Raw genomic sequence first — 57,671 nt, forward strand, 5'->3', positions numbered from 1 at the left:
TGGCGCCCCGAATAAAGTCTTTTCCTGCGATGGTTGCGCTAACTCCCGAGCGAGACCGCTCAAAAATCTGGACTCCGATTACTCGCTCTAACCTGGCGACGTTTCGACTCAGCGTGGATTGTTCCACGCCCAATGCCCGCGCTGCTTTGTAGAAGCTACCATGATCGGCGGCGGCGATGGCATGGCGGAGCAGGCGGATATCGAAGGGCATTCATTTGCTGCCAGATTCGATAATATTGGGGCGAGGACATATCTCCAGATATCTCCCCGCCCCGCTCGCCAGCGGTTTGTTCTTATTGCTAGCGAGCCCTGACCGTCCAGCTTTCCTCTGGGGGCGAGGAGATGGCAATAGGCGGTCGGTCAATGTTTCGATGTGGTTTAGACGATCAGCGCGCATTTCAGTGCTTTCGTAGCTCATCAATGCTTTTATGAGTGTCCGGCGTGGGGGCAGCCATTTTGCGTTTCCCGCGCAGCACATCGATTTCATCCTGCCGGCGTCGCAGATAATATTCGCGCGCTGTGACATAGGGTTGTGCCTGTGCTCGTTGCTCGCGAAGATCTGCGTCAAACCGGATGCGCCGGTCGAGCGCCCGCGGCACACCGGTCCCTGCGCTGTAGGCCAATCGGTTAAACGGAACGCCGATGGCGGTGGGCAGCACCATGCGATCCATCAGGCCGCCAATCAGGTCCCGGACTGTCGTCGGCCCAACCACTGGCAAAAACAGAAATGCTCCGGGCTTCACGCCATAGAATCCGAAGCTATCGGCGAACCCATTGGGACGATGCGGGAGGCGGAACGGTTTTCGCTTGGCAATATCGAATAGGCCCGCCGCGCCAAGCGTCGTGTTGACCGCGAAGCGGCCGACGGTCTCGGCGGCCTTGCCGACCTTGTGCTGGATCAGGAAATTCAAAAAAACGACAGGTTCGTCGAGATTGGCGAACGCGTTGTGCAGGCCATCACGTATTGGTCCAGGGACGATATGCCGATAGCCCATGGCCACTGGCGCCACCACGGCATGATCGACAGACTGCGTGATTTCAAACGACTTGAGGTTGGCTGGTTCCAGCGGGTCGACGTGGGCTGAGCGCGACGAGGCTGTGACGACAATTGTGTCTTTTGCGTCCGCTGTACCATTCTGGCTTGATGCGTCCTGGCTTGCTGGGCCTTCTTGCTCAACGGGAGACTGTGGGGCCGATGGCGCCAGTTCGAACGCCGGTGGCGTGATGGCGGGCCGTGTCGCGTCTGATGCGGGGCGCGCTACGGCCGAATTTGGCTGCGCCGGCACCGACGCGACTTGATCTGGTCCGAGAAATGGCGGCGGTGAAGAAACTTCGCTCGCGACCGAGGCAAGGAGCAAGCACAGCATCTTATCTTTTCTCCTCGTCCGGCGCCCAGATGCTGTGTGAATCGATCTGAAGCTTCAGGAGCGCCCGGTCGGCTTCCGACCGGGCATCAATTTCCAGGCGGTGCGCCTCCTGCGCCTGCCGCCGGACATAAAGAAGATCGGTCAGATCGATCTGGCCGAGTTGATATCCTCGCGCCATCTTGGCGGCCGCGTCGGCGGCGCTGTGCATCGATAGATCGGCGTTGCGCCAGGCATCGTAGCGGGTGCGGGCGTTGGAAAGGTCCGCATTGGCGATGGCCTGGATATTGCGTTGTATCGCCGCCAATTCCATGCGCGCGGCGTTGGCCTCGGCTGAGGCTTGATCGGCCGCCGCCCGGCGATAGCCACCGCCGAGGGGGATCGAGGCGACGATACCCGCGCCCTTTTCCATTCCGCCGCGCTCGCTGAACAAACGGACTCCGAACGATGGATCAGCGATACGATCCGCCCGAACCCGCTGAGCCGTGACGCCGAGGCGCTGCGCTTCCTTGTCCGCTGCACGAATCTCGTGGCTGCGCTCGATCACGAGATCGCGCATCGTCTCCAGCCCCACATCGGGAAGCGTCGGGGACGCAAGTTCCGGGGGCTCGGATGGCAAGGGAATGTCGGGGAAGGCCGCGGCGAGGGTGACACGCGCCTGCTCGCGGATAGAGAGGGACGATGCCGCCTGTGCGCGGGCCTGAGCGAGCGCTGCTTGCGCCTGGTCAAGATCGAGCTGGGCGGCGTCACGCAGCGCGACTCGCCGTTTCACCGCCGCGATCGATTCTTCCAGCCCCCTGACCGTGTCCATATCGTTTCGATAATGAGTCCCGGCAGTCAGCCAGTCGTGCCAGAGGCTCGACAGGATCAGCGCCGTCTGGTGACGGACATCCTCCATCTGGTTCTCGGCCACCTCGATCCCCAGGGCGCCAGCCTTGCGGTCCAGCGCGGCCTTGCCCGGCAGGCGGAAAGGGCGGCTGATCGTCGTGTCGAACTCGTCGAAACCGCCCTCGCGATCCACCGTGCGGCGGATGTAGCTACCGCTCACCGTCACTTCATGCGGGCCTTTGCGAAGCATGTCGCCGCGCGCTCGCGCAGCCTCGATACGGGCAAGCGCGGCGGCAACGCTGGGATGACTGTCCAGCGCCTCGTTGACCTTCTCTGCCGGCGGCAGGTCGGCGCGCTGGGCGAGCGCAGGCGTTGCGCCAAATGCAAGGCAACAGGCAAAGGCGACGACCCGCATCAGGCGATCCTTCCCTGATCGACGAGCGGAACGGTTCGCCAACGCACTGGCAGATCGTGCCGTGCTTCTTTCACTGCGCGAAGCAAATCCGGCACCATGTCCTCACCGACGATCAGTTCGATAGTCGTGCGCTTGAGTTCGCCGGAGACCCGCTCTGCTGTCCCGGCATCGTCGAAGTCACGACCACGCACATTCTCCGCCCGGATATGAATCGGCGCCCGGGAGATCGCGCGGATGGAGTCGATTAGCCCTTCGGCGTCCGGGACAGCGCAATGCAGGGTGAACAGGAGATCAGGCATTTTCGGGTTCTCCCGCGCTTTCGCCGAAGCGCTCGAACAGGATCGGCAGCAGGATCAGCGTCAGCAGGGTGGAAGTGATGAGGCCGCCGATGACGACGATGGCGAGCGGACGCTGGATCTCCGATCCAGGCCCGCTGGCGAACAAGAGCGGCACCAGGCCGAAGGCGGTGATGCTGGCGGTCATCAGCACGGGCCGCAGTCGCCGCTGCGCGCCGAGCCGTACCGCCTCGGCCATGCCTAGCCCTTCCGTGCGGAGCTGCCGGAAATAGGCGACGAGCACCAGCCCGTTGAGCACCGCGATGCCGAGTAGGGCGATGAATCCGACCGAAGCAGGCACGGAGAGATATTCGCCCGACACCCAGAGCGAGACCAGACCACCGACCATGGCGAAGGGGATATTGGCGAGGATCAGCAGCGACGCGCGGAGCGAGCGCAGTGTCGCCAACAGCACGAGGAAGATCAGTCCCAGCGCGATCGGGATCACCGTCATCAGCCGTGCCGAGGCGCGCTGCTGATTTTCGAACTGGCCGCCCCAGACGATGCTGTACCCTGCCGGAAGCCGTACCTTCGTCGCCACCGCAGCCTTCGCCTCATCGACATAGCCGACCAGATCGCGCCCGGAGACGAATGCCTGCACCAAGGCGAAGCGTGAACCATTCTCATGGTCGAGCTTGACCGGCCCCTGCGTGCGCGCGACCCGCGCCATGTCGCTGACGCGCGCGAGCGTGCCATCAGGCGTGCGCAATTGCAGATCGGCGAAGCGCGCGGCGTCTTTCCGAAGGCTCTCATCGCCTCGGATGACGATCGGCGTCCGCTTCTGCCCTTCCGCCACGACACCCGCGCGCATCCCCTCGACCTGAGCGCGCAAGGCATCCTGCATTTGGTCGACCGGCATTCCGAACCGCCCGGCCGCTGCGCGGTCGATGTCGAGTTGAAGATAGTCCACGCTGTCGTTGGCGACCGTCAGCACTTCCGAGGCACCGCGAACGCCCGACAGCGTGTGCTGGATCTGGCCGGCGAGATCGGCAAGCGTATTGAGGTCGGGGCCGAAGATCTTGACCGCGAGATCGCCGCGCGCACCGGTCAGCATCTCTGAGACGCGCATCTCGATCGGCTGGGTGTAGCTGGGAGTGATGCCGGGAAGCCCCTCCAGCGCCTTGCGGATTTCCTCGATCACAAAATCCTTGTTGCCGCGCCATTCGGAGCGTGGCTTCAATCGGACGAAGCTGTCGGTCTCGTTGAGGCCCATCGGATCGAGGCCGATTTCGTCCGAACCGACGCGGGCGATCACGTCCTCGACCTCGGGCACGGCCCGGAGCGCGCGTTGCACGGCCAGATCACCGGCAACCGACTGGTCGAGGTTGATCGAAGGCAGCTTGGTGAGTTGGACGATGACCGAGCCCTCGTCCATCGTCGGCATGAAGGTCTTGCCAACCGCGCCATAGGCTATGCCAGCCAGCACCAGTCCCAGAGCAGAGAGGCCATAGACCAGCCTTTTGCGCGCGAACGCGCCGTCCAGCAGCACGCGGTAGCGCGGGCCAAGCTGGCGCATGATCCACGGCTCGCCATGGTGGCCGCTTTTGAGGCCGAAGGAGGACAGTACCGGCACCAGCGTCAGCGCCAGCAGGAGAGAGCCTGCGAGCGCGAAGACGATGGTGAGCGCGACAGGGGCGAACAATTTGCCCTCCAACCCTTGCAATGAGAGCAACGGCAGGAACACCAGCGCGATGATGAGGATGCCGGCCGAGACCGGGACGATCACTTCGCTGGTCGCACGAAACACATGGTTGAGCCGGGGCGTATCTCCATCGTGATCGCGGCCGAGCCGTTCGACCACATTCTCGACCACCACCACCGCGCCATCGACCAGCATCCCGATCGCGATCGCAAGCCCGCCAAGGCTCATCAGATTGGCGGAGAGGCCCATGCCGCGCATGAAGAGGAAGGTGATGAGCGCCGCCATCGGCAAGGTCGCGGCGACGATCGCAGCAGCGCGCCAGTCGCCCAGGAACAGGATCAGCAGCACGACGACGAGGACGGTCGCCTCGATCAGCGCTTCTTCGACCGTGCCCACCGCCCGTTCGATCAGGTCGGAGCGATCGTAGAACACATTGATACGCGTGCCAGCGGGCAAGCCGCGCTCGACCTCGGCGAGGCGCGTGCGAACGCCGTCCACCACCTGCCGGGCGTCCGCCCCGCGCAGCGCGATCACCAGCCCTTCGACCGCTTCGGCGTTGCCGTTCTTCGTCACCGCGCCATAGCGAGTGAGGCTGCCGCTGCCGACCGAGGCGACATCGCCCAGCCGTACGATGCGCCCATCACGGCTGGCGATGACGAGCGATTGCAGGTCTTCGGCATTGCGGATCGCGCCAACCGCGCGGACGATCAGCGCTTCCTCGCCATTGGCGAGGCGTCCCGCGCCATCGTTGCGATTGCCGCTTTCGATTGCCGCACGCAGATCGGCAATCGAAAGCTTCGCGGAGGCCAACGCCACCGGATCGGGCCTCACTTCGAAGGTGCGGACATAGCCGCCGAGCGCGTTGACGTCCGCGACGCCGGGCACGGTGCGCAGCGCCGGGCGGATCGTCCAGTCGAGTAGCTCACGCTTCTGCTGGAGCGATAGCGGCCCTTCGATCGTAAACATGTAAACGTCGGAAAGCGGCGTGGAGATCGGCGCCAGACCGCCCGTCACCGATGCGGGTAGATCGCCCATTACGCCCGACAACCGCTCGGCGACCTGTTGGCGCGCCCAATAGATGTCGGTGCCATCGGTGAAATCGATGGTGATGTCGGCGATGGCGTATTTGGCCGCTGAGCGCAGGATCGCCTGATTGGGGATGCCCAGCATCTCCTGTTCGATCGGCGTGATAACGCGGCTTTCTACCTCCTCCGGCGTCATGCCGGGGGCTTTCAGGATTAGCTTCACCTGTGTCTGGGCGATGTTTGGATAGGCGTCGACCGGCAAGTTGACGAAGGCCCATATCCCTAGCCCTGCCGTCACAGCGGCGAGCAGCAGGACGAGCAGGCGATAGGAGAGCGCTGTGGCGACGAGCGAACGCAGCATCGGCCGGGCCTAGCGCGCCGCGGCGAGCGCCTTGAGCGCGCTCGTGCCGGAGGTCACCACCTGTTCACCGGGCTTTACGCCTGAGAGCAGAACGATCCGGCCGTTGCTGGCCGTTCCGCTCGTCACGGGGCGAACCGCGTAACCGCCCTGCGCTGCCACGAACACGGCCGACCTGCCGTCGATCATTGTGACGGCGGTCTCCGGCACGCTGACCGCGCCCGCCGGTGCGGGACCGGAAATCACGATGCTGGTCGCCCGGCCCGCGACGACGCCTGGCCCTGCCGGGATTTCCGCCTTGAGGCTGGCCGAGCGCGTTGCGGGATCGATCGTCGAACCGACGGCGATAATCCGGCCGGAAATGTCAGGTGGCAGATGCACGGTCATACCAAGCCGCACCTGACCGACCAGCCGTTCGGGCAGTTGCCCGATGACTTCATAGCGGTTTGCGGCATCGATCACATAAGGCGCGGTGGTGCCGTCGACCGGATTGCCTGTCTGGATGGCCGCGCTGGTCACGCGGCCCGCGATCGGCGCGGTCAGCGTATAGGAGCCGCTGCCGCCATGGCCGCCCACCATGCGCAGGATACGCGCCTTTTCCGATACGTCCGCATTGCTCTCGGCGGCGATGGCGCGCGCCTCGTCCGCGCGGGCTGGAGCGATGATGCCCTCCCGGCTGAGCTGCGACAGGCGCGCCGCATTGGACTGCGCAACGCCCGCACGCGCATGGGCGCGGGTGAGGTCCGAGCCGAGCGTCAGCACTTCGCGACTGGCGACGGTTGCAAGCGCCTGTCCCTGCCGCACGCTGTCGCCTTCCACCACATACGTCCGGGTGACGACACCGGGGAAGGTCGCGGCCACCGCCACGCGGGCGTTGGCTGGAGGCTGGATCACCGCTGGAATAGTGACGAGCGGGGCTTCCTCGGCAACGGTCGCGGCGGTTAGACGAATGCCCATTTGCGCCGCGCGCTTTGCATCAACGACCAACACCCCCGCGGCAGTCTGCGCTTTATCGGCAGGCGCTTTCGCGGCGGTGGGTTCGGAATGCGGCGCAAGCCACCAAAAGGCCGCCAAAGCGAGCGGAACGGCCACGCCTGCAATCGGATAATATCGTCTGGACATGCCATCCGGCTAGGCGGCGAGTCTGACGGAACCCTGACGAGACAGGCGACAGGTCAATCGGCAGTCAGGGTTCGGGGAAGCGCAGTATCAAATCATGGCGATCGGGATCGGTCTCGAGCGTGCCTTCGTGCGCGGCCATGATCCGCTCGACGATGGCGAGGCCAAGCCCAGCGCCGTCCTTGCTGGCATGATCGGCGCGGCGATGGCGTTGCACGAGATTGCGTAGCCGGTCTGGCGGCAGGCCAGGCCCTTCGTCACGCACGCTGATGCTTGCACCCGGACCAACAAGCACCTGGATGGCGCCGCCGGCCGGAGTCACCCGCACGGCGTTCTCGATGAGGTTGCGCAGCGCCGCCGAAATCGCCTCGCGCCGACCCCGCGTGACGGGCGCGTGAATGCCAGTCACGAGTTCAATGGTCTTGCCTCCGGCAATGATGGCCGGCGCGGCCGCCCCGACGACATCGCTTGCCACATCGCTCAGCGATATCTGCGCCAGCGGGATCTGGGCGACTGCATCGGCATCGATCTGCGCCAGCAGCATGAGCTGATCGATCAGCCGACGCATTGCCGCGACATCCTTTTTGAGCCGCTCCGCATCGTCATGCTCCAACCGATCGAGTTCGAGGGACAGCAAGGCGAGCGGTGTGCGCAGTTCGTGCGCGACATCGGCGGCGAAGGCTTCCTGGCGCTTCGCCGCTTCGTCGAGGCGCGCGAGCAGGTCGTTGACGGCGCTAGTGAAAGGCAGCGCTTCGGTAGGCATCTGCGAATTGTCGATACGGAAGCCGCGCTCATGGCCTTGCACCGCCTCGATCTCCGCCGCTACCTCTTCGAGCGGTCGGAATGCCTGGCGGATCACGCGAAGCACAAGCACGGTAACGGGGATCATCAGAATCGCCACCGGCAGCGCAACATGCTCAAGCATTTCGCGGCTGGCGCGCGCCATCGCCGCTTGCGCATCGAGATGGGCGAAGGTGAAACTGTAGAAGAAGACGACAGCAGCCAGCAGCAGGAAGGTGCCGACCAGACCGATCAGGCCCAGGCCGCGTTTGAGGCGTCGCGATACGGATCGGCGATCGGTCACGCGCCATTGTCCTTCAGCATATAGCCAACGCCTCGAACGGTATGGAGCGCGCCGGTGACGTGAGCATCCTCCAGCTTGCGCCGCACCCGCGAGATCGTGGCCTCGATAGCATTGGGCGTCACAGGATCGCTGAAACTATAAAGGGCATTCTCAATCACGGCGCGATGCACGACCGTTCCCGCGTGCCGCATCAACAATTCCAGCAGATCGGCTTCGCGGCGCGACAGATCGATCTCCTGATCGCCAGCGCGGGCGGTGCGGTTGGCGACGTCGAAATATAGTCGTCCTACCTCGATCACCGGCTGTATCCGCACGCCGGGGCGACGTAGCAGCGCGCGGATGCGCGCTGCAAGTTCATCGATCTCGACCGGCTTCACGAGATAGTCATCCGCTCCGGCATCGAGGCCCGTGATGCGATCCTCCAATGCCCCGCGCGCGGTCAGCATGATCGCGGGCGGCATCTCGTGATATTTTCGGCGGCTCGTAAGCCAGTCGGTTCCGTCGCCATCGGGTAGCCCAAGGTCGAGCACGATCGCGTCATAGGTTGCGCCGCCCATCGCATCCTCGGCCGCTGCAAGGCTATGGGCGACATCACACACGAAGTTCCGGCGCTGGAGGCCGTCTGCGACCAGCGCTGCCATTCGCGCATTATCTTCGATGACGAGAAGACGCATGAATCACTGGAACCTTCGAGGGAGATGATGATCGCTGGCCATGATCCGTTCTAGCAGGGGGCCGTCAGAAGTCTTCAATCCTTGTCCTCGTGATGTTCATGGGCGCCATCGCGCATATGCGGTGTGAACGCGGTCGGCTCGCTCCGAAGGATCAGGATCACCGCCAGGATGATGGTGGCGCTGCCGACCAGCAGCGCAAGTGCTCCGGGCGCCCGCGCGTCACGAGTATCAGGATGAAGACCGGCTCTCTTGCGGCCGGTGACCATCGCGCGAACCAGATTTTCACGAGTGAGAAACGACATCAGGACAACGGCGCCGACATGGAGGGCGACGAGCGCCAGCAAGCCATAGGCAAGCGTTTCGTGGAAATCCTTGTCGAGCTTGTGCGCCGCGACGCTAACACCGCTCCAAAGGACGATTCCGGTCAGGCCAAGCAGGGCGAGGACGGCGATCGCTCCGAGCGGATTGTGTCCGACGGAGCGTTCCGGACGGCCGGCGAACAGCTCGCGCACATGCGAGCCGATCGCCGTCGGTTTGATGAAACGCGCAAAGCGGGCATGTTCGCCGCCGACCAGGCCCCAGACCAAGCGAAACGCCAGCAGCACAGCGGCGCACCATCCTGCCACCATATGCCAACTGGCGATCGGGCTGTCGTCTTCGGACGATAGAAAAGCCACCAGAATGGCCAGAACGAGCAGCCAATGGAACAATCGCAGCGGCGCGTCCCAGACCTTCAACGTGTCCGCCTGAGCGAGATTTGTCATACAATTCTTCCTTCCCGAAGGAAGGGCTAGGCAGATTGTCTGACCGAATCCTGACGAGAACGAGGGGCTATACGACCGTCCCGAACAGCCGCCCGATCCCTGCTGTTGCCGCCATGGCGAGCGCCCCCCAGAATGTCACCCGCAAGACCGAGCGCACCGGCTGCGCGCCACCGGCCCATGCGCCGAGCGTACCGAGCAGTATGAGGAACAGCAATGTCGCGGCGATCTCGATCGGCACGAGACTGGCGCGCGGCGCGACAGCGACCAGTGCCAGCGGCATGAGCGCGCCTGTACTGAAGGTCGCCGCGGAGGTGAGCGCCGCCTGGAGTGGACGGGCGGTCACGACTTCGGAAATGCCAAGTTCATCGCGCGCATGGGCGCCCAGCGCGTCGCTGGCCATAAGCTGATCAGCGACGCGAAGCGCCAAGTCCTTGTCGAGCCCGCGCGCCACGTAAATCTCGGCCAGTTCATTGCGCTCAAGGTCTGGTTGACCGGCCAACTCGCCGCCTTCTCGGGCGAGATCGGCTTTCTCCGTATCGGCCTGCGAACTCACCGACACATATTCCCCGGCGGCCATGGACATCGCGCCTGCGACCAGCGCTGCTGCGCCAGCCACCAATATCCCCGACTTTTCGGCGCCTGAAGCGGCAACGCCGACGATCAGGCTGGCCGTCGACACGATCCCGTCGTTGGCGCCGAGTACAGCGGCACGCAACCAACCGATGCGTGACACCGCATGACGCTCAGGATGGGTTCGCAATCTGCTCATAATGTCCTCGCAAAGCATAGGGTGGTTGTCAGCCTTTTCTGACGAAACCCTGACGGCCGGCATCGCGCACTGGCATGGATGATATAGACCGCCGGCGCGGCAGCCCTGGCCGCCATCTCACCGGGGCCGCGGCTCTCGTTTGACTGGCGCTGGGAAGTGCGCGCGCATGGACCAACCCCTCCGACGTGGTGCATTGTGTCAGCCAACAAAGACCGTCAGCCATGCCGCGCCGATGATCAGTAACTGGGCTGGAATGACACGGGCGGCAAAGGCGCGCGTTCCCACCGTTGCGGAAAAGAAAATCTTGGCGAGGGTACTGGTGGTGCAGGCGGTCAGGATAGGAAGGATGGCTTGCGGCGCGGCCATCGTGCCGTCGGCGACCTGTGCCGCTAATGAAATCACCGCGGCATGAACGTCCAGCACCCCGCCGATCGCGGCTACGGCGATAAGCCCAGCATCCCCGAACCAGGCTCTGAGGGCCGCTGCGGACATCAGCATGATCGCCACCGTGGCGGCAAAGGTCAGTGCCATCAGCAGATTGAAGGACCTGCTCATTCTCGGCGGTTCAGCCGTAACCTCGCGCCAGGCCGCGAGGGTCAACCATCCGCCCGACAAAAGTGCGGCCAGTCCGGCTGCGCCCACCGGCAGGATGGTAGCAAGAAAGGTACGATGGTCCGTTGCCTCGATCACCACGGCCATCTGCGCATAATTGGCGACGGTCGATAGAACCGCCGCTGCCGCACCCGCCGCGGCGGAGGCGGGATTGGCGCGAACCCAGGCACCCATGGCCCCGATAGTTGCCGAGCTGGAAACGAGCCCCGAGATGAGGCCTAGTGCGGGCACCCCCAGGCGCGCACCCAATAGCCGCGTCGCCACCTGGCCCAGCGCGTTGATCCCGAGGATCATGACAACGACCATCCAGATCGAATGCGGATTGAGCGCGTCGAATGGCCCCATCTGCCGGTCCGGCAACATCGGCAGCACGATCAGGGTGGCGCCGGCGATCAGCAGGATATCCGCAATCTCGTCCGCGCTGATCGTCTGTCCGACGAAGCGATGGAGCGGATCGCGGGCTGCCAGCACGATCGCGATCAGCACCGCAAGAGCCCCCGCCAGCAACGGCGCAGTTACGGCAAGCGCCCCAAGCAGCGTAGTGGCGACGAGGCTAACTTCCGTGGTGATGCCGGGGTCGGTTGTATTGCGCCTGCGCCAACTGCTCAGCAGGGCCAGCGCGGTCATGCACAGCATCACGATCGCGATCATCCACTGCTGCGGCATCAGAGCTGCACCACAGCCCAGTAAGGCAGCGATCGTGAAGGTGCGCAGCCCCGCTGCGGCCGGACGGTGGACCTTGCGCCGCTCGCGCTCCGCTCCGATCAACAGGCCGATGCCCAGCGCAACCGGGAGGTGGTGAATGAGGCCGACGTCGTCCATGGACAGGGTTCTGTGCTCCTACGCGCCGAGCTAGAGGCAAGCACTTCAAAACCCCTCGCCACGATGCACTGACAATCAACTCGGACCACTCGGTGGCGGCTGGCCACGGGAGGATCGGGAGCGGCGGCGCCAGGGGGCAACGCCGCCGCTCCACGTCCAACCAATAGCTAGAAGGTCGCCTAACTACGGTCGGCGTTCATGACCTTGGTCCAGGCCCGCACGAAGTCGTCCACAAACTTCTGCTTCGCATCGTCCGAGGCATAGACTTCGGACACCGCGCGCAGCTCTGAATTGGAGCCGAACACGAGATCGACCGGGGTGGCCGTCCACTTCGCGGCGCCGGACGCGCGGTCCTTGCCTTCGTAGAGCCCCGGCGAGCCGACCGACTTCACCCAGACCGTGTTCATCGACAGCAGGTTGACAAAGAAGTCGTTGGACAGGTTGCCGGGGCGAGCGGTGAAGACACCATGTCGAGTGTTTCCGGCATTGGCGCCGAGCGAGCGCATACCACCGACGAGCACCGTCATTTCGGCGACCGTCAGGCCAAGGCTATCGGCCTTGTCGACCAGCGATTCAGCCGGGCCGAGATCGGCCCTAGCCGAATAGTAGTTGCGGAATCCATCGGCCTTCGGTTCGAGGAAGGCGAAGGAGGCAACGTCGGTCTGTGTCTGCAATGCATCGACCCGGCCCGGCGTGAAGGGGACCGAAACCCGCTGTCCTGCCCGATCCGCCGCCTGCTCGACAGCGGTGTTCCCGCCCAGCACGATGAGATCAGCCAGCGACACTTGCTTACCGTCCTTGCGGCCCTTGATGAAGTCCGCCTGGATGCGCGTGTAAGCCGCCAGCACCTTCTTCAGCTCTGCCGGATCGTTGACCACCCAATTGCGTTGCGGGTCGAGGCCGACGCGAGCGCCATTGGCGCCACCGCGGCCATCTGTGTCCCGGTAGGTCGAGGCCGAGGCCCAAGCCGCACGCACCAGTTCGCCGGTGGAGAGGCCGGAAGCGACGATCTTGGCCTTGAGCTGCGCGACGTCGTTGTTGTCGATCATCGCATAGTCAGCCTTGGGCAGCGGGTCTTGCCAGACGAAGGTCTGGTTCGGGACGTCCTTTCCGAGATAGCGGGTCTGCGGCCCGACGTCGCGGTGGGTCAGCTTGAACCAGGCGCGAGCGAAGGCGACGGCGAATTCTTCCGGATGCTCGCGCCAGCGCGAGGTGATCTTCCGGAAGCCCGGATCTTCCCGCATCGCGATGTCGGTGGTGAACATGATCGGCGCGTGCGTTTTGCCCGCGACATGGGCGTCGGGCACCAGGGCCGTCGCTGCCGGGTCGCTGGGCACCCACTGCACCGCGCCGGCGGGGCTCTTGGTCTTCACCCAGGTGAAGCCGTAGAGGTTGTCGAGATACTGCGTGGTGAAGGTGATCGGATTGGCCGACCATGCGCCTTCCAGGCCGCTGGAGACCGTATCTTCCGCATTGCCCTTACCGCATTTGTTGGCCCAGCCGAGGCCCTGCTGTTCGATCGGCGCGACGCCGGGATCGCCGCCGACGCAATCATCGGGTTTATGCGCGCCATGCGCTTTGCCGAAGGTATGGCCACCAGCGATCAGCGCGGCGGTTTCCTCGTCGCTCATTGCCATGGCTCCGAAGGCACGGCGAATATCAGCCGCCGCCGCCAACGGATCGGGATTACCGCTCGGACCTTCGGGATTGACGTAGATAAGACCCATCTGTGTCGCTGCCAGCGGTCCGCGAAGATTACCCTTCTCGTCCCGCCGTTCGTCCATCATCATCTTGGTTTCCGGTCCCCAGAAGACGAGGTCCGGCTGCCAGGCATCGACGCGGCCGCCCGCGAAGCCGATGGTCTTGAAGCCCATATCCTCTAGGGCGACGTTGCCGGTCAGAACCATCAGGTCGCCCCAGGAGAGCTTGCGGCCATATTTCTGCTTGATCGGCCAGATTAGCCGGCGCGCCTTGTCGAGGCTCACATTGTCGGGCCAGCTATTCAGCGGCTCGAAACGCTGCTCGCCACCACCGGCGCCGCCGCGGCCGTCCCCGGTGCGATAGGTGCCCGCACCATGCCAGGCCATGCGGATGAAGAAGGGGCCATAATGCCCATAATCCGCAGGCCACCACGGCTGCGAAGTGGTCAAAACCTTGCGGATGTCGGCTTTGACCGCATCGAGATCAAGCGAGGCGAATTCCTTCGCATAGTCATAGTCCGCACCATAGGGATTGGATTGCGCTTCGTGCTGACGCAACGACCTCAGATCGAGGCTTTTGGGATACCATTCCTTGGCCGTCGGTGCCGCGCTTTGGGCGAAGGCGGCCGGCGAGATCGCCATGACGGCTATCGCCAAAAAAGATATTGTTGTCCTACGCATTATGTCCTCCTGTTGTGGTTGAAGAAGTGGGAGTCCCGTGGACGGTTGGGCCGCCCGTGCCGCCCGTGCCGCCCGTGCCGCCCGTGCCGCACGACAGCAGGCGCCGCCATACAAAATCGGAATTAGGGGAGGGGATGACGCGACCGTTCATTGGGCCGGGGATTTCAGGTAGGCGGTCAGCGCCGCGCGATCGGCGGGTTTCGACGGACCTATGATGGGATCGCAGTTTGCTCATCATGTCCTCACAAGGCGGCATGGGGATTCCAAACTTTCCTGACGGAACCCTGACGAGCCGTATCGTTCAATCATGTGGGCAACATTCGGGATGTAAGCCGACTTCTTGTCGGTCAGCATCGGAGCTTGAATTGGCGGGGATTGCCAATTCTAGCCGGATCATGACTTCCTTCCTCCTCTTGTTCCTGATCGTTTTGGGCATCAACCTCCTGCCTGCCTTCGGACCACCCACCTGGTCGATCATCGTCTTCTATGGTCTAAACAGTGATCTGCCGATCGCATCGATCGTCATCGTTAGCGCGCTTGCCGCCGCCTTGGGGCGGCTGTTGCTCGCCCATAGCTTCCGGTTTCTCGGCGGCCGCCTACCGGAAAAACAGAAGCGCAATCTCGGCGCTGCGCGCGAAGCGCTAGAAGCGCGGCCGCGCAATATGATCCTCGGGCTTGGTTTGTTTGCTCTGTCGCCCTTGCCATCAGCGCAATTGTTTGCCGCGGCGGGACTGGCAAAGGTACGCCTTCTTCACTTCACTGCCGCGTTTTTCGCAGGCCGCCTCGTCTCCTATTCGATCTACGCGGCGACCGCTAAGGGGCGCGTGCCATCGGACTAGCCGACAACGGCGCGCCGCGTGGAATCGCGACCGCGTTCATCCTCGGCCTGCCGCTCGGCGCGCTGATCGTTTCGCTGCGGGGGGCTATCGACGCCAGCTTTCCCGGACCCAGCCTGCTCGTGGTCGCTGGTCTTCTGGTCGGCTTCGGCACGCGTCTCGGTTCGGGTTGCACCAGCGGTCACGGCGTCTGCGGGGTCTCGCGCCTGTCGCTGCGCTCTGTGCTTGCGACTGCTCTTTTCATGGCCAGCGGCTTTGCCACGGTCGCCATCATGCGTTTGGCCGGTTGGGTCGCATGAAGGCGATCCTGGCCTTGATCTCGGGCATGCTGTTCGGTGCCGGGCTTGCCATCTCAGGTATGGCCGATCCGGCGCGCGTTCATAGCTTCCTAGACCTGTTCGGACGCTGGGACCCGACGCTGGCATTCGTCATGGGTGGCGCGATCATTCCGATGGCGATCGCATGGATAATCCAGCGACGTCTGGAACGCCCTTTGGCCGACGCTGCCTTCAATCTGCCCGAGACGCGCGAGTTGAACGGAAAGCTTGCGCTTGGAGCGATCCTGTTCGGCATGGGCTGGGGCGTGGGCGGGCTATGTCCTGGCCCCGCATCCTTAAGCGCCGCCGCGGCATCCACCTTGCCATCGTGGAGCCGAGCGCGGACCACTACTATCAGCCGGGCTGGACGATGGTGGGCGCAAGGGGAGCGGTGATCCCGCTCTATCCCAAGGGTAGCATTCCGGCGCTGGGCGTGCCCGAAGCTCGGGACACGCAACCGGACGGCGAAACGCTGATCTATGATGTCAGCGAACCAGCATTGGAACTGTTCCGGCCAGCGCCGGGGCAGGCGAACGGCACTGCCGTCATCGTCGCGCCAGGGGGCGGATTCGTGGCGCTGGGCTATACGCGCGGCGGAACGGAAATAGCGCAAGCGCTGGCCCGTCACGGCTTCACCGCGTTCGTTCTCAAATACCGGACGATCCGGAGCGGCGACGGCCCGATGCGGATGCCCGATGCCCATATGCGCGAGATGGACATGGTCATGGCGCGGGCGAAAGGCGGCGAGCCCGTCGAGATGCCGGCGTTCGCAGGCGAACCCCATGCGATCGAAGACGGCGCGCGCGGGGTAGCCATCGTGCGCCAACGCGCCGCCGAATGGGGCATCGATCCGCACAAGGTCGGCGTGATCGGTTTCTCGGCGGGGGCCTATCTCGCGGCCGATCTAGCGATCGGCGCGAAGCCGTCGCGCCCTGACTTCGTCGGGCTGATCTATGGCGGTTTGCGCACCCCTGTCCCAGCAGATGCGCCCCCGGCGTTCATCGCCGGCGCTGCCGACGATGAGTATCAGCCGAACGATCCCATATTGCTCTATTCGGCTTGGCGACGAGCCGGAGCAGCCGCAGAGCTGCATCTGTACGAGCGCGGCGGGCACGGGTTCGATCTGCGTCCTCAGGGCACGACAAGCGACCACTGGTTCGATGAACTGATCTGGTGGTTGCAGGCACGCGGCCTCGTGACGCCGACGGGTAGCCCGGCTGACGCTCTTCGCACTACTATCGGCGGCGCACGGCGACACGCTGCATCAGCTGACGTGGAGTGACGGCGCTATAGTAGGGCAAACGGCGAGATATATTCGTTATGTTTATCCGGTGCGGGGCGCCAATTTTTTCCGACATAGTGAAACCATCGGCATCGCCATCGGGCGACGACGGTTCGTGCATGCGCCCGGCAGGACGCGGCTGCAGGTGCAGCCGCGCCATACCCGGTCAGCCGCGCGTGCGGGCGAGTTCGCGCCAGCCGATGTCGCGCCGGCAGAAGCCGGTGGGAAAATCGATCGCAGCGACGCCGCGATAGGCCGCAGCCTGCGCCGTCGCGATGTCCGGCCCGATCGCGGTCACGTTGAGCACCCGGCCGCCGCTCGCCACCAGCGAATCGCCCTGGCGCCTGGTGCCCGCATGGAACACCTGCGCGCCGCCTGCTTCCGCCGCCTCGATGCCTTCTATCGTGCCGCCGGTCTCCGGGGTGCCCGGATAGCCGCGGGCGGCCATCACGACGGTGAGCGCGGTGTCGGGGCGGAAGCGGGGCGAGGGGCGTCCGGCCAGTTCGCCGCGCGCGGTCGCCAGCAGCAAGTCGAGCAAATCGTCCTCCAGCCGCAGCATTAGCACCTGGCATTCGGGATCGCCGAAGCGCGCGTTATATTCGATCAGCTTCGGGCCATGCTTGGTCAGCATCAGCCCGGCATAGAGTACGCCCGAATAGGGAATGCCCTCGGCCGCCAGCGCGGCGATGGTCGGCTGGACGATGCGCTCGATCGCGTCGCGCTCCAGTGCCGGCGTGAGCACCGGGGCGGGGCTATAGGCGCCCATGCCGCCGGTGTTGGGGCCGACATCGCCCTCGCCGACGCGCTTGTGGTCCTGCGCCGATCCGAACGGCACCGCGCTGGTGCCGTCGGTGATGACGAACAGGCTGGCTTCCTCGCCGTCGAGAAACTCCTCGATCACCGCGCTCGCGCCCGCATCGGCGAAGATCGCGGTGAGCGCGGCCGTTGCCTCGTCGCGGGTCATCGCGACGGTGACGCCCTTGCCGGCGGCGAGACCGTCGGCCTTGACCACCACCGGCAGCCCGAACGGCTCCAGCGCCGCCAGCGCCTCGTCCAGCCCATGCACGCGCACATAGCCCGCGGTCGGAATGTTCGCGCGGGCGCACAGATCCTTGGTGAAGCCCTTCGATCCTTCCAGCTGCGCCGGCAGGCGGTTGGGCCCGAACACGGGCACGCCGGCCGCGCGCAGCACATCGCCCACGCCCGCCACCAGCGGTGCCTCGGGCCCGACGACGACCAGGCCGATGCCGTTCGCCTGCGCGAACGCAAGCACTGCCGCAGGATCGGTCGGCACGAGGTCGACGAGCGTGGCATGCGCCGCTATGCCCGGATTGCCCGGTGCGGCGAAGAGCTGCGTCAGCAGCGGCGATTGCGCGAGCTTCCAGGCGAGCGCATGTTCGCGCCCCCCCGAACCCAGTAGCAGGACGTTCATGGCCGACCCCCTTTTCGAGACTTCATCGACGCGGCTCGTAGCCGAGGCGGTGCCCGGGGACAACGCGGCGCCGATGAGCGTCAGCGAACTCTCCGGCCGGCTGAAGCGGATGGTGGAGGGCGAGTTCGGCCATGTCCGCCTGCGCGGCGAGATTTCGGGCTGGAAGCGCGCGGCTTCGGGCCATGCCTATCTCGCGCTCAAGGACATGGATGCGGTGATCGACGGGGTGATCTGGCGCGGGGCGGCCTCGGCGCTGCCCTTCCAGCCGCAGGACGGGCTGGAGGTGATCGCCACCGGCAAGCTCACCATCTATCCCGGCCGCTCCAAATACCAGATCGTCATCGAGCGGATGGAGCTGGCCGGCGAAGGCGCGCTGATGGCGCTGCTCGAGAAGCTCAAGGCCAAGCTGGCGGGCGAGGGGCTGTTCGACGCCCGCGCCAAGAAGCCGCTGCCCTATATGCCCAGGGTGATCGGCGTAGTGACCTCGCCTACCGGGGCGGTGATCCGCGATATTCTCCACCGGCTGGAGGATCGGTTCCCGAGCCACGTTCTGGTCTGGCCGGTCAAGGTGCAGGGCGAGGGATCGGCGCAGGAGGTCGCGCGGGCGGTGCGCGGGTTCGACGCAGTCCAAGCGGGCGGCCCGGTGCCGCGCCCGGACCTGCTGATCGTTGCGCGCGGCGGCGGCTCGATTGAGGATCTCTGGTCGTTCAACGAGGAAGTCGTGGTCCGCGCGGTGGCGGAGTGTTCGATCCCGATCATCTCGGCGGTGGGGCACGAAACCGATACGACGCTCTGCGACTTCGCCGCCGATCTCCGCGCGCCGACACCCACGGCGGCGGCGGAAATCGCCGTGCCGGTGCTCTCCGAAGTGCGCCACGGCATCGCCACGATGGCGCACCGCACCGAACGCTGCGTCCGCCGCTATCACGAGCGCGCCGGCGAGCGGCTGGCGGCGCTAGTCCGCGTGCTGCCGCGCCGCGATGCGCTGCTTGGCCCCCAGCGCCAGCGGCTCGACGATGTCGGCGCCAGGCTGGGGCTTGCGCTCGAACGCCGCGTGGGCGTTGCGCGCGGCCAGCTCGATCGCGCTGGCGCTGCGCTGCGCCCGGCGACGCTGGAGCAGCGGCTGGCGACCGCCCGCCAGCGGCTGGGCGGCATTGCGCTCGACCGCGCCGCCGATCGCGAGCTGGCAGCACTGCGCCAGCGCTTCGCCCGCCCGGCCGAGGCGCTCAGGTTCGCCACGCTCGAACGCCGCTTCGCCACCGCCTCGGAACGGCTGGCGGCGATGGGCCGGCACCTCGAACTGCTCGATCCCGAACTGCCGCTCAAGAAGGGCTATGCCTGGGTGGAGGGGCGCGGCACCGGCAAGGTGGTCGCCTCGGCCGAGGATGCGCGCGCGGCGCAGGCCGTGACGCTCCACTTCGCAGACGGATCGGTGGATGCCCGGGTTGAGCGTGGGGGTGCCAAGGCCTATGTTCCTCCCAAGCCCGAGCAGCCGACGCTGCTCTAGGGCGCATCCACCACCTTCAAGAGCAGGAATGGCGCCGCCCATGCTGATGTCCAACACCGCCCGCGTCGCCAAGCTGCACTATATGGCCAATGGCTTCCGCGTCCTCTCGCCCGGCGACCATGTGCTGTGTGCGGTGACCGGCGAGCGCATTCCCGTCGACTCGCTCCGCTACTGGAGCGTCGCGCGACAGGAAGCCTATGCCACGCCGGAGGCGGCCACCAAGGCGCTGCTCGAGGCATGATCGACCGGCGGCGCTTCGCCGCGGCGATGCTGGCGACGACGCTGATGGTGCGGCCCGCGCGCGCGGGCAGCGACGCCTTCGCGCTCGACGGCAGCTTCGAGCAGGGCGGCATCGCGCGCGGGCAGGTGCCACCCGGCACCACCGAGCTCCAGTTCGACGGCCAGCCGATCCCCTTCGCCGCCGATCGTCGCTTCCTGATCGCGTTCGATCGCGATGCGCCGCCGGCGGCGCTGCTCGAGGCAAAGGCTGGTGACGGGCGTACGGTGCGTGAAGACCTGCAGATCGCGCCGCGCGCCTGGAACATCTCGCGGCTGGACCAGCTGCCCAAATATCCGGTGCCCAGCGCCGAGTTCGAGGCACGGCGCCCGGCCGAACTCGCGCGGATCAAGGCGGCACGCGCGCTGCAGACCAAGGCCGAAGGGTGGCGCCAGCGCTTCGTCTGGCCGGCGACGGGGCGCATTTCCACGCTGTTCGGTTCGCAGCGTATCTATGCGGGCGAGCCGGGGGCCTATCATTCGGGCATCGACATCGCGCTGCCCACCGGGACGCCGGTGCGCGCGCCGGCCGACGGCGTCGTGATTCTCGCCGCCGAGGCGCCCTTCACGCTGGAGGGCAATCTGCTGATGCTCGACCATGGCATGGGGCTTTCCAGCGCGTTCCTGCACCTCTCGCGGATCGACGTGCGCGAGGGGGATGGCGTGCGCCAGGGGCAGTTGCTTGGCGCGGTGGGCGCGACCGGTCGTGCGACCGGGCCGCATCTGCATTGGGGCATCATGTGGCGCGGCGCGCGGATCGATCCACTGCTCGTCGCCGGGGCTATGTTTGCCTGATTTTAGAGCAGCATTGGTCGTCTTGTTAACATATTCGATCAAACTTCTCGGGCGTTTCGTAATATTGCTGTGACCGTGTGACTTTTCCGCTACACACGGATGAAAGCCGTTCACGAAAGCTGAATGTCCGCTTTACACTTCGTCCCCTTAACTGCTTCCCTTCGCGCAAGCTTCTTCGATCGCGTGCCACGCGCGCGAAGGAGCGGGGAGCCAATCCGGTCGGTACGGCAGTGACCGCCAGGCCGGATCAAACGAGGGAAACGCATGATAAAGACGCAACTCAAGCTGCGTGGGGGCATTGCACTTTCTGCAGTGGTTCTAGCGGGCGCGCTGGTCGCATCTCCGGCGATGGCGCAGTCGAGCGCACCGGCGCAGGACGACGCGGCCGCCGGCCAGGAAATCGTCGTTACCGGCTCCATCCTGCGTACCCAGGGTGCAACCCCTTCGCCGGTGACTACGCTTACCGCCGAAAACCTCGATCAGCGCGGCATTGCGACCGTTCAGGATGCAATTCAGAGGTTGTCGTCGAACAATGGCGCGGCGCTGACCAACTCCTTCACGGCCAACGGCGCATTCGCCGGTGGGGCATCCTCGGTGTCGCTGCGTGGCCTGTCCACCAGCTCAACCCTGGTGCTCTTCGACGGTCTTCGTGCTGCCTATTATCCGCTCGCGGACGACGCTACGCGGAACTTCGTCGACCTCAACACCATCCCCGACGACATTGTCGATCGCATCGAAGTGCTGCGTGACGGCGCGTCGTCCAGCTACGGCGCCGACGCGATTGCTGGCGTGGTCAACATCATCACCAAGCGTGAGTTCAAGGGCATCGCCGGCCGAGCTGAGGCAGGCGTCTCGCAGGACGGCGTCGCCGCCAACCAGCGCCTGACGCTGACGGTGGGAACCGGCGACCTCGCCGAGAAGGGCTTCAACGCCTATCTGAGCGGCTTCTATTATAAATCGGATATGGTGCGCGTCAGCGACCTGCCCTATCCATATAACTCGTCGGACCAGCGCGGTATCGGCGGCCCGAATCACGTTACCTATGGGCTTGACGAAAACGGCGCTTTCCCGACCGGCGTGCAGACCGCGGGCGATTACAACCTCGGCAACTTCTACGTGCGTCCTGCGAGCGCAACCGGCACGGCAGTCGCGGGTTCGCGCTATCAGTTGCTGAGCGGGGGCTGCCTTAACGGCACGCCGTATAATCCTACGGCCGCGCAGCTGGCCCAAGTCGTTCGGAACGATGAGGGCCAAATCGTCGCCAGCAATGCCGCTGTGCCCACCACGGTTTGCCAAGAAGACAGCACCAACCGCTACGGTATCGTGGCCCCAAAGATTGAACGCTTCGGTCTTTCGGCCCGCGTTACCGCTACTGTCGGCAACTCGAGCGAGGCCTATTTCCAGGCGAACTTCCAGCAGGCGACCAGCTCCTACACCGGCGGGCCGCCCACCCTTCGCGGCAACGCGCCGACCGGCATCTACTATCCGCGCTTCTCGACGTCGTCGGCTGCGCAGCCCAACGCGCCGGGTTCGCTCGTGCTCTCCTTGCCGAACTGGATCTGCGCCGCGGGCACGAACTGCGACACGGCAACCGACCGCCGTCTCAACCCGAACAACCCCTTCGCGAGCGCAACAGCCCCTCAGAATGCGCTGATCATTGGCTCGCTGCCCAACACGGTAACCAGCAACAAGGTGCGCAGCCGCGTCTATCGCGCAGCTGCCGGCATCAACGGCACGATCTTCGGTGATTGGGACTATCACGTCGACCTGACCGCGATGCACAATGATCTGCGTCGCACCTTCGGTGGGTATGTTTACATCCAGAACCTGCTGAACGCGGTGAACACCGGCAGCTTCAACTTCGTGAATCCTTCGGCGAACAGCCAGGCTGCGTGGGATAGCCTCACCCCCGAGCACAAGGCCGATGCATCGTCCGATCTGTTCCAGGCTCAAGTGAGCGTGTCGAAGGACCTCGTGCAGCTTCCCGGCGGCCCGCTTCAGTTGGGTGTCGGTGGTACCGTGTTCTACGAATCCGTCGACTCACCCAGCGCCAATTCCGACATCAACGGGCCTACGCAGCGCTATTTCACGATCAACGCCTTCGGCACCGAGGGCCACCGTACGGTTGCGGCGGGGTTCTTCGAGCTGAATGCGCCGATCCTCGACCCGCTGCTGGTCAACGTCTCCGGACGATATGACCATTATTCTTCGGGCCAGAGCTATTTCTCGCCGAAGGTTGGCGTCAAGTTTACGCCGATCCGGCAGGTCGCGCTTCGCGCCACCTGGTCGAAGGGGTTCCGTATCCCGTCGTTCGCGGAAGCCAATGCGCTGCCGACGACCGGGTACGTTTCGCAGTCGATCACCAACATTCCAGCAGCCTATCGTGCGCTGTACGGCGGTGCCGCTTGCGCGAATGACGACACCGCATCAACGGCCTGCCCGACGTATCTGACCAGCTACTCGATCGGCTCGACCACGCTGGCATCGCCGAACCTGCAGCCCGAGAAGTCGCGCAGCTGGACGGCGGGCATCATGTTCGAGCCGATCCGGAACGTCTCGTTCACGGTCGACTATTACAACATCAAGAAGACCGGTGCGATTACTTCGCCTTCGACGGCCCCGGCGATCGCCGCGTACTATGCGGGCCAGGCGATCCCCGCGGGATACCGGGTGATCGCTGACGCGCCGGACGTCAACAACCCGACGCTGCTCCCGCGTATCGCGTTTGTCGAATCGCAGCTGATCAACGCCAATACGCTCAAGTCGGAAGGCATCGACTTCGGTGCTAACGCGCGCTTCGACTTCGGCGCCGTGCGCTGGACGAGCAATCTCGACGCCAGCCTGACGCTGGAGTTGAGCACGACCTTCCCGGACGGCACCAAGGAGACGTATGTCGACACGCTCGGCAACTTTAACCTGACCGCCGGCTCGGGAACCTTCCGCTGGAAGGGCAATTGGCAGAACACCTTCGAGTACAAGCAGTTCGCGCTCTCGGGCACGGTGAACTACACCTCGGGCTACGACTTGTCGGCCGAGGATCAGGGCACCGGATATCGCGATTGCGGCCTGGCACCCGGTTACACCGGATGCCGCGTGAAGAGCTACACCACGTTCGATCTGAACGGATCGGTGAAGGTGAATGACCAGCTCACCTTCTACGTGAACGTGCTCAACGTGTTCGATCGCCTGCCGGGCGTCGATCCCGTGACCTACGGTGCGTATCTCTACAATCCTGTCCAGGGCGGCGACGGCATCTACGGCCGGATGTTCCGTGCCGGTGCGAAGTTCAGCTTCTAACCGCGTTGGTTTAGAAATTCCTCGACGCCGTCGCTCCTCCCCGGGGCGGCGGCGTCTTCTTTTCCAAAGCGTTGCAGTTTTACAATGCACCGGGGTCTGCTCAAAAAAGTGGCAATTCTGCTCGCGCATATCACCGAATATTTCAACGGAGGTGATCTGAAGGACACAATCAAATCAGACTGTGCTCTTATAGATACACCGCGATGAAACATTTCGGACATCCGATGCGTGCCCGTTTACACCGCCACGCAACGCCTGCTTCTCTCTGCACAAGCTTATCTTTCACGCCTCGGCGGGTTGGAGAAGCGGGGAGACATCCCGGGACCCGGCGCTGCTGAGGACCCGGAGCAAACGAGGGAAATTCATGACGAAGAAGCAGACCAAGCTGCGCGGGGGCATTGCGCTCTCTGCGGTCGTTCTCGCAGGTGCGCTGCTCTCTGCGCCCGCCATGGCGCAAGATACGGTACCGGCCAGCGATGGCGCGAACGACGGTGGGCAGGAGATCGTGATCACCGGCTCGCGCATCGCGCGCCGCAATCTCGAATCCGCCGCACCGGTCGCGACCGTTTCGGCCGAAGAGTTCCAGCTGTCCGGTACGGTGAACGTCGAGCAGGTCATCAACACCCTGCCGCAGGTCATCCCGGGTACGACCGCGTTCTCGAACAATCCGGGCGGCGGTGTCTCGACGCTCAACCTGCGTGGCCTCGGCGAGCAGCGCACCTTGGTGCTGGTCAACGGCCGCCGCTGGGTTTCGTACGACACCGCGCAGATCGTTGACCTCAACACCATCCCGGCGTTCCTGATCGACCGCGTCGAGGTCGTGTCCGGCGGTGCGTCGGCCGTCTATGGTTCGGACGCGCTTGCGGGCGTTGTCAACTTCACCCTCAACAACAATCTGGACGGCATGATCGCCGGCGGCCAGTACAGCGTCACGGGCCGTGGTGACGGTCCCCGCTACGAAGCCTATGTCGCGATGGGCGGCAAGATCGGCGATCGCGGTCACGCAACGGTCTACGCTGAATACTTCAACCGCGAGGCGATCTTCCAGGGTGCCCGCTCTTTCTCCAGCTCCGCGCTCGGCGAAAACGGCACGGCCACCGGCCTGGTTCCCGCAGGTTCCTCGACCACGCCGAACGGACGCGTCACCTCCACCTATGCGGCTGGCGCTTGCCCGACCGGCAACGTCTTCTGCTCGCCTGGTGCCTATTACACCGCGCCGGGCGTGAGCCGTCCTCGCACCGGCACCGATCTGTACAACTTCGCGCCGGACAATTATCTGCAGGTACCGCAGGAGCGGTACATGCTCGGCGGCTATGCCGATTACGAGATCGCCGACGGCCACACGGCCTATGCGGAAGTCACCTACGTAAACAATCGCGTGGCCAACGAGCTTGCGCCGACCCCGGTGACCGGGACGTTCCAGGTCAACATCAACGCCGTGTCGCCGTTCCTTTCGGCCCGCGACGTTGCCGCGCTTCGCCAGCTGGACACGGTTGCGGCGACCGGCAACACCGTTGGTGACGGGGTTGTGCCGCTGGCCATCCAGCGCCGCATCAACGAAACGGGTTCGCGCAACTCGCTCGACGAGCGCAACGCGTTCCGCGTGCTGGTGGGCGTGCGCGGTGACATCACCGAGTCGCTGAACTACGACATCTACTATAACTATGCGCGTACGCGGAACGCGAACGTGCAGGCCGGCAACATCTCGCGCTCGGCCTTCCAGGCGGGCCTGGACGGTACGGCGAACGCCATCAATATCTTCGGTCCGGGCACGATGACCTCGGGGATGGTGGATCAGGTTTCGATCCTCGCCCAGAATGGCGATTCCTCGGAACTGCAGGTGGTGAACGGCTCGATCTCGGGCAGCGTATTCAACTTCGGGCTGGGCGCGGAAGACGTCGGCTTCGCGCTGGGCGGCGAATATCGCAAGATGACGTCGCGGTTCATCCCGGACACCGCGCTGGCTTCGGGTGACGTGATCGGCTTCAACGCCGGCGATCCCACTGCCGGTTCGTACAGCGCGAAGGAAGTCTTCGGGGAACTTCGCGTCCCGATCATCGCCGGCAAGCCCTTCGTCCACGAGCTCGAACTGAACGGCGCCGCGCGCTATTCCGACTATTCGCTCACCGCCGTCGGCGGCGTCTGGGCCTATGCGGCGGGCGCGAAGTGGGCGCCGGTGCGCGATTTCGCCATCCGCGGCCAGTATCAGCGGGCGGTGCGTGCGCCGAACGTCGGCGAACTGTTCGGTGGCCAGGCGATCAACTTCCCGACCGCGCAGGACCCCTGTGCGCTCGCGACGGCCGCAAGCAATGCCACCATTCGCAACCTCTGCATCGCGACCGGCGTTCCGGCGGCTGCGGTGGGGACGGCAGGCCTGCAGCTCAACACGCAGATCCAAAGCCTGCAAGGCGGCAACCCCAACCTGACGCAGGAAACGTCGGACTCCTACACCGCCGGCGCGGTGTTCACGCCCAGCTTCCTGCCGGGTCTGACGGCGACGGTCGACTGGTACAACATCAAGGTCGACAACCAGATCTCGACCCTGGGCGGCGGTCTCGCGAACACGCTGAACCTGTGCTATAACGTCATCCAGAACATCAGCAGCGTCTACTGCCAGGCCTTTGTCGGCAAGCGTAACGCACTGGGCCAGTTCGACGGCGTGAATGCACCGGCGATCCTGAACGCGAACGTCGGGAAGCTGGAGGTCGAGGGCATCGACGTAGAAGTCAACTATGCCCGCAGCCTCGGCTTCGGCCTGCTCGCCGATACGTCTCGCCTGAGCGTGAACGTGATGGGTACCTACACCATCAAGTCGAACAGCACGCCGGTCGCCGAGCTGCCGGATACCGTCAATCGCTGCGCCGGCAAGTTCGGCCTCGTCTGCGGCAATCCGACACCGAAGTACAAGTGGACCAGCCGCCTCACCTGGGTGGACGGTATGCTGACCTCGAGCGTCCGCTGGCGGCACCTGTCGAGCGTGAACGACGACGATTCGTCGACGACCTACTTCGTCGAGAAAATTCCGTCGTACGATCTCTTCGACCTGAGCTTCGCGGCGGAACTCGACAAGAAGTTCACTTTCTCGATCGGTGTGAACAACTTGTTCGACAAGAAGCCGACGATCCTCGGCAACAACCAGCAGCAGGCGAATACCTATCCTGCTACCTATGATGTGCTGGGCCGGGACTTCTTCGTTTCGGGTCGCTTCAAGTTCTGAGCGTCTGAGGTAAGGAAAGAGGGGCGGCGGACGAAGGTCCGCCGCCTTTTTTGTTGCCTGCAGGCTGGCAATGGGTCGGGAGGATGTCCGGGGCCGCGCGCGATGCGGGTTCCAACGCCCTATCGATCGCGGCACCAGCCCGTGATTGCCATGCGTCCCGCCGGCGCGAAGGGCGGTACGTAGCTCACATGGTGCGGTTGGGGGACTTTCAGCAGGTTGAGCGTATTGAAGCGCGGTTTCCAGCCTGCGACGATGTCTCCCTCTTCATCGAAGAAGTTCAGGTAGCCGCCCCAGTCCGGCTTCCAATCCGTCCCGGTGAGGTGGAGGACGTAGGCGACTCTCCATCCCTCCGCGACATGGCTGTCGGTATGGATCGACAGGAAATCGCCGGGCGCGAAGGACGTCGCCTGTGCATCGGCTTTTACGAGCTCCGGAATATCGGTGACGTGGCGCACCAGATCCAGGAACGGCGTGTCGTTGATATGCTCCAGCAGCAGGTCGTGCGCCCCGCCGGGCGCCCAACCCTGCAAATAGGCTTCGACGAGAGGGTAGCGACCGAACCGCGCGGCATAGTCGCCCGCTGCGGCGGAACGATGGATCGCGGCGGCAATGTCGCGCTTTCGTTGCGCGGAGGCGGCCTGCAGCTCCTCCATCCGCAATACTGCAGGCGGCCCGCCATCGGCGAAATAGGCGAAACCCCATGGCGTCTCGCGGTGCAGGACCCGAGCAAGGTTGGAAGCGGATTCGGGCGTGAGTACGTCGCGGATCTGCACGCGTCCGTGTTGGGCGAACTGCGCTGCTGCCGTGGCGCGATCGATCGCAGGGGAGAGTTCGAACAGGGAAAGCGTCACGCGGGCATTCCTCCCAGGGATTTGGGCTCTTTTCGGCTGCTTTCGGGTCGTGCACAACGCGCGGATGCAGACCGCAGGCCTCGCGCTTCATTCCGACTTCGACATTCCCGCGCTGGCGCAGCAATTCGACCGCGATCACCGGGTGCGCATCGGCCCGTTCCTGGCGCCCGAATCCGCTCAGGCACTTTTCGAGATGCTGCGGCGCCGCACCGATTGGCGCACGGTTGTGAACAGCGGCGACAAGCCTCTGGAATTCGGCCGCGAAACGCGCGCCTCGATGAGCGACGCCCAGCGGCGCGCGCTGGACGACGCGGTCTATGGCGCCGCACGCGACGGGTTCCAGTATCGCTATGAGACCTTGCGGGTGCCCGACGAATCGGCGGATCGCCTGGCGAGCGAAGACCCCCTGGCGCATCTCGCACATTGGATGTCCTCCGATCCGGTCCGCACCCTCCTCCGCCAAATCACCGCCATGCCGGAAATCGACTTCGTCGATCTTCAGGGGACTGCCTATGGTCCCGGCGACTTCCTGACCGGGCACGACGACGCCGTGCCCGGCAAGCATCGTCACGCTGCCTATGTCCTGGGCTTGACGCCCGTGTGGAGGGCGGAGTGGGGAGGTCTGCTGTTGTTTCACGATGCCAACGGCAGCGACGTGCGCGGATACGTACCTGCCTTCAACGTGCTGACGCTTTTCAAAGTCCCCAAGATGCACAGTGTTTCCGAGGTAAGCCGCGCCGCAGCCATCCGGCGCTATTCGATCACCGGATGGCTGCGATCGCGGCGCTGAGTCTCACCCCACGCGGAGCGTCAGCGCGCCGTCCCCTTCGTCGACATGGACGGTCGACCCGTCCTTTACCGCACCGCGCAGGATCAGGTCGGCGAGCGGGTCCTGCAGATACTTCTGCACTGCGCGCTTGAGCGGACGCGCCCCGTACACCGGATCATAGCCGACCCGACCCAGCCACTCGCGTGCCGCCGGCGACAGGTCGATGCCCACCTTGCGGTCCTTGAGCAGCTTGGCGACGCGGCCGACCTGGATGTCGACGATCGGCGCCATGTGATCCGCGCCCAGCCGGTGGAACAGGATGATCTCGTCCAGCCGGTTGAGGAACTCGGGGCGGAAATGCGCCCGCACCACCTCCATCACCTGCGGCTCGACTTCCTCCACCGAATGGCCGTCGGCCAAGTTGGTGAGATACTGGCTGCCGAGGTTCGAGGTGAGGATCACGATCGTGTTCGAGAAGTCCACCGTGCGGCCCTGGCCGTCGGTCAGGCGGCCGTCGTCCAGCACCTGGAGGAGGATGTTGAACACGTCGTTGTGCGCCTTCTCCACCTCGTCGAACAGCACCACCTGATAGGGGCGGCGCCGCACCGCCTCGGTGAGCACGCCGCCTTCCTCGTAGCCGACATAGCCCGGAGGGGCGCCGATCAGCCGCGCCACCGCGTGCTTCTCCATGAACTCGCTCATGTCGATGCGCACCATCGCGTTGGGATCGTCGAACAGGAATTCGGCGAGCGCCTTGGTCAGCTCGGTCTTGCCCACGCCCGTCGGCCCGAGGAACAGGAAGCTGCCCAGCGGCCGGTTCGGATCCTGCAGCCCCGCGCGGCTGCGCCGGACGGCGGTGGAGACTGCCTTCACCGCATCGGCTTGGCCGATCACCCGCTTGCCGAGCTGCTCCTCCATGTGGAGCAGCTTCTCGCGCTCGCCCTCCAGCATCCGCTCCATCGGGATGCCGGTCCAGCGCGCGACCACGCCGGCGATGTCGTCGGCGGTCACCTCCTCGCGCAGCATCGCGCCCTTGGCGGCGCTCTGCGCCTCGTCGAGCTGGCGGGTGAGCTGGGGGATCACGCCATAGGACAGCTCGCCGGCACGCGCGAGGTCGCCCGCGCGCTGCGCCTGTTCCAGCTCCAGCCGTGCCTGGTCGAGCTGTGCCTTGAGCACCGCTTCGGCGTTGATCTTGTCCTTCTCCGCCTGCCAGCGGGTGGTCAGCTCGGCCGATTGCTGCTCGAGATTGGCGAGGTCCTCTTCCAGCGTGGCGAGCCGGTCGCGCGAGGCTTCGTCGGTCTCGCGCTTCAGCGCCTCGCGCTCGATCTTGAGCTGGATGATCCGCCGGTCAAGCGTCTCGATCTCTTCGGGCTTGCTCTCCACCTCCATACGGATGCGGCTCGCGGCCTCGTCCATCAGGTCGATCGCCTTGTCGGGCAGGAAGCGGTCGGCGATGTAGCGGTTGGAGAGCGTCGCTGCGGCGACGATCGCCGCGTCGGTGATCCGCACGCCGTGGTGCAGCTCGTACTTTTCCTTGAGCCCGCGCAGGATCGAGATCGTGTCCTCGACCGTCGGCTCGCCGACGAACACCGGCTGAAAGCGCCGTTGCAGCGCGGGGTCCTTCTCGACGTGCTTCTGATACTCGTCGAGCGTGGTCGCGCCGATGCAGTGCAGCTCGCCGCGCGCCAGCGCGGGCTTGAGCAGATTGCCGGCGTCCATCGCGCCCTCGGCTTTCCCGGCGCCGATCAGCGTGTGCATCTCGTCGATGAACAGCACGATCTGGCCCTCGGCGCCCTTCACCTCGTCGAGCACGCCCTTGAGGCGCTCCTCGAACTCGCCGCGATATTTGGCACCCGCGATCAGGCTGCCCATGTCGAGCGCCATCAGCGTGCGGTCCTTCAGCGTATCGGGCACGTCGCCATTGGCGATGCGCAGCGCGAGGCCTTCGGCGATCGCGGTCTTGCCGACGCCGGGCTCGCCGATCAGTACGGGATTGTTCTTGGTGCGGCGGGCGAGGATCTGGATGGTGCGGCGGATTTCCTCGTCGCGGCCGATCACCGGATCGAGCTTGCCGGCGCGTGCCGCCTCGGTGAGGTCGCGGGCGAATTTCTTGAGCGCGTCATAACGATCTTCCGCGGACGCGGTGTCGGCGGTGCGGCCGCCGCGCATGCTGTTGATCGCAGTGTTCAGGGCCTCGGGCTTGGCATTCGCGGCCTGCAGCGCCTTGCCGGCAGCCGTGTTGAGGCTCAGCGCCAGCGCGACGAGCAGCCGCTCGACGGTGACATAGCTGTCGCCGGACTTCTGCGCGATCGTTTCGGCCTGGTCGAGCACGCGGACCAGATCATTGTCGAGCCCCGGCGTCGATTGCGCGCCCGAGCCGCTGACGGCCGGAATCTTGGAGAGCGCGAGGTCGGTTTCGCCCAGCGCGCGCTTGGCGTCGCCGCCCGCCGCCTGGATCAGGCCGCTGGCCATGCCCTGCTCATCTTCGAGCAGCGCCTTCAGAAGATGCTCCGGGCTGATCCGCTGATGGTTCATGCGGATCGCCACGGTCTGCGCCGATTGCAGGAAGCCCTTGGCGCGGTCGGTGAATTTTTCGAGGTTCATGCCTGATCCCTGTTCGAAGTTGACCAGCAGATAGTGTTGCAAATGGGCAACACAAGAGGGGCGACGTGCTTCATGGCTATCGTAGTGCGGCAGCGGTCGACAACGGGAAATCCGGACTTTTCCGAAGCGTAAATCCAAACGTCACGAAGACGTCACGAAGGAGTCCCGGTCGTGAAGCGTTAACTATCGAATGTTGCAACGCGGCACGCGTAGCGGCGGCCTAGCACGGGCGAGGGGCCTGGTGCTTTCCCAAGGGGATCATGCGCATGCGCATCCGTATGCTTGCTGCCGGACTGCTTGCCGGCACGTCGCTGTTCACTGCCGGCGCGGCCTTCGCGCAGACGCTACCCACCGCCACGCTGATCGACGACACCCAGCCGCAGAGCGGGGCCGACGACATCGTCGTGATCGGCAAGGGCGAGACCCGCCAGATCCAGACGTTGACCCAAGCCGACATCGCGCTGCTCACGCCGGGCACCAGCCCGCTCAAGGCGATCGAGAAGCTGCCGGGCGTCAACTTCCAGGGCGCCGATCCGTTCGGCGCCTATGAATGGGCGCAGCGCGTGTCGATCCGCAGCTTCAACCAGAACCAGCTGGGCTTCACGCTGGACGGCATCCCGCTCGGCGATGCCAGCTACGGCAACGTCAACGGCCTGCACATCAGCCGCGCGATCATCAGCGAGAACATCGCCGAGACCCGCGTGTCGCAGGGCTCGGGCGGGATCGACACCCAGGCGACCAACAATCTCGGCGGCACGCTCGAATTCCTGTCGAGCGACCCCAAGGAGAAGCTCGGCATCGACGTCAACGCCACCGGCGGCAGCGACAATTTCTGGCGCGTGTTCGGCCGGCTCGACTTCGGCGAGCTGACCCCCGGCGGCACCCGCGCCTATCTCTCCTACCTCCACTCGGATACCGACAAGTGGAAGGGCTGGGGCGCCCAGCGCATCAACCAGGTCAACGGCAAGATCGTCACCCCGATCAGCCCCGAGCTGCGCGCGGTCGGCACGTTCGACTTCTCCGATCGTCGCGAGAACGACTATCAGGACATGTCGCTCGGTATGATCAAGCGTCTCGGCTATAACTGGGACAATATCTCGAACGATTATGCCAAGGCGATCCTCGTCTCCGACGTGGGCGCCAACAACGGTTATACCGGCGTCACGCCGACCAACCCGGGTGCCGGCAAGGTCTATCCGGCGCCGTTCCTCAACCCGGACGACGCCTATTACAACGCCGCGGGCCTGCGCCGCGACTATCTCGCCTCGGCGGGCCTGGAGACGACCGGCGACTCGCCGGTCCACGGCGTGCTGAAGGGCTATTTCCACAACAACCATGGCCAGGGGCTGTGGTACACGCCCTACGTCGCCTCGCCCAACGGCGTGCCGATGTCGCTGCGCACCACCGAATATGACGTCCGCCGCGGCGGCGTGTTCGGCAATATCGGCACCAAGCTCGGCTTCAACGACGTGACCGTCGGTGGCTGGTACGAGCGCAACGACTTCCGCCAGGCGCGCCGCTTCTACGCGCTGGACAGCCGCACCAACCCGGGCCGCGACAGCCTCTCGTTCCAGAGCAATCCGTTCGCCACCCAGTGGTACTGGAAGTACCAGACCGACACCGTCCAATATTATGTGCAGGACAAGATCGAGCTCGGCGCGCTGACCGCGAACCTGGGCTGGAAGGGCTTCGCCGTCACCAACCATGCGACGCCGATCGTCGCGGGTGGGCTCGCCGGCGGCCGGATCAAGGTGACCGACTGGTTCCAGCCGCATGCCGGCCTCAACTATCGGGTGACCGACAATGCCGAGCTGTTCGCCGGCTTTACCCAGGTGACTCGCGCCTTCGTGTCGGCGGCGACCAGCGGCCCGTTCGCGACGACCCAGGCGGGCTTCGATGCGCTCAACAGCGGCGCGACCAAGCTCAAGCCCGAAGCGTCGGACACCTATGAGGTGGGCGGTCGCTACCGCAGCGGCATCTTCACCGGCTCGCTGGCGGGCTATTACGTCAACTTCCGCAACCGCCTGCTCGCCGTGACGACCAGCGCTGGCATCGTCGGCAACCCGGCGATCCTGCAGAATGTCGGCGATGCGCGCTCGGTGGGTGTCGAGGCGACCGGCGACGTGCGCCTGCCGATGGGCTTCGGGCTGTTCGCCTCGTACAGCTACAACGACTCGACCTATCGCGACGACGTCGTCACCGCGAGCGGCGTGATCCCCACCAAGGGCAAGACGGTGGTCGATTCGCCCAAGCACATGCTGAAGGGCGAAGTCACCTGGTCGGGCCAGGGCTTCAACGCCCGCGTCGGCGCGAACTACATGAGCAAGCGCTACTTCACCTACACCAACGATCAGTATGTCGATGGTCGCGTGGTGGTGGATGCGACGCTCGGCTACAAGTTCGACCTGGGCGGGCGAAAGCTCGAGCTGCAGGGCAACGTGACCAACCTGTTCGACAAGAAGTACATCTCGACGATCGGTACCAACGGCTTCGGCAACAGCGGTGACAACCAGACGCTGATGGTCGGCGCACCGCAGCAGTTCTTCCTGACGCTGAAGGTCGGGATCTAAGGGCTGTCGGAAGCGAAGAAACGGGGCGGGGCACCAAGTGCTCCGCCCTTTTTCGTTCAGCCGGTGACGATCGGATAGGTGATCCGCAGCTCGTCGAGCAGCTTTTCCACCGCCGCGACGTCGCCCGCCGCGCCGCTGGGGGCCAGCGACCAGTTGCAATGCGGGTGCGTCTCGGCGTCGTAGACGCGCACCTTGCCCAGCACCGTCTTCCAGCGGCGCACGGTCCCGCCATGGCGGCGGACGAGCTGGGCCACGATGCGGTCGATCAGGTCGGCGGCGGTCATCAGGCCCCGGCAGCGGTCAGGCGGTCAAGCTGGTCGCGGGTGAGCTCCACGTCCCAGGCGCCGATCAGTTCGTCGAGCTGCGCGATGCTCGTTGCGCTGGCGATCGGCGCGGTGACGCCGTCCTGCGCCGCCAGCCAGGCGAGCGCGATCTGGGCGAGGCTGGCGCCGGTCTCGGCCGCGACCTCGTCCATCGCCGCCAGCACCGCGCCGCCCTTGCCGGCGAGCAGCTTGGCCATGCCGCCGCCGCGCACGCTCTTCGAGAGATCGGCTTCGCTGCGATACTTGCCGGTGAGGAAGCCCGAGGCGAGGCCGTAATAGGGGATCACGCCGAGATTATGGGTGATGCACAGGTCCTGCAGTTCGCCCTCGAACTTGCGGCGGCTGACGAGGTTGTACTCGGGCTGGAGCACGCGAAAGTGCGGCAGGCCTTCCTTCGCGGCGAGGTCGAGCGCCGACTTGAGCCGCATCGCATGGAAGTTGGACGCCCCCAGCGCGCGAACCTTGCCCGCGTCGATCAGCGTGCCGAACGCCGCCAGATAGTCCGCCTGTGCCACGTCCTCATCGTCCTGATGGGCGAAATAGAGGTCGATCGTCTCGATGCCCAGCCGCTGGAGCGACGCCTCGGCCGCCGCCGCGATCCGCGCCGGGGCCAGCTTCGCCCCGCCTTCGCCCGGCAGCATGCCGACCTTGGTCGAGATCAGCACCTGGTCGCGCTTGCCGGAGGTGCGCAGCCACTCGCCGATCACGCTTTCGGATTCGCCGCCCGTATGGCCCGACACCCAGGCCGAATAGACATCGGCGGTATCGATCATCACCCCGCCGCGCTCGACGAAGCGATCGAGGATGCGGAAGCTGGCGGCCTTGTCGGCGGTCCAGCCGAACACGTTTCCGCCCAGGACGAGCGGCGAGATCTCGAGGCCCGAGGCGCCGAGGTGGCGAAGATGCGGCATGGACGGTCTCCGATGGGGAAGGGAGGGCGGAGAACGCGTCAGTCGGTGATCTCGTTGCTCGCCGGGCCCGTGTCGTTCGAATAGGCGCTCTCGGCATTGGCGAAGGCCGCATTCTCGGCGGCGTTCACGTCGGTAACCGCCTCGCCCATCGTGTTGCTGTCGCCGGCCATCGCCTCGTTCGCTTCGGCGGCTTCGTTCTTCGCCTGGTTGCCGCAGGCCGACAGGCCGGTGAGCGCCAGCGCGGCGACGGGGAGGAGGAGAAGCTTGCGCATGGGACTGGGTTCCTTCACGGGGTTTGGCTCGGGGCTAGCCAGAGCGGCAAACGCACGCAACCGCGCTGAGATGCGTTGACCTGATATAAAGATATCTTTATATCTCTAAGCCGCCCATGACAGAGCCCCTCGCCATCTTCCGCGCGCTCGCGGATTCGACCCGGCTGCGCATCGTCGCGCTGCTGCGCGCGATGGAGCTGAGCGTCGGCGAACTCGCGCAGGTGCTGGGGCAGAGCCAGCCGCGCGTCTCGCGCCATGTGAAGATCCTGTGCGATGCCGGCGTGGCCGAGCGGCGCAAGGAAGGCAGCTGGGTATTCGTGGCGCTCGGCCGGCAGGCGGTGACCGCGCCGGTGCTGGCGGCGCTCGACGCCTGGGCGCTGGCGGGCGACCCCTGGGTGATCGCCGACCAGACACGGCTCTCGGCGGTCCGCGCCGATCGGGCGAGCGCGGCGGAGGCCTGGTTCGAGGCCAATGCCGGCCAGTGGGACGCGATCCGATCGCTCCATGTCGCGGAAAGCGAAGTGGAGGCCGCGATGGGCCAGGCGCTGGGCGAAGGCTCGCTCGGCACGCTGGTCGATATCGGCACCGGCACCGGCCGCATGCTCGAGCTGTTCGGACCGCAGGCGTCGCAGGCGGTGGGAATCGATCGCTCGTCCGAAATGCTGCGACTGGCGCGTGCCAAGCTGGCCGATCTCGGCCATGCCGAACTGCGCCAGGCCGATCTCTATGCGCTGCCGCTGCAGGATGGCGCTGCGGATACTGCTATATTGCATCATGTGCTCCACTTCGCGCAGCAGCCGGCAGCGGCGATCGGCGAGGCGGCCCGCGTGCTCGGTCCCGGCGGGCGGCTGCTGATCGTCGATTTCGCGCCGCACGAGCGGGAGGAGCTGCGCACCCGCGATGCGCATGCGCGACTGGGGTTTTCGGACGAGCAGATGCTCGGCTGGTTCGATCGCGCCGGGCTCGCCCCGGTGCAGGTGCAGACGCTGGAAGGCGGCGCACTGACGGTGAAATTGTGGCTCGGTCGCAAGACCGGGGAGAGCGTGGAAAAGGTGAAGGCGGCATGAGTATCGTAGACCCCATGGCACCGCCCCTGTTCGCCGATGTGGCGGGCGATGTGGCGGTGAGCTTCGAATTTTTCCCGCCCAAGACCGAGAAGATGGAAGAGACGCTTTGGGCCTCGATCGAGACGCTGTCGCCGCTCGGGCCGCGCTTCGTCAGCGTTACCTATGGCGCCGGCGGCACCACCCGCGAGCGTACTCACGCGACCGTTTCGAAGATCGCCCGCGAGACGCCGCTGGCGGCGGCCGCGCACCTCACCTGCGTCGAGGCGACGCGCGAGGAGATCGACCAGATCGCCGAGGAATATTGGGCGGCGGGCGTGCGGCATATCGTGGCCCTTCGCGGCGATCCGCCCCGCGCCGGCGAGAAGTACCGCACCCATCCCGGCGGCTATGAGAATGCGGCGGACCTGGTCGCGGGTCTGCGCCGGCTGCATCCCTTCGAGATTTCGGTGAGCGCCTATCCCGAATGCCATCCGGATTCGCCGAGCCCCGAGGCCGATCTCGACAATCTGAAGCGCAAGATCGACGCCGGCGCCAACCGCGCGATCACCCAGTTCTTCTTCGAGGCCGAGACCTTCCTGCGCTTCCGCGACCGCGCGGCGGCGGCGGGAATCGATGCCGAGATCGTGCCGGGCATCATGCCGGTGATGAACTATGCCAGCGTGGTGAAGATGTCCGCGATGTGCGGCACCGACGTGCCCGCCTGGATGGAGAAGCTGTTCGAGGGTCTCGACGAGCACCCGGGCGCGCGGCAGCTGGTCGCGGCGACGCTTGCGGCGGAACTCTGCCGCAAGCTCTATGCGGGCGGCGTGCGGCAGTTCCACTTCTACACGCTCAACCGCGCCGAGCTGAGCTACGCGATCTGCCACCTGCTGGGCCTGCGCCCGCGGCAGCAGGCGGCGGTGGCGGCGGCCTGATCTTCTGAACCCCCTCCCGCGAGCGGGAGGGGGCAGGGGGTGGGCCCACGCTCACCACCTGATGCATCGCTCGTGGATGGCGGGGGCCCACCCCCAACCCCCTCCCGCACGCGGGAGGGGGAGAGGAATTTGACATGACTGCACGCGAGAAACTGCTGGCCGAAGCCGCCAAGCGCATCCTGATCACCGACGGCGCGTTCGGCACCGAGATCCAGAACTGGAAGCTCGACGAGGCCGCCTATGCCGGCAATCTCGGCCTCGGCCACGACCAGAAGGGCAACAACGACATCCTCGCGCTGACCAAGCCCGAGGTGCCCGGTTCGATCCACCGCGCCTATTTCGAGGCCGGTGCCGACATTGCCGAAACCAACACCTTCTCCGCCAACCGGATCAGCCAGGCCGATTATGGCGCCGAGCATCTGGTCCGCGAGATCAACATTGAGAGCGCCAGGCTCGCGCGCAGCATTGCTGACGAGTATGAGGCCAAGGACGGCCGCCCGCGCTTCGTCGCCGGTGCCCTCGGCCCGACCAACAAGACGCTGTCGCTGAGCCCCGACGTCAACGATCCCGGCTATCGCGAGATCGACTTCGATTACCTCAAGGACGTCTACCGCGAGCAGATCGACGCGCTGGTCGAGGGCGGCATCGACTTCGTGCTGATCGAGACGGTGTTCGACACGCTCAACGCCAAGGCCGGCATCATGGCGGCGATCGAGGCGGGCGAGGCGCTGGGCCGCGACCTGCCGATCATGCTGTCGATGACGCTGACCGACCTGTCCGGCCGCAACCTCTCCGGCCACACGGTCGAGGCGTTCTGGCACGCGGTGCGCCATGCCAAGCCGGTGACGATCGGGCTCAACTGCTCGTTCGGTGCCGAGCAGCTACGCCCGCATGTGAAGACGCTGTCGGCGCTCTGCGACACGCTGATCATGGTCTACCCGAACGCCGGCCTGCCCAACGAGCTCGGTGCCTATGACGAGATGCCGGCGACCACCGCCGGTCTCGTCAAGGAATGGGCCGATGCGGGGCAGGTGAACATCCTCGGCGGCTGCTGCGGCTCGACGCCCGCGCATATCGGCGCGATCGCCAAGGCGGTGCAGGGCCTGAGCCCGCGCAGCATTCCCACGCCCGAAGTGCGGACCCGGCTCGCCGGCCTCGAACCGTTCACCATGGCGGCGTGACTTCTCTCCCCTCCCGCGTGCGGGAGGGGTCGGGGGTGGGCGCCCGCTCGCCTCCAGCGATACGGCCCGTGGACAGCGGGCGCCCACCCCTAGCCCCTCCCGCATGCGGGAGGGGGATGAGTTTTGATCCATGACCACGCCTTCCTCCACCAACTTCGTCAATGTCGGCGAGCGCACCAACGTCACCGGATCGGCCCGCTTCAAGAAGCTGGTGATGGCCGGCGACTATCCCGCCGCGGTCGAAGTCGCGCGCCAGCAGGTCGAGAACGGCGCGCAGGTGATCGACGTCAACATGGACGAGGGCCTGCTCGACGCCGTCGAGGCGATGACCACCTTCCTCAAGCTGATCGCCGCCGAGCCGGACATCGCCCGCGTGCCGGTGATGATCGACAGCTCCAAATGGGAGGTGATCGAGGCGGGGCTGAAGTGCGTCTCGGGCAAGCCGATCGTCAACTCGATCAGCATGAAGGAAGGCGAGGAAGCGTTCCTCGCCCATGCCCGCAAGTGCATGGCGTACGGCGCCGCCGTGGTCGTCATGGCGTTTGACGAGGTCGGCCAGGCCGATACCCAGCAGCGCAAGGTCGAGATCTGCGAGCGCGCCTACAAGCTGCTCACCGGCATCGGCTTCCCGCCCGAGGACATCATCTTTGATCCCAACGTGTTCGCGGTGGCGACGGGCATCGAGGAGCACAACAACTACGGCGTGGACTTCATCGAGGCGTGTCGCGAGATCAAGAAGCGCTGCCCGCACGTCCATATCTCGGGCGGGCTGTCGAACCTGTCGTTCAGCTTCCGCGGCAACGAGCCGGTGCGCCGGGCGATGCACAGCGTGTTCCTCTACCACGCGATCCCCGCCGGCATGGACATGGCGATCGTCAATGCCGGCCAGCTCGACGTCTATGACGCGATCGATCCCGAGCTGCGCGTGGCGTGCGAGGACGTGGTGCTCAACCGCGATCCCGATGCCGGCGAGCGGCTGGTCGCCCTCGCCGAGAAGTATCGCGGCACCGATGCGGTGGCGGAGAAGCAGGCGGCCGAATGGCGCAGCTGGCCGGTCGCCAAGCGGCTCGAACATGCGCTGGTCAAGGGCATCGATGCCCATGTCGTCGAGGATACCGAGGAATGCCGCCAGATCTTCGCGCGCCCGATCGAGGTGATCGAGGGCCCGCTGATGGACGGCATGAACGTCGTCGGCGACCTGTTCGGTTCGGGCAAGATGTTCCTGCCGCAGGTGGTGAAGTCCGCGCGCGTGATGAAGAAGGCCGTCGCCCACCTGCTCCCCTATATCGAGGCGGAGAAGGAAGAAGGCGCCAAGGGCAAGGGCAAGATCGTGCTCGCCACGGTGAAGGGCGATGTGCACGATATCGGCAAGAACATCGTCGGCGTGGTGCTCCAGTGCAACGGCTTCGACGTGGTCGATCTCGGCGTGATGGTGCCCTGGTCGACCATCCTCCAGGCGGCGATCGACAATGATGCGGACATGATCGGCCTGTCCGGCCTGATCACGCCGAGCCTCGACGAGATGGTGACCGTCGCCGAGGAAATGCAGCGCGCGGCCATGACCATGCCGCTGCTGATCGGTGGCGCTACCACCAGCCGCGTCCACACCGCGCTGCGCATCGATCCGGCCTATACCGGCCCGGTGGTGCATGTGCTTGACGCCAGCCGTGCGGTCGGCGTGGCGACCGCGCTGGTCTCGGACACCCAGCGCGATCCGTACGTGACCAAGGTCGCGGACGAGTATGAGCATGTACGCCAGGCGCGCGCCGGCAAGGGCCAGAGCGAGCTGCTGCCGCTGGAGGACGCCCGCGCCAATGCGTTCGAGGCGGACATGACGCTCAAGCCGGGCAAGCCGCGCATGCCGGGCGTCCATACGTTCGACGACTGGGACCTCAAGGACCTGCGCGACTATATCGACTGGACGCCCTTCTTCCGCGCCTGGGAGCTGGCCGGCAACTATCCGGCGATCCTTACGGACGACGTGGTCGGCGAAAGCGCGACCTCGCTTTTCGCCGATGCCCAGAAGATGCTCGACAAGATCATCGCCGAGCGCTGGCTCACCGCGCGCGGCGTTGCCGGGCTGTGGCCCTGCCGCCGCGAGGGCGACGACGTGATCGTGCATCTCCCGGACGAGGAGCATGTCCGCCTGCCGTTCCTGCGCCAGCAGATCGCCAAGCGCGAGGGCCGCGCCAATATGTGCCTGGCCGACTTCATCGATCATGACGGCGACTGGATCGGCGGCTTCGCGGTCTCGATCCACGGCATCGAGCCGCACCTCGCCCGCTTCAAGGCGGCGATCGACGACTATTCGGACATCCTGCTCAAGGCGCTGGCCGATCGCCTGGCCGAGGCGTTCGCCGAGCGGCTCCACAAGTTCGTCCGCACCGCGCTCTGGGGCTATGCCGAGGGCGAGCAGCTCGACAATGACGCGCTGGTCCGCGAGCAATATCGCGGCATCCGCCCGGCGCCGGGCTATCCCGCCTGCCCCGAGCACAGCCTCAAGCCGATCCTGTTCGACCTGCTCGACGCGCACAAGCGCACCGGCATCAGCCTCACCGAAAGCTTCGCGATGCTGCCCACCGCGGCGGTGTCGGGCTTCTATTTCGGCCACCCGCAGGCCGAATATTTCGGCGTCGCGCGCGTCGGGCCCGATCAGCTCAAGGACTATGCCGCCCGCCGCGGGATCAGCGAGGAGCTGGCGACGCGCTACCTGCGGCCGAACTTGGACTGAAGTTATCGGCTGTCATCCCGGCGGAAGCCGGGATCCATTCGCCTCTACGTTACGGCAGGCGTCATGGCGGAGCGCCAATGGATTCCGGCTTTCGCCGGAATGACAAGCGTGGGGAGTTGCGGAAGCCCTACAGCGTCCGGCGGATCTGCACGTAGAGATACTGGCCGCGCCGCTGAACGCGCCGTTCGCGATAGGCCAGCGGCGAGGCGTTGCGCTCGCCGGTATATACGTCGCGGTCGTAGATGCGCGCGGGGTTGGTGAGGTTGCCGGCGTCGAGCCGGATCGTCAGCTTCTTGCTCGGCTTCCAGATGCCGTAGATCTCGACGACCGGTTCGATCTCGGTCGTCCGGAACTCGCCGATTCGGTAGAGGTTCGTCCCAGGCTGGCCGCAGCTGCCGTACACGCCATAGGTGAAGCGGCCGCCGAACAGGTCCTGGCTGAAGCTGCCCGAGCAGGTGAACGGCACTTCATTGGTGTAGCGACGCCGCTCGCGGGTCAGCGGATCGGTGACGTGGCTGCGCACCACCGCGGCATTGCCGCGGAAGCGCGCATCCTTGATGCCCAGCTTATCGAAGGGCAGGGTCAGCGTGGTCGACAGCGTGTCGCGGGTGCCCGTGCCGATATTGCCGATCGCGTCGAACCCGCCCTCCAGCGGAATATAGTCGATCACGTGCCGGGTCGCCTCGTGCTTGGCGCCCAGCTCCAGCGCCCCCTTGCCCCAGAAGCGATGCTCGAACACGGCCTCCAGCGTCAGCGTCTGCTCGGGCCGCAGATCGCCATTGCCGGCGCGGACCGTGCCGAGGTTGATCTCGGTCGCGGCGACGAAATTGGTGAAATCGAGCTGGCTGACGCTCTCCTCGGCGCGCAGCCGAACCTGGTCGCGCGCGGTGGGGCGCAGGGTCAGCTGCACACGCGGCTTGGGGTAGAAGAAGGCACGGCTGCGCTGGGTGTCGCCATCGGCGCGGATGCGCGACATTTCGGTGCGCAGCCCCGCCTCCAGCGTCACCGGCCCCGAGGGCTGCCAGCGCGCCAGTCCGAACAGTTCGCCGCGCACCTCGCTGACGAACACCTTCTCGTCCGGCAGCGCCACGGGGGCGCCCTCCTCGGTATAGGTCGTGCGGTTGTCGAGGAAATTATAGGCGATCTCGCCGCCGCCCTCGAACGACAGCTTGGTGCTCGCCTTGTGGCGCAGGATCGTGCGCAGGATCGATTCGCCCGTGCGCGACTGCTGGCCGAAGGTGGAATCGAAGCTGCCGATCAGCGTATCCGAATCATAGCCGAGATGGCCCAGCCGCTGCAGCCCGATCACCTCGACCTCGCTCTTCCGGCCGAGCGACCGCGTCCAGTTCGCCCCGAGTTCGCCCTTCCACTGATGGGTGATGTCGGTCGCGCGGGTATAGCTGCCGGTGCCTTCCAGCGTCGTCACCGTGAAGCTGGTGGGGTAGTCGAGATAGTCGAAGCGACCGTTGAGGGTGAGGAGGCCGCCGCCGGCGGCGCGCTGGATCGTCGAGCGCAGGATCGCGGTGCGGTCGCGGTCCCACAGGTCGAGTGCCTGGCGGACGAGCAGATTGCCCGCGGCGTCGCGGCGGACGCGATAGCCCTGCGCGGTGCCGCTGGTGCGATCGCTGATCAACTCGAGCGAGACTTCGTCGCGGCGATCGCCGTCGCGCCGGGCATATTGCAGCGTCACGTCGGGCCCGACATAGCCGTCGCGGTAGATATAGCTCTGGAAGTTGATCAGCGTCTCGGTCGAGGCGGTGCGCTTGAGCACCACATTGGCGATCACCGCGCGGCCCTGCATGTCGATGCCCGGTGCGCCGCCGCGGATCAGCTCGATCCGCGCGACGCTGCCTGCGCTGATCCGGCGCAGGATCTCGCCCAGGCCATCGGTCTTGGAGGCGGGCGGCTTGCCGTCGATCAGCACGTTGCCGGTGTTGCCGGCGATACCGCGGGCATCGCCATTGCCCACGTCGAGGGTGAAGCCCGGCAGGCGCTGCACCATGTCCAGCGCGGTCGGCAGCGCGGTATTGGCGAAGAAGTCCGGGCCATAGACCAGCACCCCCGCGGCGGGCGGTGCGCCGGGGGGGCCTGAGGCCGGGTCAGGCTGCTGCTGTGCGAACGCGGTGACAGGGCAGGCCAGTACGGCGGCTGCCAAAACGCACCTGACTTTCATTCGACTCGAAATGTCCCCCCAGGAACAACAAGATAATTGCTCCTCCGGGTAAGTCTGGCCGAAGCCGCGCAAGCTTTGCAAATGAAAACCGGGCGTTAAGCAACTTTCCGGGGTCTGGCGTGCCGTTCGCGCAACAGAGATGTGATCTTATATCGCTTGTGCCGCCGCCCAGCCGCTCGCCCAGGCCCATTGGAAATTATAGCCGCCGAGCCAGCCGGTAACGTCCACTGCCTCGCCGATCGCGTATAGGCCGGGCACTTTCCGCGCTTCCATGGTCTGCGAGGAAAGGTCGGCGGTGCTGATTCCACCGACGGTCACCTCGGCCTTGGCGAAGCCCTCGCTGCCGTTGGGGGTGAAGCGCCAGCCGGCCAGCTGCGCCTCCGCCTGTTCCAGCAGCGCGTCGCGGCAATTGCCGAGCTCGCTGGGCAGCGCGATGCGTTCGGCCAGGGTGGTGGCGAGCCGGTCGGGCAGCTGGCGGTTCAGCAGGGCACGGAGGCCCAGGCGGGGCTCGCTGCGCTTGGCCTCGCGCAGCCAGCCCCTCGATTGCTCGGGCAGGAAGTCGATGGCGATCGACTCACCGTGTTTCCAATAGGACGAGACCTGCAGGATCGCCGGGCCGGAGAGGCCGCGATGGGTGAACAGCGCCGCCTCGCGGAAGCTTGCCTTGCCGGCGCGCGCGGCGACGGGGGTGGAGACGCCGGAGAGATCGCGGAACAGCGCCTGGTCGGCGCCGAGCGTGAGCGGGACGAGCGCGGGGCGGGGCTCGACCACCTTGAGGCCGAAGTGGCGGGCGAGATCATAGGCGAAGCCGGTCGCGCCGAGCTTGGGGATCGCCGGACCGCCGGTGGCGATGACGAGGGCAGGGGCCTCGGCGACGCCCTTGCTGGTGGTCACGCGGAAGCGGCCATCGGCATGGTCGACGTCGGTGATGCCGGCGCCGAGCTGGATCGTCACGCCGCCCATCGCGCATTCGCCCAGCAGCAGCTCGACGATCTGCCGCGCCGAGCCGTCGCAGAACAGCTGGCCCAGCGTCTTCTCGTGCCAAGCGATGCCGTGGCGCTCGACCAGCGCGAGGAAGTCCTGCGCCGTGTAGCGGCCGAGCGCCGACTTGGCGAAATGCGGGTTGGCGGAGAGGTAGCGATCGGGCGCGGTGCCGAGATTGGTGAAGTTGCACCGCCCGCCGCCGGAAATGAGGATCTTCTTCCCCGGCGCCTCGGCATGGTCGAGCAGCAGCACCTGGCGCCCGCGCTGGCCCGCCATCGCGGCGCAGAACATTCCCGCCGCGCCGGCGCCGAGGATGATTGCGTCATGGGTGCCGAGGGGGCTGGTCATGGCTGGCCGTTAGCGTGGTTCAAGGAGTCCGAACAGCAAAACGCCGCCGGCGATGCCGGCGGCGCTTGCTTCGGTCCGAATGGGTCGGATCAGATGTGGATCGGCTTGCCGAGCACGCCCATCGCCGCTTCCTTGATCGCTTCGGAATGCGTCGGGTGGGCATGGCAGGTGTAGGCGATGTCCTCGGAGGTCGCGCCGAATTCCATCGCCTGGGCGACCTGGGCGATCATCGTGCCTGCCGGCGCGGTGATGATCCAGGCGCCGAGCACGCGATCGGTCTTGGCGTCGGCGATCACCTTCACCCAGCCGGTGGTGTCGTCGATCGCCTTGGCGCGGCTGTTGCCCGCCATCGGGAACTTGCCGACCTTCACGTCGCCCTTTTCGCGCGCCTGCTCCTCGGTGAGGCCGACGCCGGCGATTTCGGGGTGGGTGTAGACCACGCTCGGGATCACCGCATGGTTCACGATGCCGGTGAGGCCGGCGATGTTCTCGGCCACCGCGATGCCTTCGTCCTCGGCCTTGTGCGCGAGCATCGGGCCCGGGATCACGTCGCCGATCGCCCACACGCCGTCGACGGCGGTGCGGAAGCTGTGGTCGGTCTCGATCTGGCCGCGCTGGTTGGTGGCGAGGCCGATCTTGTCGAGGCCCAGGCCCTCGGTGTTCGGACGGCGGCCGATCGCGACGAGCACGACATCGGCGTCCAGCGTCTCGGCAGCACCGCCGGCGGCGGGCTCCACGGTCACGGTCGCCTTGTCGCCGTTGACGGCAACGCCGGTCACCTTGGTGGAGAGCTTGATCTCCATGCCCTGCTTCTTGAAGATCTTGGCGGCTTCCTTGCGGACTTCACCGTCCATGCCGGGGAGCAGCTGGTCGAGATACTCGACCACGGTCACCTTGGCGCCGAGGCGCTGCCAGACCGAGCCGAGCTCGAGCCCGATCACGCCGCCGCCGATCACGACCATGTTCGCCGGCACCTTTTCCAGCGCGATCGCGCCGGTCGAGTCGACCACGACCTTCTGGTCGATCGTCACGCCCGGCAGCGGGGTGACCGACGAGCCGGTGGCGATGACGATGTTCTTGGCGGTGACGGTGCGCTCGCCCACCTGCACGGTGTGTGCGTCGATGAAGGTGCCGAGGCCCTTGACCCACTCGACCTTGTTCTTCTTGAACAGGAATTCGATGCCGCCGGTCAGGCCCTTCACGGCCTTGTCCTTGTCGGCCATCATCGCCGGCAGGTCGAGCTCGACCGAGCCGAGCTTGACGCCGTGCTTGGCGAGCGCGCCCGAGGCCGCTTCGTAGAACAGCTCGGAGGCGTTCAGCAGCGCCTTGGAGGGGATGCAGCCGACGTTGAGGCAGGTGCCGCCCAGCGTCTCACGGGCTTCGACGCAGCCGGTCTTGAGACCCAGCTGCGCCGCGCGGATCGCCGCGACATAGCCGCCGGGGCCGGAACCGATGATCAGGACGTCGAAATCATATTCAGCCATTTTCCGCTCCATGCGTGCGCCGCGTCAGGCGCATTGCCGTGCTCCTGCGAACGCAGGAGCCCAGGGTTGCGAGGGACGTTCGTCGATCCGGCGCCATCGCGCGGCTCAGCCGAAGAGCGTCCCGTACAAATCCTTCCAGTGCGGGTTGTCGCGTTCGATCAGCTCGATCTTCCACGCCCGCTTCCATTTCTTCATCTGGCGTTCGCGAAGCCGCGCCCCGTCCAGATCCTCATGCGCCTCGTACCAGACGAGGTGCTTGCAGCCTTTGTCCTTGGTGAAGCCTTCGATCATGCCGGTGCGGTGCTGGTACGCTCGTGCGGCCAAGTCGCTGGTCGACCCCACATAGATGGTGCCGTTGCGCTTGTTCGCCATGATGTACACGCAGCCGGATTTCGTCGGGCTTCTCCTCAGTCAGTGCTCCTGCGGAAGCAGGAGCCCGGGGCCACACGCGATGTACGTTCCTACCCTGGGCCCCCGCTTTCGCGGGGGCACAAGGTCTATCAGAGGTCGATCAGCAGACGGGTCGGATCCTCGATCGCGTTCTTGATCGCGACGAGGAAGGTCACCGCCTCGCGGCCGTCGATCAGGCGGTGGTCGTAGCTGAGCGCCAGATACATCATCGGGCGAACGACGACCTGGCCGTCACGGACGACCGGGCGCTCCTCAATGCGGTGCAGGCCCAGCACGGCCGACTGCGGCGGGTTGATGATCGGGGTCGACATCAGCGAGCCGAACACACCGCCGTTCGAGATGGTGAAGGTCCCGCCCTTCATCTCGTCCATCTTGAGCGAGCCGTCCTTGGCGCGCTTGCCGAAGTCGCCGATCGTGCGCTCGATGCCGGCGACCGACAGGTCCTGCGCGTCGCGGATCACCGGCACGACCAGGCCCTGCGGGGCCGAGACCGCGACCGAGATGTCGCAATAATCGTGATAGACGATCTCGTCGCCCTCGATCGAGCCGTTGACGCCGGGAATGTCCTTCAGCGCCATGCAGGCGGCCTTCACGAAGAAGCCCATGAAGCCGAGGCGGACGCCGTGCTTCTTCTCGAACAGGTCCTTGTACTTGGCGCGTGCTTCGATCACCGCGGTCATGTCCACGTCGTTGAACGTGGTGAGCATCGCGGCGGTGTTCTGCGCTTCCTTGAGGCGCTTGGCAACGGTCTGGCGCAGGCGGGTCATCCGCACGCGCTCTTCCTTGCGACCGCCGGTCGAAGCCGGGGCAGCGGCGGGAGCAGGCGCAGCGGCCGGCGCCGCAGCGGCAGGCTTGCTGCTGGCGGCGGCGATCACGTCGTCCTTGGTCAGGCGGCCGTCCTTGCCGGTGCCCTGCACGGTCGAGGGATCGACGCCGGTTTCGAGCACCGCACGGCGCACCGACGGCGACAGCGCAGCGGCATCGGCCGAGGGGGCCGGGGCAGCGGCGGGCGCCGGGGCAGGCGTTGCAGCCGGGGCAGCGGCGGCGGGAGCCGCAGCCGGAGCGGCGGCCGCACCTTCACCCGCGATGATCGCGATCACCGCACCCACTTCGACGGTATCGCCGACCTTGACGATCTGCTCGCCCATCACGCCGGCGACCGGCGAGGGGACTTCGACCGAGACCTTGTCGGTCTCGAGGCTGGCGATCGGCTCGTCGACGCGGACGGGATCGCCCGGATTCTTCAGCCATTCACCGACGGTAGCTTCGGTGATCGATTCGCCCAGTACGGGGACTTTGACTTCGGTGGCCATTCTCAACCTTTCCGGGTGCGGCGGATTTCATCGCGGACATTATGGCCGAGCGCGTCGGCAACGAGCGCGCCCTGCTCTGCGGTGTGGCGCTTCATCAGGCCGGTGGCGGGCGAGGCCGCCGCGGCGCGACCGGCATAGCGCGGACGCTGTACCTTGGTGCCGGCATCGATCAGGCACTGCTCGATCAGCGGCTCGACGAAGAACCAGTAGCCGTTGTTCTTCGGCTCTTCCTGCGCCCACACCACCTCTTCGAGGTTGGTCATGCGCTTCAGCCGCTCGGTCAGCGGCTCGCCAGGGAACGGGTAGAGCTGCTCGATCCGGACGATCGCAGTGTTCTTGTCGCCCGCTGCGTCACGTGCCTCGATCAGATCGTAGGCGACCTTGCCGGTGCAGAGGACGAGGCGCTTCACCTCGGTATCCGCCGGCGCGCTCGGGTCCGACAGGATCCGCTTGAAGTGGCTGTCGCCCAGGAACTCCTCGGCGCTGGAGACCGCCAGCTTGTGGCGGAGCAGCGACTTCGGCGTGAACTGGATCAGCGGCTTGCGGAAGTTGCGGTGCATCTGCCGGCGCAGCAGGTGGAAATAGTTCGCCGGCGTGGTGATGTTCACCACCTGCATGTTGTCCTGCGCGCAGAGCTGGAGGAAGCGCTCCGGACGCGCCGAGCTGTGCTCGGGGCCCTGGCCTTCATAGCCGTGCGGCAGCAGCATCACCAGGCCGTTGGCCCGGAGCCACTTGGACTCGCCCGACGCGATGAACTGGTCGATCATGATCTGCGCGCCGTTCACGAAGTCGCCGAACTGCGCTTCCCACAGCACCAGCGCCTTCGGATCGGCCAGCGCATAGCCGTATTCGAAGCCGAGCACGCCATATTCGCTGAGCGGCGAATCGAGCACCTCGAAGCTGCCGTGCGGCACCGTGGTGAGCGGCACATACTTGGCCTCGGTCTTCTGGTCGACCCAGACGGCATGGCGCTGCGAGAAGGTGCCGCGGCCCGAATCCTGGCCGGACAGGCGCACCGCATAGCCTTCCGAGAGCAGCGAGCCGAAGGCCAGCGCCTCGCCGGTCGCCCAATCGAAATTGGTGCCCGACTTGAACATCTCGCGCTTGGCATCGAGCACGCGGCCGAGGGTCTTGTGGATCTCGAGATCCTCGGGGACCGTGGTCAGCGTGCGGCCGAGGCTGTCGAACAGCTTCTTCTCGATGCCGGTCTCGACGTTGCGGCGCGAGCCCTCGCCGTCCGACGGCGCGCCCAGGCCCGACCAGCGGCCGGCGAACCAGTCCGCCTTGTTCGGCAGATAGGTCTTGCCCGCCTCGAACTCGCCTTCGAGCAGCGTGGTGAACTGGTGGGTCTTCTCGTCGATGAAGCCCTGGTCGACCACGCCCTCGGCGATCAGCTTCTGGCCATAGATGCTGCTCACACCCGGGTGCTGGCGGATCTTCTGGTACATCAGCGGCTGGGTGAAGCCGGGCTCGTCGCCTTCATTGTGGCCGAAGCGGCGATAGCACCACATGTCGATCACGATGTCGCGGTGGAATTCCTGGCGGAACTCGATCGCCACCTTGCAGGCGAAGGTCACGGCTTCGGGATCGTCGCCGTTGACGTGCAGGATCGGCGCCTGGACGCCCTTGGCGACGTCCGACGGATAGGGCGAGGAGCGCGCGAACTGCGGGCTCGTCGTGAAGCCGACCTGGTTGTTGATGACGAAGTGGATGCAGCCGCCGGTGTTGTAGCCGCGGATGCCGGAGAAGCCGAGCGTCTCCCACACGATGCCCTGGCCGGCGAACGCCGCGTCGCCGTGGATCAGCACCGGCAGCACCTGCTCGTGCTTTTCCAGGTCGCCGCGGATGGTCTGCAGCGCGCGGGCCTTGCCGAGCACGACCGGATCGGCCGCCTCGAGGTGCGACGGGTTGGCGACCAGCGACATATGGACGCTGATGCCGTCGAACTGGCGATCGGTGGAGGTGCCGAGGTGATACTTCACGTCGCCCGAACCGGCGACGTCGTCCGGGTTGGCCGAACCGCCGCCAAACTCATGGAAGATCACCCGGAACGGCTTTTCCATGACGTTGGCGAGCATGTTCAGGCGGCCGCGATGGGCCATGCCGTACACGATCTCGCGGACGCCCTGCTGGCCGCCGTACTTGATGATCGCTTCCATCGCCGGGATCATCGATTCGCCGCCGTCGAGGCCGAACCGCTTGGTGCCGACATATTTCTTGCCGAGGAACTTTTCCCACTGCTCGGCTTCGATCACCTTGGACAGGATCGCCTTCTTGCCGTCGGGCGTGAAGGTGATCGCCTTGTCCTTGCCTTCCATCCGGTCCTGGAGGAAGCGGCGCTCCTCCACGTCCGCGATGTGCATATATTCGAGGCCGACATTACCGCAGTAATTGGCCTGGAGGATCGCGACGATCTCGCGCACCGTGGCGTGCTGCAGGCCGAGCGCGCCGCCGAGATAGATCGGGCGATCGAGATCGGCGCCCGAGAAGCCGTGATATTCCGGCGTCAGGTCGGCGGGCAGGTTTTGGCGGGCGAGGCCGAGCGGGTCGAGATTGGCGGCGAGATGGCCGCGCACCCGGTAGGTGCGGATCAGCATCATCGCGCGGATCGAATCTTCCGCGGCCTTGGTCACGTCCGCCGTCGAGGCGGCGGGAGCGGCCGGCTTGGCCGGCGCGCCGCCCTTGGCGGGCTTCGGCGCGGGCTCCATCTGGGTGGGGTCGAGCCCGGCCGTCAGCGCGTCGGTTTCGGTCAGCGGCCAGTTGGTCCGCTGCCAGCTGGGGCCCGAGGCGGTCGATTCGAGACCCTCGAACCAGGTCCGCCAGCTGGGTTCCACCGAAGCCGGATCGCTCTTGTAGCGCCGGTACAAAGTCTCGACGAAGCCGGGGCTCACACCGCCGGCGATGTCGTCGAAGTCGAGGCCTTCATAGCCCATGATCATGCTTCCGTTCGTGTTAGCGCTCCCATTCCCACCTATATAGGAGCGCTACCGTTGCAGTTTAGCCCTTCAGCGCTTCCAGCAGCGTCTCGCCGAGCAGCGAGGGGCTGGGGGAGACGCGGATGCCGGCGGCTTCCATCGCCGCGATCTTGTCCTCGGCGCCGCCCTGGCCGCCCGAGACGATCGCTCCGGCATGGCCCATGCGGCGGCCCGGAGGCGCGGTGCGACCCGCGATGAAGCCGGCCATCGGCTTCTTGCGGCCACGCTTGGCCTCGTCGATCAGGAACTGGGCCGCTTCTTCTTCCGCCGAGCCGCCGATCTCGCCGATCATGATGATCGACTGGGTAGCGTCGTCGGCGAGGAACAGCTCGAGCACGTCGATGAAGTTGGTGCCATTGACCGGGTCACCGCCGATGCCGACGGCCGTGGTCTGGCCCAGGCCGGCGTTGGTGGTCTGGAACACCGCCTCATAGGTGAGGGTGCCCGAGCGCGACACGACGCCCACCGAGCCCTTGGAGAAGATCGAGCCCGGCATGATGCCGATCTTGCACTCGCCCGGCGTCAGCACGCCCGGGCAGTTCGGGCCGATCAGGCGCGACTTGGAGCCGGAGAGCGCGCGCTTCACCTTGACCATGTCGAGCACCGGAATGCCCTCGGTGATCGCGACGATCAGCGGGATCTCGGCATCGATCGCCTCGAGGATCGAATCCGCCGCGAAGGGGGGCGGCACGTAGATCACGCTGGCGTCGGCGCCGGTCTTGTCCTTGGCTTCGGCGACCGTGTCGTACACGGGCAGGCCGATATGCGTGCTACCGCCCTTGCCGGGGGTGACGCCGCCGACCATCTGCGTGCCATAGGCAAGCGCCTGCTCGGTGTGGAACGTGCCGGTGGCACCGGTCATCCCCTGGACGATGACCTTGGTGTTCTTGTCGACGAGGATGCTCATTCAGTTCGCCTTTTCCGGGTCGCTGGGAGGGGTAAAGGAGCGCAGCGCAATCCAGCCGCCGAACGTGGCGAGCGAATATTGCGTCGTTCCGAACGAAGCGGCCGTGAAGGTCGCGCGGTCGGGCTTGGATTCGGGGCGCGCATAGAGCGGCACCTTTTCCTCGCTCGGCAGCACGATCTTGCGGGCCGCGAGATAATCGTCGCCGCCGCCGATCCACAGGACCATGCAGGACTCGGCGAGGGTGCCCGTGCCGGTGCCGGCCTTGGGTACGAACAGATAGATGTTGCCGCCGGCGATGCGATAGATGCTGTTGGGCACCGCGGCCGGTTCGGGCGCGGGCGCCTTCAGCGCATCGGCGGCATTGGCGGTCGAGGCAGCGCCGATGCCGATCGCGCGCTGCGCGGGCAGCGGCAGCGTCGCATAGGTCGCCGCTTCGGACATGCCGCGAGTCAACCGGGCGCTGCCGCCCATGCACACGGCACGGAACAGCGCCACCGGCTCGGTCGGTGCCGTGGCGATCGCTTCCTGTGCGGAAGCGACGCCCGGCACCGCGACGAGCGTGGGCAGGATCAGGCGAGCGAGGAGTCGATCGACTTGCATGCCGCGACCAGTTCCTTGACCGCGTCGACCGAAACGTCGAAATTCTGCTTCGCCGTGGCGTTCAGTTCGATCTCGACGATGCGCTCGACGCCGTCCTTGCCGATCACGATCGGCACGCCGACGTACAGGTCATCGACGCCGTACTGGCCGGTGAGGTGCGCGGCGCAGGGAAGCAGGCGCTTCTTGTCCTTCAGATAGCTCTCGGCCATCGCGATCGCGCTGGTGGCCGGGGCATAGAAGGCCGAGCCGGTCTTGAGCAGGCCGACGATCTCGCCGCCGCCCGAACGGGTGCGCGCGACGATGGCGTCGATGCGCTCCTGGGTGGACCAGCCCATCTTGATCAGGTCGGGCACCGGGATGCCGGCGACGGTCGAATATTCGATCACCGGGACCATGGTGTCGCCGTGGCCGCCGAGCACGAAAGCGGTGACGTCCTCGACCGAGACGTTGAACTCTTCGGCGAGGAAGTGGCGGAAGCGTGCCGAATCGAGCACGCCGGCCATGCCGACGACCTTCTGGTGCGGCAGGCCCGAGAACTCGCGGAGTGCCCATACCATCGCGTCGAGCGGGTTGGTGATGCAGATCACGAACGCGTCCGGCGCGTGCGCGGCGATGCCTTCGCCCACGGCCTTCATCACGCCCAGATTGGTCTTGAGCAGGTCGTCGCGGCTCATGCCCGGCTTGCGCGGGATGCCGGCGGTGACGATGCAGACGTCGGCGCCCGCGATGTCCTCATAGCTGTTGGCGCCCTTGAGGTTGGCGTCGAAGCCTTCGACCGGGCCGGACTGCGCGATGTCGAGCGCCTTGCCCTGCGGGGTGCCTTCAGCGATGTCGAAAAGGACGATGTCGCCCAGTTCCTTGATGGCGGCGAGGTGCGCGAGCGTACCGCCAATCATGCCGGAGCCGATCAGCGCGATCTTCTTGCGGGCCATGGAATCTCCTTGGTTGGTTCCAAGCAAAGCGGTCGCGTGAACATGCGCCGCGAAAGCGAGGGCGGGATAGGCCTATAATAGCGAGGCTGCAACCCGGGATTCGGCTTAGGCGCAGGAATATCTTTGCAAATGGTTCGCAAGTGCAATAGTGAGCGATTGCGGCGGATTTGCGTGGGTCCGGCGCGTGGGGGTGCCGGCGCGGCGCAACCGCTGCCCGCGACCGACTAGGCCGCGCGGGGCTTCCAGGTAAGTACGCGCCAGATATAGAAGATCAGCATGGCCACCACGCCGATGACGATCGCCGGGGTGACGAACCGGTCGATCTCGGCAACGGCGGCCCCGAGGCCATAGCCCACGCCGACCAGCGCCGCGTTCCACAAGGCGCTGCCCGCGGCGGTGTAGAGACAGAATTTCCAGAAGGGCATGTGCATCAGCCCCGCAGGCAACGAAATGATCGTGCGGCCGAAGGGCATGAAGCGGAACACGAAGATCGTCGGGCCACCCCAGCGATCGAAATAGCCCTTGAAGCGCTCGACGTCGTGCCACTCGACCGTGAGCCAGCGGCCCCAGCGCGCGACGAAGGGCTGCAGCCGCTCATAGCCGAGCCGCCGCCCGATCTCCCACCAGAAGAGATTGCCGAGCACCGTGCCGAGCGTGCCTATCAGCACCAGCAGTACGGGATCGAAATGCCCGCGCGCCGCGCCGATGCCGGCCATCCCCATGATTGCCTCGGACGGGACCGGGGGAATCACGTTTTCCAGCACCATCAGCAGGAAGATGCCCCAATAGCCCCAGCCGAGGACCATGCCCATCGCTTCAGGCCCCGTTCAGGCGCGTGCGGCCACCCGGGCCTCGATCGCATCCCAGATCATGCCCGCCGTGTCGGTGCCGTTGAACCGGTCGATCGCGACGATGCCGGTGGGCGAGGTGACGTTGATTTCGGTCAGCCATTGCCCCCCGATAACGTCGATGCCGACGAAAAGGAGCCCGCGCTTCTTGAGTTCAGGCCCCAGCACGGCGCAGATTTCCTTCTCCTTGTCGGTCAGCTCGGTCTTCGCCGCCGATCCGCCGACCGCAAGGTTGGAGCGGATCTCGCCTTCGCCGGGCAGGCGGTTGATCGCGCCGGCCACCTCGCCGTCGACCAGCACGATGCGCTTGTCGCCCTTGGCGATGTCGGGGAGGAAGGCCTGCACCATGTGCGGCTCGCGATAGGCGGTGTTGAACACCTCGATCAGCGAGGAGAGGTTGGCGCCGTCGCGGCCGATCTTGAAGATCGCCTTGCCCCCATTGCCGTGCAGCGGCTTGACGACGATTTCGCCGTGCTCAGCGAGGAACGCCCTGGCCTCGTCGACCGAGCGAGTGACGAGCGTCGGCGGCATGAACTGGGCGAAATCGAGCACCCATACCTTTTCGGGCGCGTTGCGGACCTGGGCGGGGTCGTTCACCACCAGGGTGCGATCGGCGATGCGCTCGAGCAGGTGGGTCGCGGTGATATAGCCGAGGTCGAAGGGCGGGTCCTGGCGCATCAGCACCACGTCGGCCTCGTCGCCGAGATCGAGCTGCACCGGATCGGCGAAGCTGAAGTGGTTGCCCGCCACCCGCTGCACCGTCACCGGATGCGCCTTGGTCCAGACGCGGCCGGCGCTGTAGTTCAGGTCTTCGGGGGCATAATGGAACAGCCGGTGGCCGCGCGCCTGGGCGGAGAGCATCAGCGCGAAGGTCGAGTCGCCTGCGATGTTGATCGAATCGAGCGGGTCCATCTGCACGGCGACGGTAAGCATGCGGCCTCCTTGGGTGTCTTGCCGGGCTAGGTCACCCGATCCAGGCGTTCTCGATATGGCGAGGCAGCGTCCGCGGGGCAATGAGGATCACGTCGACGCGGATATCGTCGCCTGGGCCCGCATAGCGCGGTATCAGCAATTCCGCCGCGGCGGCGACGCGGGCGAGGCGCCTTTCGTCGATCGCATAGTCGAGTTCGGCGGCGGACTTGCGCGTCTTCACCTCGACGAACGCGACGAGGCTGCCGCGCCGTGCCACGATGTCGACTTCGCCCGCGGGCGTGCGCACCCGCTGGTCGAGGATCCGCCAGCCGCGCAGCCATAGCCACCAGGCGGCACGGCGCTCGCCGTCGCGACCGCGCAGCTCGGCGGCGCGGCGGTCCCTCACCCCTTCAATTCCATCGCGCGGGCGTAGAGCGCCTTGCGGTCCAGCCCCAGCTTCTTGGCGACTTCGCCCGCCGCCTTGGAGGCAGGGAGGCGGGTCAGCGCCTCCACCAGCGCGGCCTCGCCATCCTCGAGCGTGGCGGGCGAGGCTTCGCCGGGCGGGCCGACGATGATGACGATCTCGCCCTTGGGCGGCGCCTCGGCATAGCGCGCGGCGAGGGTGGAGAGGGTGCCGGTCACGCACTCCTCGAACTTCTTGGTGATCTCGCGCGCGACGCCCGCCTCGCGGTCGCCAAGGCCCTCGGCAAGCGCCGACAGGCAGGCGGACAGGCGCGGGCCCGATTCGTACAGCACCAACGTCGCCTTGATCGCCGCCACTTCCGCGATGGCCTCCGCCCGCGCATGTGCCTTGCTGGGCAGGAAGCCGAGAAAAAAGAAGCGGTCGGTCGGCAGCCCCGCGAGCGTCAGCGCGGCGATCGCGGCGCAGGGGCCGGGGATCGTCACCACGGTGTGGCCGGCCGCGCGGGCGTCGCGGACCAGCTTGTAGCCGGGATCGGAGATCAGCGGCGTGCCCGCATCCGAGACCAGCGCCACCGCCTCGCTCCCCATCCGCGCGATCAGGCCGGGGCGCACCGCATCGGCATTATGGTCGTGATAGGGCTGCATCGGCCGCTTCACCCCGATATGGCGGAGCAGCCCGGCGGTCACCCGGCTGTCTTCCACTGCAACCACATCGGCCTGCGAGAGTATCATGCTGGCGCGCGGCGACAGGTCACCGAGATTGCCGATCGGAGTGGCGACGATATAGAGGCCGGGCGCAAGCGTGTTTTCCATCGGGGAGTGTCATGGCAGAGGGCAGCGGCAAATCGCAACCGGGACGCACCGCGTCCCTTCGTTTGGCCGTGACCGGTCTGGCATTTCTGGCAAGCGCCTGCGTCGCGCCGCGCGGTGGTCCGCCGACCGCGCCGACCGCGCCGGCCGAGCGCCCGGCCGAGCGCCCGAGCACCCCGATCCAGCAGGGACTGCCGCAGGACGTCGCGCGCCACCGCGTGGCGCTGCTGGTACCGCTGACCGGCACCAATGCCGGGCTCGGCCGCTCGCTGCAGAATGCGACGCAGCTGGCGATCCTCGACACCAACACCGATGCGATCCGCATCACCAGCTATGACACCGCGGGCCCCGGCGGGGCGATCGCCGCGGCCGAGCGCGCGGTGGCCGAAGGCAACAAGCTGATCCTCGGTCCGCTGCTCGGCGAGGATGCCCGCGCGGTGGCGCCGATTGCACGGCGGGCGCGGGTGCCGGTGCTCAGCTTCTCCAACGATGCCAGCGCGGCGGGGAACGGCGTCTACCTGCTCGGCTATTCGCCCACCCAGTCGATCGAGCGCGTTGTCGACTATGCCAAGGGCAACGGCATCACCCAGTTCGCCGGGCTGATCCCCTCAGGCGTCTATGGCCAGCGCAGCTCGACGGCCTTCCTCCGCGCGGTGGAGAGCGCCGGCGGCAAGGTGCTGGCGATGCAGAATTACGATGCGCGGCCGGGCTCGATGAACGCCGCGATCGCCAAGCTGTCGGGCGTGCCCTACCAGGCGATCCTGATTGCGGGCAGCGCTGGCTCGGCCACGCTGGCGGTGCCGGCGATCCGCCGCTCGGGCGCGGGCAAGGCGGCGCGCGTGCTCGGTACGGAATTGTGGAACACCGATTCGGCGATCGCCAGCCGGCCGGTGCTCAACGGCTCCTGGTTCGCCAGTGTACCCGACGGCGTCTACCGGCAATATGCGGTGAAGTACCGCAATCGCTTCGGCGCCGCACCCTACCGGCTTTCGGCGCTCGGCTATGACGCGGTGCTGCTGACCGTTCGCATCGCGCGCGACTGGAAGAACAACACCGACTTCCCCGCCTCGATGCTGGTCGACCATGATTTCGGCGGTGTCGACGGCGCCTTCCGCTTCGGCCGCGACGGCATCGCCGCGCGCGCGCTGGAGGTGCAGGAAGTACGCGACGGCTCTATCGTCACCGTGTCGGCGGCGCCGGCCAGCGC

Annotated in this window: 47 protein-coding genes and 1 pseudogene (2 of these 48 only partly in view); 17 read left to right on the forward strand and 31 right to left on the reverse strand. The window is 66.1% G+C overall.

From position 1 onward, the window contains the following. The 8 genes from CA234_RS07625 to CA234_RS07660 all read right to left on the reverse strand — a co-directional run. Positions 1–211, reverse strand: partial view of a LysR family transcriptional regulator gene (locus CA234_RS07625; protein ID WP_086129753.1) — the 5' end (the start) only. The gene continues 716 nt to the left of window position 1, outside the view; 211 of the gene's 927 nt are visible here — the first part of the coding sequence; its start codon is at positions 209–211; its stop codon lies off the left edge, out of view. A gap of 187 nt (positions 212–398) precedes the next feature. Further along, positions 399–1,367, reverse strand: coding sequence for a VacJ family lipoprotein (locus CA234_RS07630; protein WP_086129754.1), 969 nt, complete (start codon positions 1,365–1,367; stop codon positions 399–401). Between the two features lies 1 nt (position 1,368). After that, positions 1,369–2,607, reverse strand: a complete 1,239-nt coding sequence (locus CA234_RS07635) for a TolC family protein (protein WP_126001287.1) — start codon at positions 2,605–2,607, stop codon at positions 1,369–1,371. After that, positions 2,607–2,906, reverse strand: a complete 300-nt coding sequence (locus CA234_RS07640; RefSeq protein WP_086129756.1) for a DUF3240 family protein — start codon at positions 2,904–2,906, stop codon at positions 2,607–2,609. The genes CA234_RS07635 and CA234_RS07640 overlap by 1 nt, the downstream gene beginning before the upstream one ends. Beyond that, entirely contained in the window at positions 2,899–5,970 is a 3,072-nt protein-coding gene (locus CA234_RS07645) for a CusA/CzcA family heavy metal efflux RND transporter (RefSeq protein ID WP_086129757.1), read from the reverse strand. Before CA234_RS07645 ends, CA234_RS07640 begins: the two co-directional genes overlap by 8 nt. Before the next feature lie 9 nt (positions 5,971–5,979). Next, positions 5,980–6,924: an efflux RND transporter periplasmic adaptor subunit gene (locus CA234_RS07650; protein ID WP_241213357.1), complete on the reverse strand. Its 945-nt coding sequence runs from the start codon at positions 6,922–6,924 to the stop codon at positions 5,980–5,982. 229 nt (positions 6,925–7,153) lie between these two features. Further along, a complete protein-coding gene (locus CA234_RS07655; protein ID WP_086129759.1) occupies positions 7,154–8,170 on the reverse strand; it encodes an ATP-binding protein in 1,017 nt (338 codons plus the stop codon). Next, a complete protein-coding gene (locus CA234_RS07660; RefSeq protein WP_241213344.1) occupies positions 8,167–8,811 on the reverse strand; it encodes a response regulator transcription factor in 645 nt (214 codons plus the stop codon). Before CA234_RS07660 ends, CA234_RS07655 begins: the two co-directional genes overlap by 4 nt. Between CA234_RS07660 and CA234_RS24825 the strand changes: the two genes are divergently transcribed. After that, positions 8,752–8,898 carry a hypothetical protein gene (locus tag CA234_RS24825; RefSeq protein ID WP_241213359.1) on the forward strand — a complete coding sequence of 49 codons (147 nt, stop codon included), beginning with the start codon at positions 8,752–8,754 and terminating at the stop codon, positions 8,896–8,898. The genes CA234_RS07660 and CA234_RS24825 overlap by 60 nt on opposite strands. A 20-nt stretch (positions 8,899–8,918) precedes the next feature. Here the strand turns inward: CA234_RS24825 and CA234_RS07665 are convergent, their stop codons facing one another. From CA234_RS07665 to katG, 4 genes are all read right to left on the reverse strand, one after another. After that, a complete protein-coding gene (locus CA234_RS07665; protein WP_086129761.1) occupies positions 8,919–9,608 on the reverse strand; it encodes a cytochrome b/b6 domain-containing protein in 690 nt (229 codons plus the stop codon). A 67-nt stretch (positions 9,609–9,675) separates the two neighbouring features. Beyond that, entirely contained in the window at positions 9,676–10,377 is a 702-nt protein-coding gene (locus CA234_RS07670) for a VIT family protein (protein ID WP_086130084.1), read from the reverse strand. A 198-nt stretch (positions 10,378–10,575) separates the two neighbouring features. Further along, the gene (locus CA234_RS07675) at positions 10,576–11,811 is read right to left on the reverse strand and encodes a DUF4010 domain-containing protein (RefSeq protein WP_086129762.1); all 1,236 of its coding nucleotides are present in this window, start codon (positions 11,809–11,811) and stop codon (positions 10,576–10,578) included. 179 nt (positions 11,812–11,990) lie between these two features. Then, complete coding sequence (katG, locus tag CA234_RS07680) at positions 11,991–14,192, reverse strand: catalase/peroxidase HPI (RefSeq protein WP_126001288.1); 2,202 nt, start codon at positions 14,190–14,192, stop codon at positions 11,991–11,993. A 395-nt stretch (positions 14,193–14,587) separates the two neighbouring features. On the opposite strand from katG, the gene CA234_RS07685 reads away from it, so the two are divergent. The 4 genes and pseudogenes from CA234_RS07685 to CA234_RS07700 all read left to right on the forward strand — a co-directional run bounded on the left by CA234_RS07685 (position 14,588) and on the right by CA234_RS07700 (position 16,627). After that, on the forward strand, positions 14,588–15,031 hold the full coding sequence (locus CA234_RS07685; protein ID WP_086129764.1) for a hypothetical protein: 444 nt from the start codon (positions 14,588–14,590) through the stop codon (positions 15,029–15,031). Continuing rightward, positions 15,013–15,327, forward strand: a pseudogene (locus CA234_RS07690) (YeeE/YedE thiosulfate transporter family protein); the annotation flags it as partial. The gene CA234_RS07685 and the pseudogene CA234_RS07690, both read left to right, overlap by 19 nt. After that, complete coding sequence (locus CA234_RS07695) at positions 15,324–15,740, forward strand: DUF6691 family protein (protein ID WP_241213353.1); 417 nt, start codon at positions 15,324–15,326, stop codon at positions 15,738–15,740. The pseudogene CA234_RS07690 and the gene CA234_RS07695, both read left to right, overlap by 4 nt. Further along, positions 15,737–16,627, forward strand: a complete 891-nt coding sequence (locus CA234_RS07700) for an alpha/beta hydrolase (RefSeq protein WP_206431121.1) — start codon at positions 15,737–15,739, stop codon at positions 16,625–16,627. Before CA234_RS07695 ends, CA234_RS07700 begins: the two co-directional genes overlap by 4 nt. Before the next feature lie 166 nt (positions 16,628–16,793). Here CA234_RS07700 and purD read toward each other — a convergent pair whose 3' ends face one another. After that, entirely contained in the window at positions 16,794–18,059 is a 1,266-nt protein-coding gene (gene purD / locus CA234_RS07705) for a phosphoribosylamine--glycine ligase (RefSeq protein WP_126001289.1), read from the reverse strand. On the opposite strand from purD, the gene xseA reads away from it, so the two are divergent. The 5 genes from xseA to CA234_RS07730 all read left to right on the forward strand — a co-directional run bounded on the left by xseA (position 18,058) and on the right by CA234_RS07730 (position 27,151). Further along, entirely contained in the window at positions 18,058–19,566 is a 1,509-nt protein-coding gene (xseA, locus tag CA234_RS07710; protein ID WP_126001290.1) for an exodeoxyribonuclease VII large subunit, read from the forward strand. The two genes, purD and xseA, sit on opposite strands and share 2 nt — an antisense overlap. A gap of 40 nt (positions 19,567–19,606) precedes the next feature. After that, a complete protein-coding gene (locus tag CA234_RS07715) occupies positions 19,607–19,807 on the forward strand; it encodes a DUF2093 domain-containing protein (RefSeq protein WP_066721469.1) in 201 nt (66 codons plus the stop codon). Further along, on the forward strand, positions 19,804–20,637 hold the full coding sequence (locus CA234_RS07720; RefSeq protein WP_126001291.1) for a M23 family metallopeptidase: 834 nt from the start codon (positions 19,804–19,806) through the stop codon (positions 20,635–20,637). Before CA234_RS07715 ends, CA234_RS07720 begins: the two co-directional genes overlap by 4 nt. A 348-nt stretch (positions 20,638–20,985) precedes the next feature. After that, positions 20,986–23,934, forward strand: a complete 2,949-nt coding sequence (locus tag CA234_RS07725; RefSeq protein ID WP_241213354.1) for a TonB-dependent receptor — start codon at positions 20,986–20,988, stop codon at positions 23,932–23,934. 364 nt (positions 23,935–24,298) lie between these two features. Next, the gene (locus tag CA234_RS07730; protein WP_125975833.1) at positions 24,299–27,151 is read left to right on the forward strand and encodes a TonB-dependent receptor; all 2,853 of its coding nucleotides are present in this window, start codon (positions 24,299–24,301) and stop codon (positions 27,149–27,151) included. A 119-nt stretch (positions 27,152–27,270) separates the two neighbouring features. On the opposite strand, the gene CA234_RS07735 is transcribed toward CA234_RS07730, so the two are convergent. Then, on the reverse strand, positions 27,271–28,002 hold the full coding sequence (locus tag CA234_RS07735) for a 2OG-Fe(II) oxygenase family protein (RefSeq protein WP_125975836.1): 732 nt from the start codon (positions 28,000–28,002) through the stop codon (positions 27,271–27,273). A 64-nt stretch (positions 28,003–28,066) separates the two neighbouring features. On the opposite strand from CA234_RS07735, the gene CA234_RS07740 reads away from it, so the two are divergent. Next, positions 28,067–28,792, forward strand: coding sequence for a 2OG-Fe(II) oxygenase family protein (locus CA234_RS07740; RefSeq protein WP_126001293.1), 726 nt, complete (start codon positions 28,067–28,069; stop codon positions 28,790–28,792). Between the two features lie 3 nt (positions 28,793–28,795). Here CA234_RS07740 and clpB read toward each other — a convergent pair whose 3' ends face one another. Continuing rightward, positions 28,796–31,375, reverse strand: a complete 2,580-nt coding sequence (clpB, locus tag CA234_RS07745; protein ID WP_125975911.1) for an ATP-dependent chaperone ClpB — start codon at positions 31,373–31,375, stop codon at positions 28,796–28,798. A 266-nt stretch (positions 31,376–31,641) separates the two neighbouring features. Here clpB and CA234_RS07750 point away from each other — a divergent pair, with 266 nt between their 5' ends. Next, the gene (locus CA234_RS07750; RefSeq protein ID WP_164521741.1) at positions 31,642–33,945 is read left to right on the forward strand and encodes a TonB-dependent receptor; all 2,304 of its coding nucleotides are present in this window, start codon (positions 31,642–31,644) and stop codon (positions 33,943–33,945) included. Between the two features lie 56 nt (positions 33,946–34,001). Here CA234_RS07750 and CA234_RS07755 read toward each other — a convergent pair whose 3' ends face one another. The 3 genes from CA234_RS07755 to CA234_RS07765 are packed head-to-tail and all read right to left on the reverse strand — an operon-like array spanning position 34,002 to position 35,451. Beyond that, entirely contained in the window at positions 34,002–34,229 is a 228-nt protein-coding gene (locus CA234_RS07755; RefSeq protein ID WP_010543862.1) for a hypothetical protein, read from the reverse strand. Next, complete coding sequence (locus CA234_RS07760) at positions 34,229–35,179, reverse strand: aldo/keto reductase (protein WP_125975842.1); 951 nt, start codon at positions 35,177–35,179, stop codon at positions 34,229–34,231. Before CA234_RS07760 ends, CA234_RS07755 begins: the two co-directional genes overlap by 1 nt. A 38-nt stretch (positions 35,180–35,217) precedes the next feature. Further along, positions 35,218–35,451, reverse strand: a complete 234-nt coding sequence (locus CA234_RS07765; protein WP_126001294.1) for a hypothetical protein — start codon at positions 35,449–35,451, stop codon at positions 35,218–35,220. Between the two features lie 116 nt (positions 35,452–35,567). Between CA234_RS07765 and CA234_RS07770 the strand changes: the two genes are divergently transcribed. From CA234_RS07770 to metH, 4 genes are all read left to right on the forward strand, one after another. Then, positions 35,568–36,518, forward strand: a complete 951-nt coding sequence (locus tag CA234_RS07770; RefSeq protein WP_126001295.1) for a metalloregulator ArsR/SmtB family transcription factor — start codon at positions 35,568–35,570, stop codon at positions 36,516–36,518. A gap of 14 nt (positions 36,519–36,532) precedes the next feature. Next, on the forward strand, positions 36,533–37,432 hold the full coding sequence (gene metF, locus CA234_RS07775) for a methylenetetrahydrofolate reductase (RefSeq protein ID WP_019368396.1): 900 nt from the start codon (positions 36,533–36,535) through the stop codon (positions 37,430–37,432). 134 nt (positions 37,433–37,566) lie between these two features. Next, the gene (locus tag CA234_RS07780; protein ID WP_125975848.1) at positions 37,567–38,613 is read left to right on the forward strand and encodes a homocysteine S-methyltransferase family protein; all 1,047 of its coding nucleotides are present in this window, start codon (positions 37,567–37,569) and stop codon (positions 38,611–38,613) included. Positions 38,614–38,743: 130 nt separating this feature from the next. Then, positions 38,744–41,344, forward strand: a complete 2,601-nt coding sequence (gene metH, locus CA234_RS07785) for a methionine synthase (RefSeq protein WP_126001296.1) — start codon at positions 38,744–38,746, stop codon at positions 41,342–41,344. A 127-nt stretch (positions 41,345–41,471) separates the two neighbouring features. Here the strand turns inward: metH and CA234_RS07790 are convergent, their stop codons facing one another. The 13 genes from CA234_RS07790 to rsmI form a co-directional block, all read right to left on the reverse strand. Beyond that, positions 41,472–43,499, reverse strand: coding sequence for a TonB-dependent receptor (locus CA234_RS07790; RefSeq protein WP_241213355.1), 2,028 nt, complete (start codon positions 43,497–43,499; stop codon positions 41,472–41,474). Positions 43,500–43,664: 165 nt separating this feature from the next. Continuing rightward, positions 43,665–44,849 carry an NAD(P)/FAD-dependent oxidoreductase gene (locus tag CA234_RS07795; RefSeq protein ID WP_126001297.1) on the reverse strand — a complete coding sequence of 395 codons (1,185 nt, stop codon included), beginning with the start codon at positions 44,847–44,849 and terminating at the stop codon, positions 43,665–43,667. 89 nt (positions 44,850–44,938) lie between these two features. Beyond that, the gene (gene lpdA, locus CA234_RS07800; RefSeq protein WP_126001298.1) at positions 44,939–46,333 is read right to left on the reverse strand and encodes a dihydrolipoyl dehydrogenase; all 1,395 of its coding nucleotides are present in this window, start codon (positions 46,331–46,333) and stop codon (positions 44,939–44,941) included. Between the two features lie 105 nt (positions 46,334–46,438). Beyond that, positions 46,439–46,705, reverse strand: coding sequence for a GIY-YIG nuclease family protein (locus CA234_RS07805; RefSeq protein WP_126001299.1), 267 nt, complete (start codon positions 46,703–46,705; stop codon positions 46,439–46,441). 128 nt (positions 46,706–46,833) lie between these two features. Next, entirely contained in the window at positions 46,834–48,057 is a 1,224-nt protein-coding gene (gene odhB, locus CA234_RS07810) for a 2-oxoglutarate dehydrogenase complex dihydrolipoyllysine-residue succinyltransferase (protein WP_126001300.1), read from the reverse strand. A 2-nt stretch (positions 48,058–48,059) separates the two neighbouring features. Continuing rightward, the gene (locus tag CA234_RS07815; protein WP_206431123.1) at positions 48,060–50,990 is read right to left on the reverse strand and encodes a 2-oxoglutarate dehydrogenase E1 component; all 2,931 of its coding nucleotides are present in this window, start codon (positions 50,988–50,990) and stop codon (positions 48,060–48,062) included. 64 nt (positions 50,991–51,054) lie between these two features. After that, entirely contained in the window at positions 51,055–51,939 is an 885-nt protein-coding gene (gene sucD, locus CA234_RS07820; protein WP_125975860.1) for a succinate--CoA ligase subunit alpha, read from the reverse strand. Further along, on the reverse strand, positions 51,940–52,539 hold the full coding sequence (locus CA234_RS07825; protein WP_125975862.1) for a hypothetical protein: 600 nt from the start codon (positions 52,537–52,539) through the stop codon (positions 51,940–51,942). Continuing rightward, the gene (gene mdh, locus CA234_RS07830) at positions 52,509–53,471 is read right to left on the reverse strand and encodes a malate dehydrogenase (protein WP_125975864.1); all 963 of its coding nucleotides are present in this window, start codon (positions 53,469–53,471) and stop codon (positions 52,509–52,511) included. Before mdh ends, CA234_RS07825 begins: the two co-directional genes overlap by 31 nt. Before the next feature lie 224 nt (positions 53,472–53,695). Further along, the gene (locus CA234_RS07835; protein ID WP_125975866.1) at positions 53,696–54,283 is read right to left on the reverse strand and encodes a DedA family protein; all 588 of its coding nucleotides are present in this window, start codon (positions 54,281–54,283) and stop codon (positions 53,696–53,698) included. Between the two features lie 15 nt (positions 54,284–54,298). After that, positions 54,299–55,252, reverse strand: a complete 954-nt coding sequence (gshB, locus tag CA234_RS07840; RefSeq protein WP_126001301.1) for a glutathione synthase — start codon at positions 55,250–55,252, stop codon at positions 54,299–54,301. Positions 55,253–55,283: 31 nt separating this feature from the next. Then, positions 55,284–55,637, reverse strand: coding sequence for a YraN family protein (locus CA234_RS07845; protein WP_125975870.1), 354 nt, complete (start codon positions 55,635–55,637; stop codon positions 55,284–55,286). Then, positions 55,634–56,467 (reverse strand): 16S rRNA (cytidine(1402)-2'-O)-methyltransferase, encoded by an 834-nt coding sequence (rsmI, locus tag CA234_RS07850; RefSeq protein WP_125975872.1) that lies wholly within the window; start codon positions 56,465–56,467, stop codon positions 55,634–55,636. The genes CA234_RS07845 and rsmI overlap by 4 nt, the downstream gene beginning before the upstream one ends. Positions 56,468–56,478: 11 nt before the next feature. Here rsmI and CA234_RS07855 point away from each other — a divergent pair, with 11 nt between their 5' ends. Then, positions 56,479–57,671: the 5' portion of a penicillin-binding protein activator gene (locus CA234_RS07855; protein ID WP_126001302.1), read on the forward strand. The gene runs 7 nt beyond the window's last position; only the first 1,193 of its 1,200 coding nucleotides appear in the window; it begins with the start codon at positions 56,479–56,481; its stop codon lies beyond the right edge, outside the window.

It is taken from the genome of Sphingomonas sp. ABOLE (assembly GCF_003950455.1).
Classification (GTDB): Bacteria; Pseudomonadota; Alphaproteobacteria; order Sphingomonadales; family Sphingomonadaceae; genus Sphingomonas; species Sphingomonas trueperi.

Bases quoted from the DNA above. Each gene is read 5' to 3' on its own strand.
- CA234_RS07695 (WP_241213353.1), top strand. From the start codon at position 15,324: ATGAAGGCGATCCTGGCCTTGATCTCGGGCATGCTGTTCGGTGCCGGG.
- CA234_RS07685 (WP_086129764.1), top strand. From the start codon at position 14,588: ATGACTTCCTTCCTCCTCTTGTTCCTGATCGTTTTGGGCATCAACCTC.
- odhB (WP_126001300.1), bottom strand. From the start codon at position 48,057: ATGGCCACCGAAGTCAAAGTCCCCGTACTGGGCGAATCGATCACCGAA.
- purD (WP_126001289.1), bottom strand. From the start codon at position 18,059: ATGAACGTCCTGCTACTGGGTTCGGGGGGGCGCGAACATGCGCTCGCC.
- CA234_RS07755 (WP_010543862.1), bottom strand. From the start codon at position 34,229: ATGACCGCCGCCGACCTGATCGACCGCATCGTGGCCCAGCTCGTCCGC.
- CA234_RS07640 (WP_086129756.1), bottom strand. From the start codon at position 2,906: ATGCCTGATCTCCTGTTCACCCTGCATTGCGCTGTCCCGGACGCCGAA.
- sucD (WP_125975860.1), bottom strand. From the start codon at position 51,939: ATGAGCATCCTCGTCGACAAGAACACCAAGGTCATCGTCCAGGGGATG.
- CA234_RS07780 (WP_125975848.1), top strand. From the start codon at position 37,567: ATGACTGCACGCGAGAAACTGCTGGCCGAAGCCGCCAAGCGCATCCTG.
- CA234_RS07760 (WP_125975842.1), bottom strand. From the start codon at position 35,179: ATGCCGCATCTTCGCCACCTCGGCGCCTCGGGCCTCGAGATCTCGCCG.
- CA234_RS07645 (WP_086129757.1), bottom strand. From the start codon at position 5,970: ATGCTGCGTTCGCTCGTCGCCACAGCGCTCTCCTATCGCCTGCTCGTC.
- CA234_RS07750 (WP_164521741.1), top strand. From the start codon at position 31,642: ATGCGCATCCGTATGCTTGCTGCCGGACTGCTTGCCGGCACGTCGCTG.
- CA234_RS07730 (WP_125975833.1), top strand. From the start codon at position 24,299: ATGACGAAGAAGCAGACCAAGCTGCGCGGGGGCATTGCGCTCTCTGCG.
- clpB (WP_125975911.1), bottom strand. From the start codon at position 31,375: ATGAACCTCGAAAAATTCACCGACCGCGCCAAGGGCTTCCTGCAATCG.
- metF (WP_019368396.1), top strand. From the start codon at position 36,533: ATGGCACCGCCCCTGTTCGCCGATGTGGCGGGCGATGTGGCGGTGAGC.
- gshB (WP_126001301.1), bottom strand. From the start codon at position 55,252: ATGCTTACCGTCGCCGTGCAGATGGACCCGCTCGATTCGATCAACATC.
- CA234_RS07835 (WP_125975866.1), bottom strand. From the start codon at position 54,283: ATGGGCATGGTCCTCGGCTGGGGCTATTGGGGCATCTTCCTGCTGATG.
- CA234_RS07815 (WP_206431123.1), bottom strand. From the start codon at position 50,990: ATGGGCTATGAAGGCCTCGACTTCGACGACATCGCCGGCGGTGTGAGC.
- CA234_RS07650 (WP_241213357.1), bottom strand. From the start codon at position 6,924: ATGGGCATTCGTCTAACCGCCGCGACCGTTGCCGAGGAAGCCCCGCTC.
- xseA (WP_126001290.1), top strand. From the start codon at position 18,058: ATGGCCGACCCCCTTTTCGAGACTTCATCGACGCGGCTCGTAGCCGAG.
- CA234_RS07805 (WP_126001299.1), bottom strand. From the start codon at position 46,705: ATGGCGAACAAGCGCAACGGCACCATCTATGTGGGGTCGACCAGCGAC.
- CA234_RS07660 (WP_241213344.1), bottom strand. From the start codon at position 8,811: ATGGCAGCGCTGGTCGCAGACGGCCTCCAGCGCCGGAACTTCGTGTGT.
- rsmI (WP_125975872.1), bottom strand. From the start codon at position 56,467: ATGGAAAACACGCTTGCGCCCGGCCTCTATATCGTCGCCACTCCGATC.
- katG (WP_126001288.1), bottom strand. From the start codon at position 14,192: ATGCGTAGGACAACAATATCTTTTTTGGCGATAGCCGTCATGGCGATC.
- CA234_RS07675 (WP_086129762.1), bottom strand. From the start codon at position 11,811: ATGGACGACGTCGGCCTCATTCACCACCTCCCGGTTGCGCTGGGCATC.
- CA234_RS07770 (WP_126001295.1), top strand. From the start codon at position 35,568: ATGACAGAGCCCCTCGCCATCTTCCGCGCGCTCGCGGATTCGACCCGG.
- CA234_RS07725 (WP_241213354.1), top strand. From the start codon at position 20,986: ATGGCGCAGTCGAGCGCACCGGCGCAGGACGACGCGGCCGCCGGCCAG.
- CA234_RS07765 (WP_126001294.1), bottom strand. From the start codon at position 35,451: ATGCGCAAGCTTCTCCTCCTCCCCGTCGCCGCGCTGGCGCTCACCGGC.
- metH (WP_126001296.1), top strand. From the start codon at position 38,744: ATGACCACGCCTTCCTCCACCAACTTCGTCAATGTCGGCGAGCGCACC.
- CA234_RS07665 (WP_086129761.1), bottom strand. From the start codon at position 9,608: ATGACAAATCTCGCTCAGGCGGACACGTTGAAGGTCTGGGACGCGCCG.
- CA234_RS07795 (WP_126001297.1), bottom strand. From the start codon at position 44,849: ATGACCAGCCCCCTCGGCACCCATGACGCAATCATCCTCGGCGCCGGC.
- CA234_RS07825 (WP_125975862.1), bottom strand. From the start codon at position 52,539: ATGCAAGTCGATCGACTCCTCGCTCGCCTGATCCTGCCCACGCTCGTC.
- CA234_RS24825 (WP_241213359.1), top strand. From the start codon at position 8,752: ATGGGCGACATCACACACGAAGTTCCGGCGCTGGAGGCCGTCTGCGAC.
- CA234_RS07670 (WP_086130084.1), bottom strand. From the start codon at position 10,377: ATGAGCAGATTGCGAACCCATCCTGAGCGTCATGCGGTGTCACGCATC.
- CA234_RS07635 (WP_126001287.1), bottom strand. From the start codon at position 2,607: ATGCGGGTCGTCGCCTTTGCCTGTTGCCTTGCATTTGGCGCAACGCCT.
- CA234_RS07740 (WP_126001293.1), top strand. From the start codon at position 28,067: ATGCAGACCGCAGGCCTCGCGCTTCATTCCGACTTCGACATTCCCGCG.
- CA234_RS07630 (WP_086129754.1), bottom strand. From the start codon at position 1,367: ATGCTGTGCTTGCTCCTTGCCTCGGTCGCGAGCGAAGTTTCTTCACCG.
- mdh (WP_125975864.1), bottom strand. From the start codon at position 53,471: ATGGCCCGCAAGAAGATCGCGCTGATCGGCTCCGGCATGATTGGCGGT.
- CA234_RS07720 (WP_126001291.1), top strand. From the start codon at position 19,804: ATGATCGACCGGCGGCGCTTCGCCGCGGCGATGCTGGCGACGACGCTG.
- CA234_RS07715 (WP_066721469.1), top strand. From the start codon at position 19,607: ATGCTGATGTCCAACACCGCCCGCGTCGCCAAGCTGCACTATATGGCC.
- lpdA (WP_126001298.1), bottom strand. From the start codon at position 46,333: ATGGCTGAATATGATTTCGACGTCCTGATCATCGGTTCCGGCCCCGGC.